A 57671-nucleotide genomic window follows, 5' to 3' on the forward strand; every position below is an offset into this window, starting at 1 on the left:
GACTCGATTGATCATCCATTGGTTGATTTTTCAACCCTGTATCAACCCTATCTTGTGATGCTATCGATAATTGATAACTAAAAGCGTTTAAATACATAGATGAACTGACTATAATTAGAATTGCAGGAAATAAAATTTCTTTTAAGTTATTTGTTATTTTTTTTCATCTTGCACTATAGCACCTCTATATCGAATTAATTCATCAAATATTATATACTTCTTTACATGAAAAAAAGTAAAAAAATGTAAATTATTAATAAAAATAATAAAATATTATTGCATTTCCAAAGTTTACAATATATTATATTTTCCGATTTTACAAACAAAAATAGACATTCATCTACCACCTGCGTAGAATATAAGTGTCTTAACAAAAAACAACAGGGGGGATAGAGAATGTCTATTAATTGTAGGTTAAAAAATAAATCCCATTTGGTCAAATTTTTTCTTAAATTGGGGTTAATATCCCAATTTACTTCATCTGTTTTTAATCATATTTTGCAGATTATTGATGGTATTTTGTCACAAAACTTTAACAAAACTTTGTCAGATATTCATAAAAAAAGCTTTTATAACAGGTGTTGACAAACGATAAGTCATATGATTATTAATTCGAAATGGAATGAAAAACACTTAATGAAGCCATAAAAAATTTTGCTTATGAAGAAGTTATCCATCAAGCTAAGAGAAAAAATAAACCTTACTTTCTGATAATTGACGATACAGTATGCCATAAGACAAAGCCATCATAATTAGCTGAACACCCTATGAAAGAAGCAAGTTATCATTATTCTAATTTAGCTAAAAGGAGTGTATATGGTCATTCTATTGTTCAAGCTATGTTACATACAGATGGTTTAAGCTATCCTATAGAAGTTAAACGTGCTAATAAAACAGAAAGCAATAAAATGGATACTGCTTGCAATATCATATCTAGTGCTCCTGAGCCAGATCACAAAGCATATGTTTGCGTAGATTCTTGGTATATTTCAAAAAAGATAATCGAAACAAGCTTAAAAAAAGGATTTAATTTTATAGGTGCATTAAAAATCGATATTGTTATTTTTCCTTTGGGCATTAAAAATCAAATAAAAATGTTTTTAAATTTTATAAAAAATACAGATACAAAAGTTGTTACCATTAAAAAACAAAAGTATCGTGTTTATAGATATGAAGGTAATCTTAATTTTATTGACAATGCGGTTGCCCTTATTTGCGTTAAGGAAGGTCAATATATATCTAAAGCAAAAGCTTTTATTTACACAGATATGGAGCTAAGTAATGAAGAAATTCTAAATTATTATTCGAACAGATGGGAAATCGAAACCTATTTTAGAAAAGCTAAAAATTATCTTTCTTTGCAAGGATACCAAGTCATATCCAACAAAAATTTAGATAGATACTTAATTTTACAAATGTTTGTAGCAATATATTGTATACATACAAGTAATGGTAATCTCCTACAGGGATTACGTAAATATCAGGATAAAAAAGAAGCTGATCGAATAGAAGATATGATTGATATATTCATTTCATACTTGAAAGAGATAATATCATATTTAGATATTCCTACGCATATATCTGTGAAGCTTATTTTATCACGTGCCAAAAAAGGATTAAGAGCAGCGCTAAGGTCCTACTGTTATCAATTTGAAGAGGTAGCCTAAATATGCAAATACAATTAAAAAGGATAAATATGGTCAAAACCTAAAAAAGCTAGGTTTGTTTTTTGGCCATCCATAAATATAATTAAATTTATTATAGAAATACAAATATATAAATTCTCTTTTTAGAGTAATTAAACATAAGTATGCTAAATTACCCTAAAAATAAAAACGCTCTTTTGTATAAACAAATAATGTTCAAACTTAGATTATAATAAACTTTTCAAGTTAATTTTTGAAAATCAAAAATTATGGCCTATTTTTTTTGGCAAGTACAGATACTGAAAAAAAAAAAGAATAAAATATATAAAAATTACCACCATAATTATAGTGAAAATAGCATAAAATATCAATATAAATTTAATAATAGATAAGTTATAAATAAACTATATATAATATCATTCTTGTAAAATTATTTATTTTTATTAAGATAATAACAAACTGTACTTTATCATTATTCTTTTCAGGTACGCCTTTAGATCAAAAACCTAAATATGGGAATTGTATTGTTAAATCTATGTTTCATAATAATTTTTCTATCCATTGACAATTAAAAATCATAATAAAATAAAAAACCTAAAGATTAGGCTTTTTGATAATAATTTATAAACATAAAATAATTAATATAAATTATAAGTTTAATTTAGTTTAGTATCTTGACTTAATTACCTAAGCTTGTAAATACAAATAAAGTTTAAGAACCTAATAGAATAACCTAAACGCTATTCTAAAAACTATGTTTGTGTTTAAATTTAATCAATATCAGGGCTTGTCGACTTAAAAAGAAAAATCAACTTTTATATAAAAAATAATATTCTAATTTAGATTATAATAAACTTTTTAAGTTCATTTTTAAATATCAAAAATTATGGCCTATTTTTTTGGCAAGTACAGTAATCATTAATCATCTTCATAACTATTGATAAAAATTTATATACCTTATTCCTATCAATATCTGGACCAAACTCATTTTCAAAAAGCTTATATATTTCTTCTAAACTATTTTGATTATAACTAAATTTTCGAATATAATCCATGATTTTGGCAATACATTTATCATATGAATTATTTTCTGATAATATTTCGGTTTTAGTAACAAAAGGCTCTGATGATTTAGATAGCTCTAAAACAGCTATTAGGTAACTTGTATCGAATGGTCTAGTTGAAATTTCTATCATGCTCGAATCCTCATATGATTTAGTGCCTCCTACTATGCCTGGATTAATATCTGATTTAGTTACTACTATGCCTGGATTAATATCTGATTTAGTTACTACTATGCCTGGATTAATATCTGATTTAGTTACTACTATGCCTGGATTAATATCTGATTTAGTTACTACTATGCCTGGATTGATATCTGATTTAGTTACTACTATGCCTGGATTAATATCTTTAAATAAGGTTGGCCTTTTTTGATATAAATTATCAATTCTATATTGAATTTCTTGTGTTTTATCTAAACCCAGTGATTTAGAAATATCAACCAATTGGCTATAGTTATCATTTAATGAATCAAGAGTCTGTTTTGTTATTTGTTCTGATGGATTTTGTGGAATTTTTAGTTGATTTTGTACAACTTCTAGTTCATTGTATAATTTGTCATATAAATTATTAGCCAATGGCTCATATTTATCCAAAAATTCTCTAAATTGCTCCTTGAATTTATCGCTTCTATTTTCATAACCAGGTTTTTTAATTAAAATATCAGCTATACCAAAACTTGTATGATATAAAGAATTGTAAATTGACAATTCCTTTATCAAAGATCCATTTACAAGGTCAGCATAAGATTGACTTTGAATATTTTCTAACGATGTCTTGGTGAATTCTAGTTTTTTTATTAACATTGCATTCAATTCTGATATAAATTCCGCAAATAAATAATCCAGTTTTTTTATTTCTTTATCCAATATTTTATCGCCTAATTTAATTTCATTTTTAGATAAAGATATGTCTGATAGTAGGTAGAGACCTGTATTCTTGTCTATAATATAATCATTGATATCAGCACTTCTAGCCATATCTAAACGTTTTGATATAAATAAAATCCTATCAAATATCCCTTTAATATATGGTCCCTTTATAGTATCTTTAATTTTTTCTAAATCTAGAGTTAAGTCTTCTCTGATTTTTTTTAACCTTTTATAAGCATATCGTAAGTCATTATCTATTTTTCGAAGTCCCTCATAGATAAATGAATTTAATTTTTCTTTAAGTTCTTTAGCTTCATTAATTAAGAGCTTGGACTTTTGATTAAATACCTCTTTATCTGGAGATAACACCAAATTATGACTATCAACATTCTGAATAAGAGAATCTACTTCAATAATTATGTCTTTTACTTCTCTAAAATAAAATACAGCTTCTGATTCTTCCTTAAGTTCTGATTGCTTTAAAATAGAAGTTTGTAATTCGTTTTCTATGTTTTTAAAATTTTCTTGTGAATCTTTTAATTTTTTTTCTAATTTTTCTATATTTAATTTATCATCTATAATTTCATCTCCTGTTTCAAGTCCTTCTTTTGGTACTATAGATAATTTATCACTAGAAGCATTAACATACATAGATGAACTACCCATAATAAGAATTGTAGGTAATAAAATTTTTTTAAATTGTTTTATTATTTTTTTATTATTTTTCACTATAACACCTCTATTTGCAAATAAATTAATCATAAAAAAAGATTATATATAGTTATTATTACTAAAATAATATTGAAAAAGTTATTTTTCAATATGGATTTAATGATATGTAATTTTCAAATTAATAATATACATTATACCTAAAAAATACCTAAAAATTAATAATTATTTTTATTTTACCAAAATATAATTAGATAATAAATTAATATCTTCATAATTAATATCTTCATAATTAATATCTTCATAATTAATATCTGTATAAAAAATATACGGGACTTTGCCAAGAATCAATGTGAAGAGAGTTTAAGGGCTTAATAGAAAGCACTAAAAGCTATGATAATGCTGTACATGCAGAAAAATGCAGTAAAAAATTGTAAATTAGATTTTAAGAAGGAAACCAGGTATAAAAATAGAAATATATTTCTCCTCTGTGTAAGATATAATTACCAAAAATAAACCACATGGAGCAGAAAAAGGATGTCTAATACAAATAATTTACCACAATAAAGAGGGTTTGAGCAAATGTTGTAAAGAATGGAAGCTATAACTCTATTTTACCAAGCCTTCTTTAAATAATATTACAAATATATGTTAAATGGAATATTATCTGATGGTTTTAAAGGTATATTGACAGATATTCATCGTAAAAGCTTGAATAATGGGGATATAAGAAGCATCAGTGATATGCTTTCAAAAGGTAAATGGGATGAAGGATTTTTAAAAAGAATAGTTCATCAAGTTTCTTATGATGAAATCCAAACCCAAGCTAAGAAAAATGACCAAAAAATCTTTTGTATAATTGACGATACTGTCTGTAGAAAAAAAAGCCCTCGTCAAAAGCTGTTAATGCTATAGAAGAAGCTAGTCGTCATTATTCTTCCTTAGATGTTTATGGTCATGCCGTTGTTCAAGAGCTGCTGCTTACTGGTGATTCGATATATCAATTCGCTACAGAAAGATATGTCCCTTAAAAAAAATAATAAAATTAACATAGAAGGGACATGATTAAATAATTACCTGAATTAGGTCAAAAAATATATGTTTTGATTTATTCTTGGTATGCTTTAAAATCAATGTTTGACACAAATGCTCAAAAAGGTTGTTATGTTATTGCTGGATTAAAAAACAATCGCCTGTTTTATCCAAAAGTAATTAAGCAATCTCTAAATGAATTTGCTGCATATATCAAAAAGGCAGATACTGATGTTGTGCCCATCCAAAATGGCCATTATAGGGTATATCATTATGAGTGAAAGCTTAATAAAATTGATAATGCTGTTGTTATTCTTTATTTAGAAGGTGTTAAAGGTTTTAATCTTGCTAAAATGAGAGCTTTTATTAGCATAGATATAACGTTGAGTAATGAACAAATACTAAATTATTATGAAAAAAAATGGTCAATTGAAACTTATTTTAGAACAGTAAAAGTTAATCTATCTCTCGATAGATATCAAGTTATATCCACAAAGTCCTTGAATCGTTACTTTTCTTTGATATTGTTTTTTTCAATTTTATGTGTATATATAGGCGAAGTAAATCTGCTTAATGGTATAAATATATATATAAAAGCAACGAAAAGCTGTTTTATTAAATATATATGAAAAAGCTCAATAAGGTGCTTCTCTTAGCCAAATTCAAAAACAACTAAGAGTTGCATAGGGAAACTGCGCCCAAAATTAATTTAAAATTTTTTACTGCATTTTCCAGCACGTTCAGGATAATGGCTATTTTTGTGAATTAAATTAGACCATTACTAATCGGCTATATTAATATTTATGGACAAGTACATTATAATTTTAGAAATAATTAGGTCGTGCAATTTAAATATTATATAATAAATGCATAAAGTTAAAATACAATAATAAAAATAAAGGAATTAAATAATATAGCAAATATATCAAACTTTTTGTTGCAAATTTTAATATAAAAGCAGATATTGGATTATAAATCCCAATAATCTGCTTTCGATATAGATTAAATTATTTTTATTATAAAAAATATTCTTGATATATTTTTTTAAAATAATTATGATAAAAAATATCCTATTATTATTAACGTACAGACAGCATAACATTTGATCTATATTCGTAGTGTGCTCTTTTTAACTCGACTTCTAAGGTATTAATCGTACTAAAATCTAATTCTAATAAATACTGCTTACGTTGTTCATCACCTTTAAGATAAATAATATTATTTAAATAAGGTTGAACTGATCTACTTAAATAAACTTTATACTTAGACAAACCATCTTTTCCTCTAATGATATTAAAAATATTATTAGAAGTAGTTATCATAGCCATTACGATAACTTGCTTTATTTTTTTTATCATCATAATTTTATTTTACCACTGTAATTTAAAAAACAATATCTTCCATATTTTCGATTTTTATAATAAATGAAATTTCAAAATATATATTTAATCTATTAAAATTTAATATAATTAATTTATATATTCATTATACATAAATTAATTATATTTATCAATATATTTTAAGACTAAATACTTGGATAAATATTTTTAAGTATATTGTTAAAATATAGAAATATTTTATAAATATCTTTAAATTTTTATGATTATTCACCTTCACGATCATTATTTTGATAACTACGTATCTGTTTAACCTTATTAACCAGATTATCTAATAACTCTTTCATTTGAGACAAATTTAAGGAAAATTTAGTCTTAGTTTGAATGTTAAAAATACTTAATAATGTAGCTCTTTTCCAGATAACACCTACAATTAAAATTAACTGTAAAAATAACATCCCTATATAACCAAATTGCTTTACTATCTTAAAGTCATACAATAAACGTGAAAAAATAAGCAAAACACTAAAAAAAACGCCTGCTAATAATTTCAAAACTTGAAATTCTAATAATTTACGCATCCAAGCCACGCTTACATTAGCTAAAGAAGGGTATAGAGCAGCTAATAAAACTAAAGGGGCAAATAAAGCAATTAATAAAAAGAGTACTTGATATATGAGAATCATACCTGCCATGCAGAGAAAAAGTAGCCCCAATATCCCATGTGTAAACATTAATATACCGATCAATAACAACCTCTGAAAAGTTCCAGCTTCTGTAACCATCATATTCCCGTAAAGCTGTTTTTCATCTTCGATATAAGCTTGTCTTATTTCAGATGTTATAGGTGAATCCAATATATTATGAATACGCTGTTTGTTATTTGTCATATCTAATGTACCATGTTGTAAAATAACATAAGGTTCGTATACAAGTATTCTATATAGTTGATCAGATGCCATCATCGATATAACATATGACGATTTTTTAAAACTTTGCTGCTTCTTATCTAACAGTAAATCAATGGCCATAATCTCCTGTCCTACAAATCTGCTAGCTTCATTCATGGTAAGCAAAATAGGACCTGCATGTGAAAAGTAAGCTGTACCCAAAATAAGGATCGCTATGAGTTTCATCATAGCTCCTAAAGCTAATAGAAGACGTTGTTTAAGCATACCGTAGTAAATGAACCAAACACCGGCTAAAATAATCATGGTCATCAGAAGACTGCCCCAAAGGCTACCTTGACGATAATAACCACTTTCATAACCCGATAATGTTCGAACAGCATTTTCAACAATATGAGCTAAAGGCTCTATAAAATCTAAGGAAAAAGCACTCATAACAAGACGCAAAACTGTAAAATTCCACACAAGCAGTGTTTGCCAACCTAAATTATTTATTTGATGTACCAGGTAATGGATAGCGTTAGTTATAATATGTTCAAAATCCAAATTAGATTTAGATATCATTTGTTGTTCTAATTGATAAGAACTAACACTATAGCTAGTCCATAAAGGATTATAACCATCGGTTTGTGCTTTTTGAGTAGCTTCTGTCGGCAAAGGAGCTAAAGTATCAATTAATAAATAAGGTGTCGTCTCTTTAGCTAACGTAAAAGTGGACAAAAAAATATTTAAACTAAAAATACAAAGCAAAGTAAACTTCACAAACCCCTTCATATGCTTGTAGCTCTTTTGTGCGATATATCAGGTCTAGTGTCAAAAACCTGAAAGAGGTTAGACTCTGGAACACAAACATTTAAGCGTTCTACATTTTGATTTAAATCAGAAAATAAACACTGCCCTGTCTTTAATGTTAAAATCATGTCTCGATAACTGAGGTCGATGTTAGCTAAACGACAAGCATCTTCAGCTTCGCGTTCATCTGAACAACGGAAAATAAAGCGATATCCGAGATTAGCAAGTATACTGTCTTGTAAAAAATCTTTAGGACACTGACTAACCATATAAACAGCCGCATTATAACTACGACCTGTGCGTATCAGCTCTTCAAGCATATGGCATCCTATACTGCTTTTAAACATTTGCCAAGCTTCATCAAACAATACCATTTTAAACTGCTCAATTTTTTGTTGTGTAAACCGACGAGCAAAATCAGACAAGGCGATCCATAAAGCAGAGCTAAACCGATCAAAATTGGTTGATTGCATAAGTCCGCTCTGTTGCATATGCAAAATCGTTAATGGTTTATGAATCGTAATAGCCTTAACATCATCATGAGCAAATAATAAGGATACACGATCACTATATGAAAAATAATGAAGTAAATCACATGCAGCTTGCTCACTTGGTGCTATTTGCTTAAACTTATCCACCACTTTCAACATATTTGGTTTAGGCATAGCTAGTACTTTGTCGACAGCTTGACTAATAAGCATAGAAATATGAGTACAATCATCAGCTTGTAATAAAAGTTGTAAAATACATTTAGCTGTTCTTGCCGCAGGTAAGCGTTCTTCATCATGTACAATACTAACTAAAGGATCCAATTTACCACGATCTTTAATACCAGGACTTAAGCGTATAGAAGATAAAAATGGTGCTAAATAGTGCAATTGCTTAAACCAGTGGATTCTTTCATCTTTTGGATCAAAGATCAAGACCTTTGCACCTGTTAAAATAGCTTGATAAGAAAGTAAATTACCGAGCAAAGATTTGCCAGCTCCAGAAGATCCGACTACAACAGTAGATACCGTTGTACTCAAGGTTTTATCATATAATCCTCTGGCAGGCTGAAATAAAATAGGTTTAGCACCACTCTTCCCAATACATAAACCATCAGGATCACCTAAGTTATTTGTTACACCCCACATACTAGATGCTAAAACATCAGACGTTAAATAATGATGATAACCATTTTTATGCATCCCAGGCAAACAAGCTTCAAACAATGGTAATTGTCTACCGTAAGGCACATCCAAATAAAGGCCGTATTGTTTAGCGAAATCTTGTATTTGTTCAATATACTGTGCTAAAATATCTGGATTTTGAGCAGAAACAGCTATTGTAGCTGAAGTTTTAAGTAAAGTTGTTTGCTTAGAACGCAAAAGATCAATTAAAATTTTAGCCTCATTACGGCCCTCAACAAGCGAAGCAGGTAAAGTATAACCACTTTTTTCCATATATTCACCTTCAGCTATTAATTCTTTCTGCTTACGAGAAACAATAGCAATAGCCTTGGATGAAGAAAGTGGCATAGATCTTAATGAGAATTCAACATGAAATGGTAATTGTTGAAAAATATAGATCCATTCTTCATTAGGAATTGTAAAACATGTCGGAAATTGCACCAATTCCATGAAAGAAATATAATTTTTATGCTTCTTACCTTTTAACAACTTTGTCACAGCTATACTGTAACCTTGACTTAAATCCAAACATCCTTCTTTAGCTAAATTAAGATGGGAAATATTAAAATCAGGTAAAGTCAATCCTCTCTGAAAAGCATCCTGAATTAAACTTATAAGCTCATGTTGTGTTAAACGACGGATAGGTAAAAACTCTCGCAATCTTATATATTTCTTATGCTCCTCTTGCATTAAATCTTTTACATATCCTTTATGTAAAGGTAGAACATTAAAGTGTAAACAAAAATCACGTATACTATTTTTAAAATTTTCCCAATCCAAATGTTTACGAAGCATTGTTATTTCGACACCTAAAATAAAACGATATCGATAAGCGTTATGAAAAAGATCTTCCATATCAGTAATATGTTTTTGCCCCAAAGTTGAAAAAGGTGTATATATTTTTTGTTTCTGAGCTGATAACCATGAAGAAAAAGAACAAAAATGCGGCAACATAATTAAATGTACGGCTGTATCTATACTAGTAAAAAAATTTTGCAAATAATTATAAAATTGCATCTTCTTATTATTTGAATGATAATTGTAATGCCAAGGATCTAATTCATAGTAAGCCATTATACAATCTTTTTTACGAACAACCATGTTAGCTAACAAATCTATCACAGGAAAATATTTATACATTAATTCACTCCTTAAACAAATTGATTTTCCCTGTAAAACAAATCCTCTTTTGCAAAAAAATATGCGGCGTATGATAAAATATATATCTAGGTTTGAAATGTTTAATTAACCAAATCCAAATAAAAAGATAAAAAAAACGATCAAATCTATCTTTTTGTGTAAGAAAAAAAGTAAAAAAAGCAGGCCATAAAAATAATTGTATCGCAGATATAAAGAAATAATTATTGAGCATAAGCAAAAATAATATCTGAGCCAAAAAAATAAAAAATTGTTGATATAAAATAGGCTTTGGTAAAGAAAAACCCATTAATTCATAAATCTTTCTGTCTATTTTAAAAATGTTATTATATATATATGATGTTTTCATAAATAATCACCAAATAACCATTTAAAGCCCATCACACCAAGCTTAGAAATAATCTGTGGTTGAAAAATAAATACACTCACCAACATCGAAAAAAAAATAAACCCAACAAAAGGTCCAAAAGCTCGTTTCCAAAAAAGCATTAAACTTACCACAACAACAGCTATAAAAAATAAAGAACCAACTTCTGAACTTATGGTTTCTTGTAATCGTTGAGCCGGACTAAGTAACTCTAACATCAAGAAACACCTCCAAAAAACCAACTCAAACAACGATCATTATCATCATCTAAATATATTTCAACAATATAAAGATAGTTACCTGCAATATTTGTGAAAAATATTAAAAATAATACAAGGAAATCAAATATTTAAAGCCAAAAAACATTAGTATGAAAATATATCTTTTATTAAAAATATAACTTTTATTATAGGATTTATAAAATTACATAAAAAATATTTATATATAATAAAAGTAATTGATAAAAATAAATAAGAATATAAAAGAACATTAATATATATAGTTTTTATATATTTTTTATATATAAATAATAATATTAAAAAATAAACCACCTAGGTAAAAATAAAAAATAATGAACACAAAAATACATCATTAGTATATTTTTGAATATTATATTTTTATATGCTAATATACCCAGAGAATATTCTCATATTATTCCATGTTGACCCCGTACAAAAATATGAGTTATATTTTAGAATATCGAGATAATAGTTTCACTTTTTAACTTCTTCTGCTAAAATACCACAATGTGAAATGGATTTTTTTAAAGGCCGTGTAAAGTATCCCAAAAATCACGTCTTAACTATCAACAATGAACTACAAAGGGGGTAGAAAAGATCCAATGTGTGGTTTTGTGGCAATACATCAATGGAATTACCCTCTAGACCGAGAAAAATTAAGTCAAATGACGGAAATAATTAAACACAGAGGGCCTGATGAAAACGGTTACATAATTAAAGAACGTACAGGATTTGGCTTCAGAAGGTTAACAATTGTCGATGAACACGGCGGCCGTCAGCCCATGCAAAATCCCTCCGGTGACGTTTGGATCGTTTTTAATGGTGAAATTTATAATCATGATGAATTAAGATATTTTTTAAATATTAGAGGATATGTATGTCAAACAAAGTCTGATACCGAAGTTATTTTAGGCTTATATGAATTAGTAGGATATGAAACACCTAAATACTTAAGAGGTATGTTCTCTTTCGTTATTTGGGATAGTAAAAAAAAGCTAATGTTTGGAGCAAGAGATCCTTTCGGTATAAAACCACTTTCTTATACCCAAAACGAGCACGGTATTGTATTTTCCTCCGAAACCAAAAGCTTGCTTATGTATAAAGGTGTTTCACGTTCATTAAATATAAATGCTATATATCATTATTTTACTTTTCAATATGTACCTGAACCATTAACTATGTTTGAAAATATTTATAAACTACCAGCCGGTAGTTATTTTATCATGGATGCGCAGAACAATGAAAAAAACTTGATTATCAAAAAATATCACGATCTAATTTTTAAACCTGATAAAAATATAACTTTAGACCAGCATATATCTGATATAGAAAAAGGTATTGATGATTCCATTGCTATCCATCGTAGCAAGGATCTACCATATGGTACACTGCTATCTGGAGGTATTGATTCTGCATCGGTAGCCGCTATACTCAGAAAGCATGGTGAATTAAGTACATTTTCTGTTGGTTTCCCATTTGAAGAATCTAATGAACTACCTAAGGCAAAAATCATCGCTAAATATTTAGAAACAAAACATTATGAGCTAATAGTTACAGCTGATGATTTTCAAAATAACTTATTTAAAATCATCTGGCATATGGACGAGCCTGTAGCCGACCCAGCAGCTATACCGCTTTATTTCATCACACAATTAGCACGAAGACATGTAAAAGTTGTTTTATCTGGTGAAGGTGCTGATGAACTTTTCGGTGGTTACCGTATTTATAAAGAACCTCAAGCCTTGCGTATGTTTAAATTTATACCTAATAATATTAAAAATTTGTTAAAAAAAAGCACAGGTATTATAAACGACCGCTACGGCATAAATTATCTCCGCAGAGGTTTCACACCCCTTGAACAACGTTTTATTGGCAATGCTAATATTTTCTCGGAAAAATTAAAAAATCGACTGTTTAGTGAAGCATTATTGGCCCCAACAAATTATAGCGGTCCCCAAGATATCACTTCTCCACTTTATGAACAAAATAGTCACTTAGATGACGTAACCAGAATGCAACATATCGATATACATACTTGGTTAAAAGGTGATATTTTAGTTAAAGTAGACAAAATGTCCATGGCTAATTCACTTGAAGCTCGTACACCTTTTTTAGATAAAAAAGTTTTTGAAGCAGCTCACAAAATACCAACTAGGTACAGAATAAATGAAGATACAACAAAATGGATCCTAAGAAAATCATTGAATAAATACTTACCAAAAGAAGTAATTAATCGTCCTAAATTAGGTTTTCCTGTACCTTTAAATTTTTGGTTTAAAAATGATTTATATAAATGGGCTAAAGAAATAATTATAAACTCAGATGATAATCCTATAATTAACATAGATTATGCTCTATTGCTATTGGATAATCACTTTAACGGAAAAGAAAATAATGAAAGAAAATTATGGGCAATAATTATTTTTTTAATCTGGTATGAGATTTATATGAATAGATTTCATAGCATAAGCATTCAACCTGATTTTAAATCAAATATTATGTCTTTATAAAGAAACAAAAAAACTGGGATATTGCAACATATAATACAAAAGATTAAAATAGCAGTCAGTTCAACTAATATAATTATGAACAAAATGAACAAGAAAGGAGTTATCTAATATGGCCAATATAAAATCTGCCGCCAAAAGAGTTAGAACATCAGAAGAACGCAGACAAAGAAATATGACAAAAAAGTCTAGAATGAGAACCATAATAAAAAAATACACCTTAGAAATTAAAAAAGAAGATAAAACAAAAGATGAATACTTAAAAATGCTTAAGGAAGCTGTAAGCATTTTAGACAAAAATGCAAGAAGAGGCATAATTCATCCTAATAAAGCAGCTCGTCACAAATCACAACTAACAAAACAACTTAACAGCATAAGCAAATAAATAAATAAAAGAAAGGACCTGCAAAAATATAAAAAGCAGGTCCTTTCTTTTATTTATTATTAAAAATATAAAACTGAAAAAAAGAAATATTAAAATGAAATCATAAAAATATAATCTAAAAATCTAAATCAAGGTCCTGTTACTCCCGTTGCTCCTGTTACTCCGGTATCTCCTGTTGTTCCTGTTACTCCCGTTGTTCCTGTTATTCCTGTTGCTCCTGTTATCCCCGTTGCTCCTGTATCTCCCGTTGCTCCTGTTGCTCCGGTATCTCCTGTTGTTCCTGTTATTCCTGTTGCTCCTGTTATCCCCGTTGCTCCTGTATCTCCCGTTGCTCCTGTTGCTCCGGTATCTCCCGTTGCTCCTGTATCTCCTGTTGTTCCTGTTACTCCCGTTGCTCCGGTATCTCCTGTTACTCCGGTATCTCCTGTTGTTCCTGTTATTCCTGTTGCTCCTGTTATCCCCGTTGCTCCTGTATCTCCCGTTGCTCCTGTTGCTCCGGTATCTCCTGTTATTCCTGTTGCTCCGGTATCTCCCGTTGCTCCGGTATCTCCTGTTGTTCCTGTTACTCCCGTTGCTCCGGTATCTCCTGTTACTCCTGTATCTCCTGTTGTTCCTGTTACTCCCGTTGCTCCGGTATCTCCTGTTACTCCGGTATCTCCTGTTGTTCCTGTTATCCCCGTTGCTCCGGTATCTCCTGTTACTCCGGTATCTCCTGTTATTCCTGTTGCTCCTGTGACTCCTGTGACTCCCGTTACACCTGTGTCTCCTGTTACTCCTGTTGCTCCGGTATCTCCTGTTACTCCGGTATCTCCTGTTGTTCCTGTTGTTCCTGTTATCCCCGTTGCTCCTGTGTCTCCCGTTGCTCCTGTATCTCCTGTTACTCCGGTATCTCCTGTTACTCCGGTATCTCCCGTTGCTCCTGTATCTCCTGTTGTTCCTGTTATCCCCGTTGCTCCTGTATCTCCCGTTGCTCCGGTATCTCCTGTTACTCCGGTATCTCCTGTTGTTCCTGTTACTCCCGTTGCTCCTGTATCTCCTGTTGTTCCTGTTATCCCCGTTGCTCCGGTATCTCCCGTTGCTCCTGTTGTTCCTGTTACTCCGGTATCTCCTGTTGTTCCTGTTACTCCCGTTGCTCCGGTATCTCCTGTTGTTCCTGTTATCCCCGTTGCTCCGGTATCTCCTGTTGTTCCTGTATCTCCTGTTACTCCGGTATCTCCTGTTGTTCCTGTTACTCCCGTTGCTCCGGTATCTCCTGTTGTTCCTGTTATCCCCGTTGCTCCGGTATCTCCTGTTGTTCCTGTATCTCCTGTTAATCCGGTATCTCCTGTTATTCCTGAGGTTCCTGTTATTCCTGTTATTCCTGTTATTCCTGTTGCTCCGGTATCTCCTGTTGTTCCTGTTATTCCTGTGGTTCCTGTTATTCCTGTGGTTCCTGTTATTCCTGTTGCTCCTGTTATCCCCGTTGCTCCTGTGTCTCCCGTTGCTCCACGAGATAATAACGGCACTAATACTATAATTAATATAACTACTATAATTAATATAAAATCAATATCAACAGGCGGACCAGTTGCTCCTGTTGGTCCCGTCGCTCCTGTTACTCCTGTTGGTCCCATCGCTCCTGTTACTCCTGTTGGTCCCGTCGCTCCTGTTACTCCTGTTGGTCCCGTTGGTCCTGTTGGTCCTGTTGGTATACATGTCAAAGAAATTTTATTTAAAACCCATGGATAATCATTCATATCAAAAGGTACACAATTTTTATTGTAAGAATTAACACAAACATTAGTAATTCCAAAAAAACGTTCCAAAATAATACAACACCTTCTTTTAAAATAATAAAATATTTATATGATAAGTTTATCTCTTTTTTCATATATATTTAATAAAAATGTATATATTTTTATATATATTTAAAACATTAAGTAGCTTTACTTAATCTGTATATATTTATATATATAAAAAACATTGAAAAAAAATATCAAGTAACTCTCCAGGGTCTTTGTAGATATCAATTGATATATATAGAAAGATATATTAACTTTTACTGTGATAAAATAAGTTTAAATTTACTATCTTTTTTAATAATAATTTAGTATCGGTTAATTAATCAATGTTATATCTATAAAGATAAGATCTGTGATTTTAGAAGGATAAAAACCTTATCAATCTTTTTAGGGACGAATAACAGCATAATTATAAATGTTATTAAGATTACCCTTGTAAAGGTAAGTTAATTTTTAATAGTCAAAATATCAATATCTGATGTATATGAATTTCATGCGCTATTAATTAATTCTTTGCTTATAAATAATCAAGTAATAATTATATATTTTTTATGCATAATTTAATTATTAAAATCTAATTTGTAATTCTATTTTAGAGTGGTGCAGGTATATAAATAAAGTTAAAATATACAATTATATATTTTAAAAAATCCCCTATAAAATTGATATAGGGGATAAAATAAACAAAGTTTTTTTAACCAATCAAAACATACAACTAGATCAATTCAACAATAGTAATAAGTGCCGATTTATTTGTAAAAGCATCTACGTTATTGAAAACATTTAGTAAATTCGATGGTCCTGGAGGTGTTTGTACTATAGCATTTAAAACAATTTCTTCCCGTAAATAGTTAGATGGTTTAGACTTAACAAGCATAGAAAAAGTATCAATAACTGAATTATCCAAAAGTAAACCCACGCTAAAATTAAATTGCGATGGACAACAACTACCACAAAAAGAGGCAAAATGTATGACGTTCACAAGATAGCTGTCCAGCTAAAATAATATCTGTTCCTGGTAATAAACCAGAAATATCAGGTCCATTTTGGACCTTAAGAACATCAAAAATTATATGACTATTATTTGGCACTACTGTATTAGTTGCTGAACTTATATAGAAAGCATTAATAGAACCAAGGGTCGGGCCCGTTGCTCCTGTTAGTCCCTGGGGGACTGTGTCCCCTACTGGGCCTTGTATTCCCTGGATTCCTTGTACTCCATCAGCATCCTGAAGCCCTTGGGGGCCTTGTACACATGTAATCCCCGAAAGGCCTTGTACACCTGCAATTCCCTCCGGGCCTTGTGAGCCTGTAATTCCCAGTAGGCCTTCTGGACCTGTGGGGCCTACTGGTCCTGTATCTCCTAATAATAGAGCTTTATATCCCTACTTCGAAAGATTTTTCTAAAATATTAATGCACCTTCTTTAGTGAAAGAAATTTAAACCAAAAAATTATTATAAAAAAAGTTATATAGATAATTCATTAAGGTATGTTATATATTATTAAGAGGATAAAATTTTAACCAAACTCCAACCTAAAAGAAAGGGAAATTATTATATAAATAATTGATTGCCTATGAATAAATTTTAGTTATAGATAAATTAAATCTTCAATAAACCCATTGATTGTCTCATGTCAACTAACGTTTTATTTGCTACAATTGAAGCTGTGGCGTTACCTTGTTTTAGCTTTTCGAACAATATATCCGAATTAATATATTGTTTATAATTTTCTTGCAACAAACTCAAACAGTTCCAAATTACTTCTATAAGATCTTTTTTAAAGATACCGTAGCCTTTTCCACTATAATTATCCACAATTTTATCTATAGAATAATCTGTAAGCATTTTATAAATCACAAGAAGATTGCTAATACCCGGCTTGTTAACAGGATCATAAAAGATATGGCCATCACTATCGGTAACTGCTTTTTTTATCTTTTTGGCAATATTATCTTTTGTATCGAGTAAGTAAAGGCATCCGGAAGGATTGCCACTTTTACTCATCTTACATAGGGGATTATCTAAGGACATGATACGAGCAGCATCTTTAGAAATCATAGGCTCAGGCAATTTAAAAACCTCTCGCCCAAAAAGATGTTGAAAGCGCCCTGCTATGCTACGCGTTAACTCAATATGTTGTCTTTGATCTTCACCCACCGGTACTAAATCAGCCTGGTATAATAAAATATCTGCTGCTTGAAGAACTGGATAAGTATATAATCCTACCAAAGTAGTATTATTTGATTCTATACCCTTCTTTTGTTTAAATTGCGTCATCCTAGATAATTCACCCATAGGCGTAACGCATTGCAAAAGCCAAGCAGCTTCACTATGGGCTGGTATAGATGATTGTAAAAAAATCTCTACTTTATCTATACCAGCCCCCAAATGAAGAGCAATAATATTTTTAACAGCTTCTTGGATAACAGAAGGATCACGTCTTACAGTAAGTGCATGTAAATCCGCAATACAAAAATAACATTTATATCCTTTATTCTGTAGGTCTAAAAGCAACCTCATCGCTGTTAAATAATTACCCATGTGCAAATCACCATTAGCTTGTATACCTGTAAGAACTGTTATCAATTCTGCCATCCCCTTATTTATATGAAAATATCGCAAAAACGATATAGTCATTTTAATTTAATTTAAAATATTGTTTATATAAACACATCATATCCCAATTAGGGCGCATAAAGTGATTGTGGTGTTTACATATAAAATGATAGTATATATAAACAAACATACGATAGTTGTCAACATCAGCAGTCGGAATTTTTTAAAGCTATGATATATTAAAAAGCTTGTACCTAAAAAGGAGGCTTAAAAATGTTCAACTTCGATAAAAGTGTGTTGGATTGGCTCATCCTAAGTTTTGGTATTTTGGTATCAATAGGGATTATCTTTCTACGCGTCAAAGAAAGTAAGCGAAATGTATCGGCTAAATCATTATTGATTCCCCCACTTGGCATGAGCACAGGTTTTATCATGTTTCTGTGTCCTTTAGCTAAAATATCCTGGGAATGGGCTGTTTTAGCACTATTAGCAGGTTCGTTATTGTTATCTCCTCTCTTGATTTTAAATTCAGGTTTAACTGTAGATGAAGAAAAAAACATACGCATGAAACCATCTCCAGCTTTTGCTGTCGTCTTCGTTATTATCATCGTCGCTAGGTTATTTCTCAGAGATTGGATCGAGCAACACCTTAGTTGGCTACAAACAGGGAGTATTTGTTTTTTATTAGCTTTCGGTATGATTGTACCTTGGAGATTGACATTGTATAGACATTATTATAAAATACGTGCACAAAAAAGCAATTAATCTAAGTCATTTGTGCATTATTTGATAATTTTAAAAAAAAATAAAATTAAAATCTATAAATATAATAAAACCAAAAGATCAACATTTATACTTAAATTTATATCATTAAAAAACACATATAAATATTATTATATCTAAATATTGACATTAAAGCTAAAAATAGTTATAATTTGCCGATATAAGTAATAAATGAGTACTTTTAATAACATTTAAACATAAATGGAAAGAGGTTTATGAAAAGGTAAGTACTAAAAGGAGAATGATTGAATTATGCAAAATATAGAAAGTAAAAAATCGATCATCTTAAAAGAGAGAATGCATACTGAATTCGAAGGATTAAAGAGCGATCTTCAACAGCTCAAAAACTTCAAAACATGGATAAGTATTGCGCAATATCTCTCAATCATTTTCCTTTCTTGTATCTTGGTTGGTATTGCAGCACAATTTTTTCTTGAACCAGCAAAACTTGGGACAAGTGGTTTTACCGGTGTTTCCTTATTATTACGTTACGTCTTAGGTTGGGATATAGGAACAACAGCCCTCTTGATGAACTTACCATTCATTATTCTTGGTTTTCCTATCTTAGGACGTCGTTTTGTTATCCATTCAACCGTTGGTGTAGGTATGCTAAAGTTAGCCCTGTGGATAACAAGTCCGATGGCTTTATGGAAAGCATATCACGTTCAAGATATTTGGTTATCTTTAATTTATGGTGGTGTCATCTTAGGTTTAGGTGCAGGTATGGCATTAAAAATAGGCGGAAATACAGGTGGTGTCGATTTAGTAGCACTAATAAATCGATATTTTACAAAAATGAAGCTCGGCACCACAATTATGATTTTCGATTCCAGCGTTATTTTAGCTTCTTGGAAAATACTTGGTGCCGAAAAAGTTTTATATACACTTATAAGTATCATGACTTATACTACTGTTATACGTCTAATCCTTGAAAGAAATAATAAATCACAAACCGTAACCGTTATATCGCATAAATCACGCGAAATTATAGCAAATATTCAACAAAAACTGCATAGAGGAACTACCGTCTTAAAAGGGCAAGGCGGCTACACAGAAGATGATAAAGAAGTATTGTATATATGCGTTTTAAAAAAAGAATTGCATATATTGCAAAATATTATTCAAAAAATTGATAATAAAGCATTTATAGTTATACAAAACGCTGATGAAATATCAGGAAATGGTTTTACCATCGAAAATAAGGATAATAAAGAAATCTTGAAAAAATCAACGGCTTAATTTAAAAATCTCTTCTTAAAATCATTTAGAAGAGTTTTTTTATTTTCAATATTCTTAAATTTAACACTTAAGCAATTGATTATCATGAAAAAATACCAAAGGAAATGATAAAACTGATAAATAAAAACCAAATTAAATTAAAACAACTTTTAATTAAAGAATGGTCTGGTTTGGTTGATGATATTAAAAAACTAAAATATAAAAAAACATGGTATTATTTAATTAATTATTTATTTATCATCTTCCTTTCTTGTATCATTACAGGTATCGGTGTATATTTTTTCGCTATACCAGCTAAATTAGGCAACAGCGGCTTTACTGGTATCTCAATCTTATTACACTATAATTTAGGCTTTGATATCGGAAAAACAACACTATTACTAAACTTACCCTTTATCATCCTTGGATTCCCTATTTTAGGCCGAAAATTTGTCCTAAACGCCATCGTCGGTTTGTATATTTTAAAATTAGGTCTAAATATCGCAGAACCCCTTAAAAACTTAACCGCGTATCATCCTAATGATCCTTGGTTATCAGTCATATATGGCGGTATCTTAATCGGTTTAGGCGTAGGGACCGTCTTAAAAATGGGCAGTAATACAGGCGGAACAGATATCATAGCCCTATTGAACTACCATTTTACAAAGATTAAACTTAGCCACACTATCCTAGTATTTGATACTTGTGTAATTCTCACTTCTTTATATTTTCTAAAATTTCAAATAGGCATGTATACACTTGTACACGTCTTTATTTACTCAATTGTTATAAGGTTAATTATAAAAAGCAAGGTAAATTTATTAATAAATATTAAAAAAACTCAACCAAATCCTTGACGTAAAGGAGTGATTTAAAATAATAAATATCGCTAAGCAAAAAAATACGTCTCCAAATACAAAAAAAGCTTATTTCAAAAACGAATTACTGCTCCTAAAAAAGGATTTGCAAAAATTAAAAAATCCAGAACAATGGTTATACATAGTAAGATATTTCAGCATCATATTCTTGGGTTGCATGCTCATGGCCATAAGTTTAAATCTTTTTATTACACCCGCCAAATTTGGTGATGGTGGTTTTACCGGAATCGCACTTATTATAAAATACTTGGAGTATTTTCCAAATCTCCCTATAGAAAATACAATCCGTTATTTAAACATACCACTTGTGATCATAGGTATACCATTCCTTGGCTACCGATTGATTTTCCATACCATCTTAGGCGTAAATCTACTTTCACTTGCTTTAACCTTAACCAAACCTTTAGAAAAAGCCACCGCCTGGCATATAGACGATCCTTGGCTAGCTATTATATTTGGCGGACTATTAATGGGTGTAGGCATAAGTAGCATTCTCAAAATGGGCGGAAACACCGGGGGCAGTGATATCGTCGCTCGTCTGGTAAGATATTTTACAGGTATTAAACTAAATTACACCTTTTTCATTTTTGATGCCTTAGTACTAACTTGGTCCTTGATTATGTTAGACCTAAAAAATTTCTTATATACATTAATATATATATATATTTATTCTATGTTTATATATTTATTAGTGGAAAAACAAGAAAATTCAATAACATTCACTGTTATATCCAATAAAAAGCCCTTAATTATGGATAAGCTTCATCAAAAATTTAATAATAAAATCACAATCATCACAGGATATGATATATATGGAAATAAACAAAAACCCATTTTCTATATAATCGCTAAAAAGAAAAAAACTAATGACATAAAAAACACAATTGAACAATTTGACCAACAAGCTTCAATAGTCATTCAAAAAAATAAATTACTCCTTAACAAAGCTGAAAATTTCACAGCCAAACAAGCTGTAGAACAATAACAGACAATAAAAAAATCCTTTTAAGATAACTTAAGGATTTTTTATTGTTTATTTGTTTATTTTTTTATTTTTTTATTTTTTTATTTGTTGTTTTATATCTTAAAATAAATCAATTAACAATTACAAAATATCTAAAATTAATTTTTTTATTAAAATTTTTATTACAAACCGAAAATGTTTGTAGATCTTAAATAATATATTTATCGATAACAAAATTATAAAATGTAAATAATATAAATTAAGGTATTCTCTTTAAGACAAGGAGGTTAAATAAATGAACATAAGAAACCATCTCCATAGTGTTGTAACCATCTTCCTAGGTACCACACTGATATCAATAGGTATCAATGGCTTTGCCATACCAGCTAAATTAGCAGAAGGTGGTTTTACGGGTATCGGTTTGTTGATCAATTATTCAACAGGGTTACCCTTGAGCTATCTGTTAATTATCCTTAATTTAATCCCTTTATTTTTTGGTTACAAGATATTAGGTAAAAAATCATTCTGTTATTCTATCATCGGAATTGTTTTTTTAAGTTTAATTTTAGAACTAACGCAAAATATCGGTGAATGGATAAATTTGCGCGATGATATCTTATTATCTGCACTGTATGCAGGTGCCTTTATCGGCATAGGTTGTGGCATGATCTTTCGCGCTGGAGGTACAACAGGAGGTTTAGATATCATTGCGCAAATCATCTATCGCAAAAAAAATATCTCTATTGGTACTGTGATCATTTCATGGGACTTATTAGTTTTATTATTATCGATGTTTATTATAAATCCACGCCTAGCTATGTATACCCTAGTTGAAATGATCATCGTAAGTCGTATTATCGACTTCATCGTGGAAGGCATGCGTACATGTCGTACAGCCACTATTATCTCGAATGAAGCCACTATCTTAAAAAAAGCATTAACACAAGAAATAGGTCGAGGTGTCACAATTCTAAAAGGACAAGGTGCATATACAGGTAATCAAAAAGAAGTCCTATATATTGTTTTTGCACCAAGAGAATTCCCGAAATTAAAAGAACTAATCGATCTTGTTGATCCTAAAGCTTTCATGGTTATACACAATGCAAGAGATGTACGTGGCGAAGGTTTTAGTTAATTATCATCTTTAAACAAATAAAAACCACACACAAAACGGCTATAATAACCGCTTTGTGGTGCTTTTTCTTTACGAACAACCTTGACGCTGTTTAGATAGAAAATCAACTATTTTATCTATTTTTGGATTAGGTTGACCTTTTTGGTAAGGAATCATATTACCAGGCATCAAGCCTTTACCATACTTAATAATTTTTTCTAATTGAGCCTTATCAAAACGACACCCTGCACCTAATAAGGACGGGCCATTGCTTCCTTCTAAATTTGAACCGTGACAAGAAATACATGGTGTTGAACTGTAAATCTTGTAACCTTCATGATCTAAATCATCCGGTTTCTCATTCTTGAAAGAAGAAGGTCGCTGTGTCTGTGTCTTATGCTCTTCCACTGAACCGTATGTCAAAATAATAATCGAGATAACAGATAGCAACATAATAGATGATGCAATAGGTCGCTTCAAAGGACGACGTTCCTTACTAGTATCTAGCCAAGGAGCTAACATAAGTGCCCCAAAAGCAGCTCCAGGTAAAACAACGGTACCTAAAAATTTTAAACTAGCAGAAGCCCATTTATATTTCAAAATTTGATATAAAAATAAGAAATACCAATCAGGAAAAGGTATATAACCACGACTGTTGTTAATATCAGCAGCTTCACCAACTTCAACTGTTTCTACAAGTGTTAAAGTTAAAAAACCAACTAAAAAAACAGAACCAACCATCCATTCCCTAAGCAAAAAATCAGGCAAAAAAGCTTCCGTCTTACCAGGAAAATCAGCATAATCACGCGGAATTAACTTTTTACCTTTTATTTTTACACGTGAATCTCCAACATAATATGTTTGATCTGATTTATTATCATGATTACTAATAATCATCTACTCCTCTCTACCCTCAGCTTAAAGAGGCCCTGAAATACCTTGACGCCTGATAAGAATAAAATGAGCAGCAATCAGGCCCAATAAAACACCAGGTAAGAAAAAAACATGCAAGGCATAAAAACGACTTAAAGTTTCTGCCCCAACAATTCCTCCACCACTTAAAAATTTACCTATATATTCACCAATAAATGGCACAGACTCAGCAATCTCAATGCCTACAACAGTTGCAAAATATGCTTTGTCATCCCAAGGTAACAGATAGCCTGTAAATCCTAAACCAAGAATAATAAATAAAATTAAAACACCTACAACCCAGTTAAACTCACGCGGATTTTTATACGCTCCTGTAAAAAATACACGCAAAGTATGCAAAAACAACATAACAATGGAAACACTCGCTCCCCAATGATGCATAGCACGCACCATTGCCCCCATAGCTACATTATCCTGAATATAACTAATACTACGAGCTGCATTAACAATATCAGGTACATAACTTAAAGCCAAAAACATCCCTGATAAAATTTGAATCATAACTACAAAAAATGTTAATCCCCCAAAACAATAAACAAAAGCCGAAAATTGATGGGCAGGATTAACATGTTCCGGAACCTCATGATCTGCTACATCACGCCAAACAGGTGTAATATCTAGACGTTCATCTAGCCAACGATAAATTGATTGTAACACCTTATGTTTAAACCTCCTCCTTCACGCAAATATAACTCTATCGCGCTTCTTATTGATCTTTCGAAACCATCTGGATAAATAATCGCCCACTCTCAACTTTATTAGGATAATACATCAAAGGCTTAGGTGGAGGCGTTCCAGGTATATTTTTACCACACCGATCATACAAGCCCATATGACACGGACATTTGAATTGATTTAAACCTTCTTCATAATTAACCAAACAACCCAAATGTGTACATTTAGGAGAAAGTACCAAAATATCTTTCTTCTTTGGACAAATAAAAACAAAAACATCATTCTCCGAAGGTACTTGTGACCGCCAAGCATCATCTCGATTAAATTGTACCTTTAAACGCATCGGCGTCTCTGTGATCTCCGTTTCAAGCAAACCAGTATTTATATAAGCATCATCAGATTTATTCTTCTTAACCAAAGCATCTGTCGCAAAACGAACCAAAGGCAATCCAACAGAAGCCGCCATAAATGCACCTGTAGCTCCAAGCATGTAGGTTAAAAATTTTCTTCGCGAAATATTTTGGGACATATGTATTAATTGGACAAACCGTCCAATTCCTCCCCTCGAACAATAATCATAAAAAATAAAGCGAAAAGCAAAAAAGAAAGCAAAAAGCGAAAAAGTTAAAATTAAAGAAAAAATCTAAATAGCATCAAAGAAAACCCTAAACATAAAAGCTAAGCACATAAATTATTTAACTCTTACCCCAAGAACATTGTAGCTAAAATATTAGATCAATTGCAATGTCCTCAACTTAGTATATAGCTAATAAATTTCCAGCGAAATATGCTTTAAGTCTGCCAACGATACAACTGCTGCAAAAACTGGGGAAAAGAAACATCGACAACAGAACTATCTTTAACCGTAACGCCTGTATGTGAAGCTAATCCAGCAATCATAAAAGCCATCGCTATACGATGATCACCAAAACTAGACACAACACCTGATAAGCGACTTGGACCTTTGATGATCCAACCATCCGGTGTCTCTTTGGCATTACCACCTAAGATATTAATATTTTCCACTGTACGCTTAATCCGATCAGCCTCTTTATAACGAAGCGTTTGTGCTCCAGAAAGAACGGTTAATCCATCAGCAGTCGTAGCTAAAATCGCAAGCAAAGGTAATTCATCAATTAAACTAGGCACCATACATGAAGTTATCTCAACACATTTTAAAGGTTTATTGGGCGCCTTCACAATAATACGTCCAAAAGGTTCTCCTGAAGTCATACCCATAACCGTGACCTTAATATCCACACCCATTTGCTGCAAAACACCAACAAAACCTGTTCTTAAATGATTTAAACAAACATCATGAATACACAATCGACTACCAGGTGTAACAATCGCCGCAGCAAGCAAAAAAGCAGCACTTGAAAAATCACCAGGCAAAGTAACCTGTACCGATCGTAATTTTTGTCCGCCATGGATGGTAAAACAAGAACCATCTTTTATATATGATACACCAAACAAAGGAAAGAGTCTCTCTGTATGATCACGCGTTGGCAATGGCTCCACAATAGACGTCTTACCCTTAGCATACAACCCCGCTAAAAGTAAACTACTCTTCGTTTGCGCACTAGCAACATAAATCAACAAATGACGTCCCTGCAATTGCCTCCCCTTAATTGTTAAAGGCAAATAAAAATCATCTGTATGTCCCGTAATAAAAGCACCAAGAAACTGTAATAAACGCACAACATCAACCATCGGACGCCGAGATAAAGAAGCATCACCAACCAAAGAAATCGTCAAAGAACTCCCAGCTAATAAACCTAAAAGCAAACGCGCTGTCGTCCCAGAATTTTGTGCATCCAGCTCTATATGCTTAGCACGAAATGATGATAATCCACCCTTTCCATGTATCAAAAAGCTTGTACCATCAACAGGATAAATAATAACCCCTAACTGTTTTAAACAATCTATCGTCGCTAAAACATCCTTACCCTGAGGCAAATTAATTACTTTAGTTACCCCATGAGCAAGTGCCCCTAAAAACAACACCCGATGCGCTATCGACTTATCACCTGGTACCGTACATTCAGCTTGAAAAGCACGAAGGGAAGTTATTTTTTCTTCAATAATATCCACCCCCTTACATAATTAAAAGCAATAACTAAAAAAAATAACTAAAAGCAATAACTAAAAGCAATAACTAAAAAAAATAACAAAAAACTCATTATAGCTAATTTAAATTATACAATAACAAGTATAAAAAAATCATACCAATAATAAGTTTCGGATATAAGATGATCTAAAAATGATACATCAAAAAATAATCTTTAAATATATAACATGAAAATATTTTTACTATCCGCATTCAGTATCATACCATAAAAAACATATATTACAGAAAAGATGATTTTTAATTAAATCTTATGTAAATTAATAAAATAAATCTATTTAAACTATTTTATAAATTAATTAATATGAAAATATTTCCTAAAATGATAATAAATTTATGGTTTATCATTACTCCGGAGTAGGGAATTGTTTACACACACGTACCTCTAAGCTCATACTAGGAACATTTACTAATGTAGAAAAAATATCACGAACACCATCATTAATAATAAAAATATAAACAGAACGCACAGGTGTAATTGTAGGTGGTATAGGTTTAGCATTATCAATAAGCACTAGTTTATAATGCAAGTGTGATGAAGACCCGCCTAAATTAGGAGATATAGAACCTTTTCCTTGAATTGCAACAGCTATACTATTAGGATTAATAACTGTCAAAATATTTCGCAATTCAGCAGATAAATCTAAGGTATCAATATAATTATTAATCTGATCTAAAGTATCAAAACAACCTAAAGCACTCATCATCTGTGATTCAAAAACAAAATTCTTATTTAAATCAGGATCCCTGTTACTATCAGTAAAACGGAAAAGAATATTTGTAGATACAGGATTACAATTATTACATATCTCGGCATTTAGACAAGCAACACCACTACCGAGCTGTCCATTAGGCAATTGAACTAAAACATTTTCATCAGTTGAATTGATTAAACCCTGACAATCACAACTTCCACCAGGAAAAATATCAGCACAAGGTTGCGGGAAACTAATCTCTGGAATACAAGTATTCACGGTCGCATAATTAGGTTTATGAATAGGTGCACGAGGATGACTAAAACGTGCTAAAACTTCTAATTTAACATCAGCCTCTACCTGTATTTCCTGGCATAAGCATACATTGATCTCCACAGCATTCTCAAAAATAATCCCTGAAGGAATAATACATAATTCAACAATCCGACAACGTATATTCTCTGCATTAAGCGGTTCAGGTAAGCATAATACAATATCATCATCAAGTTGAATAGCAGCATCAAAACGACCGATTTCTACATTTGTGTCTTCACGATACAAGACAACCGTAATATTAATTATAAAAATAAAACGCACCAAGGAAACATCGATTAAACTACCGTTAACTGGACTCGGTATCTTGACCCGTCGAATCGGAGGAATAATAGAGCAATTAATATTTTGTAACGATGCAGGAACACCACAATGTATCGGAAAAAGAGATGGCACACGAGGTGTTATTACTTCCGTACGAACCGGAATACCTTGTAACAAAATATTTTTAACTTCTGTTGCTAAAGGTTCAGGTATATCAAGCTTGTTTCTTTTATCATTAGATACCAAAACCCAATCATAAACTTTAGAAACACATATACATTCTTCACGAACACTATTAGAATCTAAATTAGAAAAATGATAACCACATTTTTCTTTATCACCATTCGACCTACTTTGACAGGGACTTTGCCAGAATCTAGCTCCAGACATAATACAACTCCTTCATAATTTATAGTAATTATTACTTAAAAACCTTTATAATCCTAATATATGTACAAGAAAGAAATTGTTGCAAAAGAGCTATGAAGTCACAATTAATTTATTATAAAAATTATTTATAAAAATAAAAGTTATTAAATAAAAATTACTAAATAAAAATTATTAATTATTTAAATATAAAAAAATAAAAAAATCAAAAATAAAATAAAAACAAAATATACCACTCAGAAATATAAACCAAAGCTAAAAATAGCATGATAAAATTCCAAGAAAGAAGTGAATGAACAAATTGCCTAAATTACATAAATACCCCTATGCAATTTATAAAAATCAAAACTTTTGCGGGTTCCTAAAACCAACGCTAATGCCTTGGTTTTATAGTTATCTGCTTAAAAAAAACTTAAAACCTAATTGGGACCATAAAGAACGAAATTTGTGTTTCTATACAAAAACAATAACCAAAATCTATTTAGATAAACCAATTAAAAAAAATGAAAAAATATTCATTGATTGCCTAAGAATTTTCTTAGAAGAATCTTCTTTTAAACTAGAAATAATAAATCAATCAACAGATATCTCAACAGATATCTCAACAGATATCTCAACAGATATCTCAACAGATATCTCAACAGATATCTCAACAGATATCTCAACAGATATCCCAACAGATATCTCAACAGATATCTCAACAGATATCTCAACAGATATCTCAACAGATATCTCAACAGATATCTCAACAGATATCTCAACAGATATCTCAACAGATATCCCAACAGATATCTCAACAGATATAATAAAAAATGCACATAATCACAATAACATAATAAATGCAAAGCTAGATATAAAAACAAGCCAAAATAATAATCTGGGCAATAAAATTGAAATAAAAATTTTATATGTTAAAAAAGCTCTTATATGGGCAGAAAAGATTCGTCGTGTATTTGTTGATCAAAATTATAAGATTGAACTTATCTTAGTCAATGAAGGTCCTTGTCTGGATATATCTATATTATGCCCTGAGAATATGATGGTTCAGCAAAAAACGAATTTTATTAACAATACACCCTCTGCATTAATTGAAAAATTGGCTCTGCTCTTTTCTGTTGGCCTAATTTCTACACAACAAGAAACAGACTTAATGTCACCACAACCTTTTCATTGTCAAGAAGAACCTCATATAGAAGATCATTTAAAAAAATGGCAAAATATAGATTATAATAAACCAATTTTAAAATGTTTCTTTAATCCTCTAATCCAGTTATCAGAAGAGTATAAAATAGCAGGTTATTTATTATGTAATAATGTCACAAATAAAACCTTTAAAGAACTAACCTTAGGTATCTTTTGCACTGAAGCAGAACATTTTCGTATATCAGGCGCTATAACTCCTGCTAATAAAATTATCAATAAAGTCAATAATTGGACCTATGTAACAGCCCAAGAAAGAGAAAATACACCTTACAACCAAGGTGTATGGTTAAAAAAAGAACCTTCCGAAGCATTAAAACCTTTTACAAATTTAAAAACACCCCTTTTACAAATAAGTATTGTACTAAAAAATAAAACATCTAAAACCATACCATTGATCATACAAGCTATCTCAGAAAATCATGAGCCTATCATTTTAGAAACAAAAATCACTTATGCTGAGGTAACAACATGAGCGAAAATTTAAACTTTATTATTTGGATCGGCGCAACATTTCGCATAACCCACTTATTAGTATTTGATACCATCACATTACCATTACGAAAACTATTTTTTGATTTTGTAGATAGTATCAATCCTGTAACAGGAGCAAAGGAAACAAAAATTGAGTATAAAGGTCAAAAAATACGCCGTTTTTTTGGTAAACTACTCAGCTGTCATTGGTGCACTGGTTTTTGGGTCGCTGTGGCCGTGGTCAGCATAGGAATATCTTGTCCAGGCATCCAATTAATTTGGACTATTTTTGCTGTAGCCGGTCTTTCTAGTTGGCTTGAAACCAAGCTAAATGAATAAATGAATGAATGAAGAAAAAAAATAACAAAATAAAAAATAACAAAATAAAATATCTTAAAATATCTTCACAAAAATAAGTGATATTATCATAAAATAAAAAAATTATTTTGAATAAAAAAAGATCATAAAAAATTTAATTTAAGCTACTTTTTGTGAAATTTATTTTTCCTTATTATGAATTATATTATCAATTTTATTTTAATTTTATAATATATTAAAAACTAATTAAAAATAAAACATGGTTAAAAATTATAAAAAAATCTAATAAAACAGAAATTGCCTTTAATCACCTACAAATTAAAAAGAAATTGCTTATTTATGCAGGGAATGTTAAAATAAAGTCATATCCTGGGATAAGTTAATGCAATGGACAAATTAATAAAATGAAATATATATGCTATCAAATAATTAGTTTTTAATAAACAAGCATTATTATAATATAAAAAAATGATTACTGAAATTGAAAACGAAAAAACAATTACCTGATATCGCCTAACAACAATCTAGATAAAAAGCAAAAAATAAATAATTATTTATTTTTTTAGTGCATATATAATAAACAAGCCCCTTGCGTCATACGCAAACAAAGAGCAAACTTAGCAGGGGGAAAGATAGCTATGGAAGAACGTTTCATCACCACAGCTACTTTAGATTTTACGGTTGCATTTGGTGTTGTTTTAGGCGGAACATTATTAGGTGGATTAGCTGCTTTTTTGCTCGATACCCAACCAATGTATCGTATGTTGAAAATTTCTGATCAACTTAAAATTTGGGCCATGGTAGCAGCAATTGGTGGTACAATTGATCGTATAAAGAGTTTAGAAATAACTATCCTAGGTGGTCAGTTATACCAAGCATTTCAACAAATTGTTTGCATTTTATGCGCTTTTATGGGTGCACAATTAGGTACATTAGTTATTAGTTGGCTCATTCAGGAGGAAGGTTAAGTTGTCCTCTTATGTGAAGCAAAAGCGACTATATGCCATATTTGTGCTTGGCTTATTAAGTGGTAGTATCTTTTTTCTCATTATAAATGGCATGAAAATCCAGCATCTTAAGGTTGAAATAGGCAACACTTATTATGCTTTGAATCAAAAAGATAAGGAGATTCATAATTTACAATATAAAATATCTCGCTTACAAAAGCATGGCGTTTTTAAAAAAGTCGAGGAAGATAAAATTCAGAATATTGATGTTGAAATTTTATCTTCAAATATCATCGCTTCCGAAATCATAAAAACAAAATTAAGCCAAAAATTAATATCGCTTGTTAACAAATCATTTCGTTTTATCAATCAATATCCTGATTTAATAGATATTTTAATTGAACAAGAACCCTTAAACATTGATGAAATAACAAGCAAACGGTTACAAGCTAAACTCCACTATGCTGTTTTCTATCAATCAACACTTAAAATATGGGTTAAAATAGAAGAGATGCCCAAAGAAATTTTAAATAATTATTTAAATAATTAATATGCGTTTTTGGGAAGGAGAATATTGGCATGATAATAAATCGCAAAAGGATCGCTAAAGCTAATATCGATCTAATAAAAAAAGGATATTCTGCTTTTACAGAATCAACCGAAGTAGCGGAGTGTATTGAAAAAGAATTAGCATCAATGGATTTGAAAGTTCATATTGACCGAACAACGCTAGGTTGTTGGTTTATACCAGAACCACACAAGGAGACTGATAACCAAAATGTGCCCATTTCTAATTAAAAACCTACGAAAAATCCCCATCTTTATGGAGGTTATCGCAGGTTTTTTTGTTATATCAACTGCCGTGAAAAACATGAACATCACCAGCTGATAACATCAACGCCTTTATACCTTTTTTCTCTAATTTTTGTTTAAAAACCTCAGGATCCTGTTTAATCTCATCCCAGGTATCATAATGGCATGGTATAACCTTACGAGCATCAAGAAATTCTGCAGCCAAGACAGCCTCATCAGGACCCATAGTAACGTTATCACCTATGGGTAAAATAGCAATATCTATAGGCCGCCCCTTCCCGATCAAACGCATATCGCTAAACAAGGCTGTATCACCAGCATGATACAACGTAAAATTACCTAGCTGCAATAAAAAACCAGCTGCATTACCGCCAGAAGCAAAGTACTTCTCCTCCGTGATTTCTAACCCACTACCATGAATTGCAGGCGTCATATGCACAGTACCAAAAGGAAACTCAAATTTACCACCTGAATACATAGTATGTGTTTTTTCAACACCCTGCCAATTACACCATTTTGACAATTCATAATTAGCAATAATTGTAGCGTCATTTTTTTTAGCTAGAGCAATAGCATCTCCGAAATGATCATGATGTGCATGCGTAACCAAAATCCAATCAACAACAATGTCATCCAAATCATGTTTAACTGATGGATTATCTAAGATATAGGGATCAATAATAATCCTATGTTCACCATAAGTAATACCAAAACAGGCATGACCATAAAACATCACCTGTATATTTTTATCATTATCCATAATAAAAAGCCCCCTAACACGTAAGATAAAAAACAAAACACTTCTGATCATATTATATGAATAATACATTATAAAATATCTGTAAAATTAAGTAATCTAAACATCAATAAATTAATTAGCAAAATTATCCAAAAAAGATAAAAATAATTATTCAATCTAGATAAAATCTAGCAAAAGTAAACTTGATCGCAAACAATGACTAGAGGGCTAATAAAGCTTCCTAAAAACAATGCTCATAACAATTTTTATGTGTATATTATATGAAAAATATACACATAAAAACAACAGCATGTTTTCATCGCTTTAAATTTCGCTTATGTTCCTTTAATGTTAGATTAATATATTAAAATTCTAAAAATGTCTAAAATTATATTTATTCCACCTTGCTAATATTTGCATAAATTATCCAGAGTTTTATATTTTAATTTATTTAGATTGTTCAAAATTAATTAAAGATAAATGAAATTACTCCGCCTAAATTTAATTGCTACAAGAATTTTTTGGTTTATTATGATAAATATTAACAAAAAGCTTAAACATTTTTAGCCCCTATATAAATCTTTCCCCCAATTACATATCGATAGCCGAAACTTTAGGATACTTCTTTTATGCCTTACGTGAAAATATTATATTTATTTTTTTAGATAAAATATTATTACATATAAGCAATAATGGTGTAAAAACAAAAAATCAGCATCACTTAACAAAATCGCTCTTGCTGATAATTAAATACGTGGCTTTGACAAAGAATAAAGTAAAACTTTGTAGCTTTAGCAAAAAATACAAGTGAAAAGAGTTTAATAACCGCATGCACTAAAAGCTATGCTAATAGTTATTTTTGTGTTTAAATTAAATCCTGCAAATGCAAAAAAGCAAAAAAATGCCAATTATTATATTTTAAAATTTTACAAAAAAAATAAACATTCCTCTATCCCATTTGTAGAATGTAAGTGTTATCAAAAATACAAAAAGAGGATAAAGCATGTCTATTAATTGTAGGTTAATAAATATCATTTGGTTAAATTTTGTAATAAATTGGGGTTAATATCCCAATTTAATGCATCTGTTTTTAATCATATTTTTCAGATTATGGCTGGTATGTTGTGTCAAAAATTTCACGGATATTCATAAAAAAACTTTTATAATAGATGCCGTCTAAAGATAAGCCATATCAAAATAGGATGCAAAAATACTGAGCGAAGCCATAAAAGAGGTTTCTTATGAAGAAATTATCCGGCCAGCTAATAAACCTTACTTTCTAATCATTGACGATACTGTATATCATAAAACAAGGACATCAGCTAAATAAGCTATAAAAGCAAGCGGTTTATAATTATTCTAATTTAGCTAAAAAAGTTTATAAGGAAATTCTATTTTTCAAGATATCTTAAATACAGATGATTTAAGATATGCTATAGAAGTTAAACGTGCTGATAAAAAAAAGAAATAAAATGGGTATTGCTTGCAATATCATATCTAGTGAGCCTGGTCAGAAAGCATATTTTCTTGGTATACTTCAAAAAAGATAATCGAAAAAAGCTTAAAAAAGGATTTAATTTTCTAGGCGAATTAAAAACAGATATTATTATTTATCCTTTAGGTACAAAAAAACAAATCAAAACATTTTTAAAGTGTATAACAAAACAAGATAAAGCGTTTGTTACCATTTAAAAAAAAGTATCATATTTATGTATATTAAGGTAAGCTTAATTTTATCAGCAATGAAGTTATTCTTATTTATTTTAATGTTATTAAGATTTCTTCCATAAAAATATGGTCATCTTCGATGGTCAAAACATCAATATCGGACTTATTTATATCTAAGAAAATCTAAATTTAAGAATTAGCTTATATTTTTTGATACTTTAATATTAAAGACCAATTTTAAACATAGCAAAAAGTCTCTATTATAGCTTTTAGACCAAAATATGCACTTTGAATATAGCGAATCCTTCTATAATATCTGTTTTGCAACAAGTCTAATTAAAAAATATTATTAATCATTATATATATTGTCATTTATAAATCTTAGTTATATTTTTAGAATAAAATTTTTAATATAATTAACCGAATATAATAATGCTTATAATTAATATATAATAACTGTATAATAAAATATTATAATTAACTATTTTCATTTTCAGACTCTTTTGTGGAGATGTGCAGTAAATAATTAATGTTATATAAAGAGCATGTCCATAAAAAATTAGTTCTCAATTCTGATAATTATGAATTTAAAAATCATAATTTTAATAAAAATTATATTTATTATAAATATACAATGAGTATGAATACATGACATTAAATTATTATTTTTTTATATTTAAAATAAATATAAAAAAATAATAATTATAAATGTAGCAATACCTTAACTAATGCATAAAAAAGGAAGCAAAAAATGAGCCAAAATTGCAACATAAGTTTATAATTGCATATCATTTTTATAACCTGTCCATCAGCATAATCCAAATCGGCACCTTGTAACCCTTCGATGCATACGGTGACCTAGGACCCTCCTTAAGTTTTTCATAAACCATCAAACTGATTTTTTACAATTTACTAAAATTTACATCTAATAGGTTACCTGGAAGGAGCTTTAGATGGGGATTACCAAGGTTTGGATCGAAATATTAGAAGCTAAGATATTCGGAAAAGGAAGTTTTATATTAATAAATACAGTTACAGCCAACCAATTAAATGGTATAACAAAAAATATCTCTATTTCCTATGGATCAGCAAACGCTACATCGATTATAAGATCGCAACCAAATTTCCCTAAATGGCGGCTTGGTATTAGCCCTGATTTGGCACAAAAACTCGGTCTGTATATTGGTTGTGTATTAAATATGCAGCTAGATACTATACAATCAAAAATTAAATTAGGTCCCCTATTAGGTATTTTAATCCATGAGCCGCTAAAAAGAAGAATAACACCACCATTTGGTACGTCTGATGCTTTTTTCAATGAATGTCATAATACAGGTCATCAATATGGTACACAAGTAGCTATAATAACTACGCGACGTTTTAATTTAAAACAAAAGATCGTCCACGGCTGGATACGTGTAGACGAAAATTGGCAATTATGTGCTTTGCCATTACCTGATGTGATCTATAATCGGATTGTGCCAAGAGAAGCTGAAATGCGTAAATATTTACAAAATCTCCTTTTAGCACTTAAAGAAAAATATGATATAGCTATATTTAATGAATGTTTTTTAAGCAAAAAAAATGTATATGAAGCATTATCGAATGATGAACAAATAAGCGAAATCTTACCAGAAACAGTTGTTTTAAATAAACAAAATTTTATAAATATTGTACACAAATATACATCGCTATATATTAAACCCAATAAAGGCAGCTTAGGAAATGGCATTATCCGCCTGATTAATATGAAAAAATATTGGATCTATCAATGTAATGATCATCACGTTGATGTCTTCACGAAAAAAATATTCTCTTTTCACAATCTATGGAAAACATTACAAAAACATACATTCAAAAAAGATTATCTAATCCAACAAGGTATCAACTTCGCTTATTATACCAAACGACCTTTTGACTTGAGGGTGCTAGTGCAAAAAGATGGTCAAGGTCAATGGTGTATTACCTCAGCAATTGCACGTATTGCCGGTAATCAACAATTTGTAGCAAATGTCTCTAGAGGTGGAAAACTAGAAAAAGCTGTAACTGTTTTAGCTTCTTTACCCGCAAAAAAAGGTGTTAATCATTTAAAAAATCTAAAAAAATGCTCGATTTTGGTAGCAAAGGCAATCGAACAGCAAATTGAGGGTCATTATGCTGAACTAGGTATCGATTTAGGTATAGATAAAAATGGATCATGGTGGTTGATTGAAGTAAATGCAAAACCGTCTAAAGGTGAACATACTTTGCCACATGATAGTTCATATACATTAACAACCAGACCGTCTGTTAAAAACTTACTTGCCTATACCTGTTATTTAACCAACATGAAAGTACCTAGGGAGAAAAATAAAAAATGGTTTCCTTTATAAAAAAAAAACATATCCTAGGTATCATTACCTGTAAAAATCCTAGGCGTCATCCCCCATTCTCGGAGGCTGGTTTTTTTGCCCAATTGACGATTATAGGACGTTTATATAAAGTGCACGTAATTATTATAAATCCACTGCAAATTAATTGGGCAAAAAAAACGACCTTAGCTTGGCATTATAATAACGATAAGATTTGGTCCAGTAATATTGAACCTCTTCCAAATCTTTTTTACGATCGATGTCACTATGCTAATAAAAAACATCTTATCGTTTACCGTGAAAATATCCAAAAACTTAGACAAGATCCCACAATATCTTTTCTTGGCAAACCACTTGCTGGTAAATTACAAACATACGATCTATTAAAAACTAACCCCAAAATTGCACCATTCTTACCTAAGACTAAACTTTGCCATGATCCTCAAACTGTGTTCGATTTTATAAAGCAAGCTGGCCCATCCATTATAAAACCAAATATGGGCAGCCACGGAAAAGGTGTTGTAGCTATCGAAGAGATATCGTCTGATCTTTTTCGTATTAAAGGTCGTACGATGCAAAATAGTCTTTTAAATGCCCAAGTAAAAAGTAAACAAAATATACGAGCATGGCTTTATGAACGATTAAAAACGCGCAAACATATTGTACAGCCTTTCTTAGATTTATGTACTGAAAATGGCTATCCTTTTGATTTAAGGTTATTAATGCAAAAAAATGAAAAAAATGAATTCAATATTACAGGAAAAGCTATTAGAATCGGTCAACATCAAACAATAACAGCTAATTTGCATGGCGGAGGTCGAGCTGAATCATTAGATGTTTTTTTTAAAAAATATTATATAAATGACCAATCGAAGATCAAAACCCAAATTAAAACACTTGGCGAAAATGTGGCAAAAGATTTAGAAATGAACCATGGTTCACTCGTGGAACTAGGCTTGGATATAGGTATAGAACCAACAGGTCGTATTTGGCTCTTAGAAGTTAATTCCAAACCTGGTCGTGCCATTTTTATGCATACGGGCGAACCGCAAATACGAAAAAGATCTATCCAGTTACCCATTCGCTATGCCGCTTCCTTGCTAAGTAAAATGCACGGTCGTGTATAGAGGAGAGGGGAGAAAATTATAAATTCGTTACTATGCAAAGTTTTGATCGCCAAAAATGATATCTATAAACATCTGATTATATCTAAATCATTAAGCGAAAAACTCGGCTATAAAAAAAATAGCAACATTACTCATATACGCTTAGGCGAACGATCAATTAAAACCACATTTATCCGACTAAAGCATAATGATCCTCAATTAATTTTACCATCTAGTTTAGCCAATAGGTTATCCTTGCCATACTCAGGAGCAATCATCCGTGTCATATATGATGGCCAAAATTTACGTTTAGGACCCATTATCGGTATTTTAACCACAGGCTGCATAGGTGAAAAAAATAAACCTTTTGGTGGTCGAACATCTTTTTTTAGTCGTTTTATGGAAGCTGGTCGTGCCGAATGTCCTTTCTTTTTTGTTTTTACACCTGACATGATAAATTGGAATCAAAGGTTAATAAATGGTTGGTATTTTCGCAAATTACAAAAAGGGGAAAATCGTTGGTTTAAACATACCTCACCCTTCCCTGATGTGATTTATGAACGCGTACCTAATCGACGATCAGAAAATTTGCATAACGTTAAAATATGTTTAGAACGCTTTAAACAAAATAAAAATTGCCAAATTTTCAATCAAGGTTTTTTTAATAAATGGGATATACATTGTATATTAAAAGAAAATCAAAAAACAGTTAAATTTATACCTGAAACACATTCTGCTCCTTCTATGGATACAATGGAAGAAATGTTAAAAAATTATAATAACATATACCTAAAACCAATCCATGGAAGTCTAGGATTAGGTATCATACGTATTACTAAGCCAGATAAAGGCGCTTATCTTTGTCGTTTTCACAACAAAAAAACGATTTTGCATCGCTTTAAAAAACTATCTCAGCTGCTAGAATATCATTTTCAAAAAAATCCTAATCGCTTCCGTAATTATTTAGCACAACAAGGGATCAATCTCATCCGTTATGAAGATCGACCTGTCGACTTTCGCGTTCATATGCATAAAGATCGTTCCAGTCAATGGCAAGTTATCGCAATTGGCTGCAAAGTAGCTGGCCCTGGTTCGATCACCACACATGTGCGAACAGGCGGTAAAATAGCTTCGACGCAAGAAGTTTTAAAGCTCGTTTTTGATCAAAAAGTCGACCAAATAAAAACAGATATGGCTAAAACAGCGATTGAGACAGCCGATGCTCTTACTTCAAAAATAATTGGTCCAATAGGAGAACTAGGTATAGATATGGGTGTAGATACAAATGGAGATATATGGCTATTTGAAATTAATGCTAAACCAGGTAGACATATTTTCCATCATCCTAGTCTCAAAACAGCCGGAAAAAAATCTGCTAAATGTATAACAGACTATAGTTTGCATCTAGCAAATTTTATCTAAAAATAACATTAAAAAAATCTTGACCACGGAAAGGAGTACCAAAGCCATTACTATACCTCTATTACCAGAAAAACTAATAACATTACGTAAAATACAAAAAACACCCTCTTTGGGTATCTTAACCGCTGATGGTCATCCTCTTTTTCGAGGTAATCACCGCAATTTTATGGATATTGCTCATACAGGTGCAAAAATGGGTATATCCGTTGTAATTATTACACCTGACAATTTTTTGAAATGCACACAAAATGGATGGATAAAATGTTTTCGTTTACAATCAAATATGCATAATTGGGTGCCTGCTATTTTACCTTTACCTCGTGTCATATATAACCGTTTACCTAATCGTAAAATAGAACAACACCCGAGAACACAATTAGTTTTAAAAAAAATAAGCACCTTGCCGCAAACACAGCTCTTTAATCACGGTTTTTTTGATAAATGGAGTATTTATAAACATCTTAGTAAATCAGAAATATTAAATCAATTTGTACCAGAAACCACATTGCTTTCTTTACCTAATTTACAAAAACTTTTTCAAAAATTCCCCACACTTTATATAAAACCGATTAACGGTAAAGCTGGTATAAATATTATGCGACTAACAAAAAATGACTATGAATATGAACTTATCCATCAACTTCAAAAAAGTTGTTTAAAATATAAACTTAACTCCTTAAGTAAACTATGGAAAAATATTATAACAAAATTAGCTAAAGAAAAATACATTTTACAACAAGGTATAGATCTCATGCATTATAAAAATCGACCTTTTGATATACGTACCTTAGTACAAAAAAATGGACATGGGTATTTTTCCGTCACAGGATCAGGTATAAGAGTCGCTGGTGATAACGCCATCTCAACACATATTCCACGAGGAGGCAGTATAGCCGATCTTTCCAAGGTATTTAGGCATGTTTTTCATGATCAAGCAACATATTTAGAAAAGCGTATCTGTGATGCATCTATCCTTGTAGCAAAATACATTGAAAAAAAACAGAAAACAACCTTAGGAGAACTATCCATCGATTGGGGCATGAACAAAAATGGTCAATTATGGTTCTTTGAAACTAACGCCAAACCGATGAAGTTTGATGAACAAAATATCCGCACAAGATCTTTACATAATTTGGTAGCATATTCGATCTACTTAACCAATAATATATTAAAGATCCCATTATCAGGAGAAGAAGAACCATGCGGCTAGTACCGCTAACACCAAAAAGGTGGGTTATGACACATAACCTTATTATGCGTTTTTTACACAATCATAGCGGCGGTCGTATAACACATCGAACTCTACGATGGCTAAAAAACGCAAACGCTTATGATCTTATGGAAAAAGGCACACGTATTGAAAGTATTATCCATAAAAAACACATTATAGGCGTAATCGCTATAAATAACTATGGAAAAAAACATGCTTGTATCGCCGTACATCCTCGCTTCAGGCGTAGAGGTATTGGTGAACGTCTCCTAAGAAATGCCTTGGATAATTTAGGCACAATATATACAAGTGTCGCTATGGACAACATCCCAAGTATACGTCTATGCTTTACTTGTGGACTCGTAGCATATCGTTTAACACGTGGCGTAACAAAAAAACCCACGCTACATTTTATCGGTGAAAAAAAATTAATAAAAAAAGATATTGAATTAATTGAAAAGATGATTAACATAGAAGAGCACAATAATCAGAATAATGAAAATAATAACTAAAATAAAAAAACATAAAAAGCCTTATGACATTAGGGCTTTTTATGTTTTTTATTAAACTAATAATCGTCTTGCTTTACAATAAGTACTCCGAAGCCAAGGAGTATATAAAGAATCATAGCGTACACCACTGGATGAAGCATGTATAACTAAGGGCTCATTATGAACATCTTTACCTGCATAGATAGCAACGTGTGAAACATGACCACCACGACCAAAGAATAATAAATCGCCTTCTTTAAGATAGCCTCTAACAACTCTACCTTGCCTAGACTGCTCTCCTGAAGAACGTGGTAGTGAATAATTATTACCTTGATAAACATTATAAACATGTTTTACAAATGATGAACAATCAAAACTACCACCTTTGCCAGAAGCACCGTAGCTATAACCATAACCTATATATTTATCGGCAATTCTAACAAGAGGAGACATATACATAGGTTTATAATAAACACGTCGCCCACGACTATGGGCTGAGATAATATCATCAGAAAATGTTTCTTTTATTTTATCAACAAAGTCAGTAAAACTATTATCAATATCTTCACCAACATTTTGTAAACAATCTAAAAAAGTCTCATCACTATAAGAATTACTTGTATGCGAATTTTGTGCTTTAACACTAAAACCAAATAAATTCATACATGAGAACAATAGCAATAAAAACAAAAGAATATTGTTTAATCTAAAATTTAATTTGATTTTCACGATAATATCCCCCTTTATAATTTCATAGATTAATGACCCCCTCGCAATTATTGAATCAAAAACCTCTGTTAAAACACCTTTCACACATCTTTTCACACATCTTTTCACACATCTTTTCGCATATCTTTTCGCATATCTTTTCGCATATCTTTTAAAATAGTCTTTTTAAAAATCCCAATTGCTATTATTCAAAAGATCAAAACTATAAATATCATATTTTTTATAACTATTATTTTTTATAAATTATAATATTATTAATTAGAAATAAATATAACATATAAATAAAACATTATCAAGAGAAATATAATTATCAATAAAAAAATATTATACAATAATATTTATGCAAATATCTATACTTATATTCGATATTATTATTATATAAATTTATATAATAATAGCAAAAATTTATATAATATAGCCAAAAAAGGATAAATAAGAACTTATAAAGAAATATTAACATAGTCGATTAGTAATGATGTAATTTAAACACAAAAATAGACATCATAATAGATTTTTGTGCATCCAATTAGGTGATTAAACTCTCCTTATATTAGGTTCTTGAACTCTCATTTTCGGTCAAGCTATAAATAAGATTGATCTGTTTTGTGAAAAATATGAGTATTAATTAAATAATTTTAAAAAATTTATATATTATCAAAATAAAACAAAGATATATATATTATCAAAATAAAACAAAGATAAAAGAGCTCTTCTTCTATTAAAATAAAATAAGCTCTTTTATCTTTGTTTTTAAAATGATTTTTTTAATATATATGGATCTAAGCTAAATAAGCTTCTCTAACCTGTTTGTCATTTAACAATTTTTTCGCTGGTCCCTCCAAGGTAATTTCTCCTGTCTGGATAACATATCCTTTATGGGAAATTTGGAGCGCTTGATATGCGTTTTGCTCTACTAATAAAATGGTCATACCTACGTTGTTCAATTCTGTAATAATCTGAAAAATTTGATCAATTACAACAGGTGCCAATCCCATGGATGGTTCATCTAATAATAAAATCGAGGGTTCACTCATGAGAGCTCGACCAATAGCTAACATCTGTTGCTCTCCACCACTCATGGTACCACCTTTTTGATGAAGTCTTTCTTTTAAGCGCGGAAAATAATTAAAAACATTGTCCATTCGTTTATCCATGATGTCTTTTGGACAATTATGGAATAAAGCGCCTATCTCTAAATTTTCGCGTACTGTTAGGCGCGGGAAAATCCGACGCCCCTCTGGTACGTGAGCTATTTTCATAAGGGCGATCATATGGGGTGCCTTACCGATGATCTCCTTACCTTGAAAACGTATGGAGCCTGTTGTGCGAACTTGACCACAAATGGCTCGCAAGGTGGTTGTTTTACCAGCACCATTTGAACCAATTAAACTAACGATCTCGCCTTGACGTACGACGATTGATAATTGTGTTAGAGACTTAATAGGACCATAATAAGCGTCCACATGAGATAATTCTAATAATTTATCTTTCATCCATCATCCTCATTTCCTTATTCTGTTCCCGTTTTTTCTGCAGCACCTTTACCTAAGTAAGCTTCAATAACATCAGGATTATTGCGAATATCATAAGGTTTTCCTTTAGCAATTGATCGACCATGGTCTAAAACTAAGATATGTTCGGAAATACCCATTACTAGTTTAATATCATGTTCAATTAAGATAATAGTTAAATTAAAATCTTGTCTAATACGTATAATAAGTTCTGTCAACTCTCTCGTTTCACGCGGGTTCATTCCCGCAGCAGGTTCATCTAACAATAAAACCAATGGCTTGGATGCTAAGGCGCGTACAATTTCCAAGCGCCTTTGCGCACCATATGATAATTCTTGGGAACAACGGTTAGCCTCTTGTTCTAAATCCATATACGCTAATAAGTCATAAGCTCTTTCAATAGATAATTTTTCTTCTCTCTTAGCCTGAGGAAGACGTAAAAGAATCGGTATAAAACCCATCTTAAGTTTCGTATGCATGCCGATTAATACATTATCCATAACTGATAGTTCGCCAAAAAGGCGAATGTTTTGAAAAGTACGAGCAATACCTAACGAAGTAATTTGATCCGGCTTACAACCTAGCAAAGATTTTTGTTTAAGCAAAACCTCTCCTGCATCAGGTGGATATATACCAGTAATAGTATTAAAAAAAGTCGTCTTGCCAGCACCATTAGGCCCGATAACAGCGGTAATTGAACGTTCCTGAACTTCGAAATCTACGCCATCTACGGCCACCAGTCCACCAAAGCGTTTAACGAGCCCTTTCGTTTGTAAAACAATCGACATCAGATCGTCATTCCTTCCTAACAAATATCCGTTTTTTGTTGCAAAGTACTACTACGATTAACAGGAATATCATAGACGCGATTTTTTGCGGGAATAAATCCTTTTGGACGGTAACGGACAATACAAACTAACATAATACCAAATAAAAGTTTTTGCATTTTTTCTGGTGAAAGAGATAGAGAAAAGTCAAAATTTGTTTGTAAAAATTCCGTTAAATCACTTAAAACCTGATAATTCAAAGTCGTCACCATAGCTGCTCCTAAGATTACACCAGGAACACTACCTATACCACCAAGAATAACCATTAATAAGATACTAATCGATTCAACTAGCATGAAACTCGTTGGATCAATAAAACCTGTTTTAGCAGCATACATAACACCGGCCATACCAGCGAAACAAGCACCGCAAGCAAAAGCTAATAATTTCATTTTAACAATTGGTACGCCCATAGCCTGCGCAGCAATTTCGTTCTCACGTATCGATTTCCAAGCACGCCCAATGCGAGAATGTTCTAATCGAAGGACGACAAAGATGACAAGCGCCAGAAAAAAGATTGCAATAAAGTAAAAATGGTTCGATTGAATCAAGTTGTAACCAAATAATTTAGGCGGTGCAATAAGCGGAATACCTTTAGCACCATTTGTAATATTTAAAGGCTTATCAAGATTATTAATCACAATACGCGTAATTTCACCAAAACCCAACGTAACAACAGCAAGATAATCGCCACGAACGCGCAATACGGGTAAACCGAGAATGAGTCCAACAACAAAAGCTAATGCTGCACCTACAAAGATGAGTGCCCAAAAACTTGTACCGGATAAACCTTCGGCTAAGCCAAATAAATGTTTAGCTTGCGGGCTAGCTAAAATACCATAAGTATAGGCACCAATAGCGAAAAAAGCGATATAACCAAGATCAAGCAATCCAGTAAACCCTACCGTAATATTTAAACCTAAAGCCATGATGACATAGATACAAATTGTCGTGGCAAGTTCCATATACGATTGATATGAACTCGTACCTGAAGCAGATAAGGGAATCACTACAGCTAATAAAACAGCTCCTATAAGCCACTTTATCTTAACAGGTAATGAAGTATAATAAAGGAGTAATAGAGATCCCATAAGTAAAAGAAAGGCTAAAGGGAAACGATCTATATTGTACAAACAAATCGAGCCTAAACTAATAATTCCCAGCAGGGAACAGGCTTGGAAGGATTTGCTTGATTGAAAAAGACGTTGCAAACGCAAAATCATAGTTCTTAATCACCTGTCCCTTCTCTTAATGATCTATAAAAAATACAATGCATAAACAACTTAAAACCTATATAAGTTAAACTTTTTCTTTTACTACCTGACCGAATAGTCCACCAGGCTTGAAAATTAAAACAATAATCAAGATTAAGAAAGTAAATACATCCTTATATTCTGAACCAAACATACCACCTGTTAATGTGCTAAGGTTAGAAGAAGCTGCAATCTCTAGAATACCGATCAAGAAACCGCCAAACATTGCTCCACGAAGGTTCCCTGCACCACCTACAACAGCTGCTGTAAATGCTTTTATACCGATGATAAAACCTATATAGGGATCAATTGTCGGATACTGTTGTGCATATAAAACACCTGTAGCACCTCCAAGTGAGGAACCGATTAAAAAGGTAATAACAATAACTTTATTAACATCAATAGCCATCAATGATGCCGTTTGTGGATCTTGTGCGACGGAACGCATCGCAATACCCCATTTTGTCCGATTAACAAATAAATCTAGACTGATCATAATCGCTACCGCTGCTAAAATAATAGCTATAGTATTAGCTTTAATATTAATATCTTGGAAAAAACTAAAAACTTTTGATAGAGGAATAGTATACTTGTCATTCAAGAGCGTTTGGCCTGTAATATTGTAATTACCACGAACCAATTCAGCTATAAAACGAATAGAATCTTGTAAAAGGAAAGAGATTGCCAAAGCTGTAATTAGGGCAATTAATTTGGGCGAATTCTTTTTTCTTAAGGGCCTATAGGCTAACCTCTCGACACTAACACCTAATACACCTGTTAAAGCACTGGACAACAAGATAATAACCATTAAAACAATCACACCTGGTAACAAATCTAAGCCAAGCATACCCTTTGTCGTCAAAAGAAGCGCCGTACCGATAAAAGCCCCTGTCATAAATATTTCACCATGAGCAAAATTGATAAGCTCTAAAATACCATAAACCATGGTATATCCAAGGGCTACAACAGCATACATAGCCCCCAAGGTCAACCCATCGAAGATTACCTGGGGTCCATTTGCCAATACCTCTAACATTACCTGCGACGCGTTGCCAAACACATGCATTCACACCCTTTCTTAAATAGTTAACTATCATAAATCATATATATAGTTTAAATACCACCTTCTACAATACGGCCATCAGGATCAAATTTATAAACTAAATCGCCTGGGTAATGGTTTTTGCCAAATTTATATATAAAAACCTTGGCATGGATATTGTTACCATACTTATCAAATTGAACATCTGCACCTATATCCTTTAATAAACCAAAACAACGAATAGCCTTAACCATTAACGGCCGATTAAATGCACCATTTGCCAAAAATGCATCTGCTGGCTTTTCAGATTTGCCTTTTATAGGGCAACCATCTTCATTGATTTGCTGATTTAAAATAGAATATAGTACCTTGATAGGATAGACAGCGGCTAAATAAGCATTGTAAGTTACTTCTTCGGTATCCGATTTAAAATGATCCTTAAACCTCTTAATCCACTCTTTACCCTTAGACTGTTTACCGATTTCATCAGCAATCGAAGAATAGAAAACATCGTATAAACGTACATCACCCAAGTTTTTTACAAACTCTTGCGAAGCAATTCCATCGCCACCTAGGAAAGGTCCTTCAAACCCTTTACTGCGAGCTTGTTTATAAAGGTTAACAAAGTCAGGATAAGAACCACCAAACATAATAGCAATATCTTTTGTCGAAGCATATGAATTGCTTTTTTTCAATTCATTAACCTTATTATTAGCTACACGCATCACAGCATTTATAACGCCACTTAAATCTTTTTCACCAGAAATAATTCCTTCGTAGGCTAAAACATTATTACCAGCAGCTTCAAAAGAGTTCTTAAAAGATGCTCCTAATCCATCCCCATAAGGTGTTTTATCTTGAATAACAATCGCATTTTTAAGGTTTAGCTTTTTATAAGCGGTTGCAGCTAAAGCATGCGCTTGTTGATCATCACTGGGTGGAATACGATTAATTACATCAAAACCTAAATTAGTAAATTCATTCCCCGTATTAGCAGGCGAGACTAAAGATAGCCTATTTTTGCTGTAAACATTTGCTGAAGCAATAGAAATATTGGTATTTAAATGACCAACGACTGCTACAACACTCTTATCCATAGCTAGTTGGATTGCATTATTGATACCCTTAACTGCATTCTTTTGATCATCTTTGCATATGATTTCCAAGCTATATCCCATTTTCTTGAAAATACTCTTATGATCATTAACAGCCATATGAGCTCCTTTGCACAAGGTATCTCCCTGTGCAGCCTGCTCGCCAGATAAAGGGGACTGTACAGCTATCCTTAAAACATTTTTGGACATTGGACGGAAAGCTCTGTACAAAGATGGAGCGGCAATGAGGAGAAACAGTAAAATAACTATAATCAACTTTCTAAGCTCTTTCATAGCATATAACTCCTCCTATATAAAAACCAAAAGCATAATAACGCAAAAGATTATTTATAAAAAAACTATACAAAGCGACCTTCCTCCATTTTAATATAAAGATATTTAATAAAATAATAATATTAATAAAAGATTCCGAATCATCTCTCTATTTATTTTATTAATATTTAATTTTTTATATGTTACCTATTGATATTAATCAATATAATTAATATTCTAAATAAATCAAATTATCCCCGGGTGCATATAACCGACAAAAAAATGAACGAAAATCAAGTTAAATTTAACCAAATAATCATTTTATTATAAATTATATTTATTATCTAAACACATGTCTGATTAAGAAATATGTACAAGTGTATTAAAATATAAGTATAATCCATGATAATAAGGTAAAATCCTCGATAATTTATTATAGCATAAACATTTGATTTTTTTCCAAAATTTCCAATCGTAATATATAAAAACAAGGCGAAAGACCTTTAGATTAAAATTTTTTCTAAAAATCCATGATAAAGGATATTTATAAGTCCTACACCTATGCAAATGTGTTAATTTGTATTAATGTGTATAAAAAAGTATTGATTTATACTTTTTTTAAAACTTTTATATATATTTGGACAAAACAGTACGAAACACCTATAATCCCGATAGCGAAAAAACCTTTTTATGATTATAGTAGCAACATTTTTGCAATAAATAGAAAGGTTTCATTTATTTCGAATACTTTTCGTCAAAGGATCATATTCACCAATCATTTTACCTGGGTACTTTTGACCCTGGTAAATCCGGAGGAAAATGGGTGCATGCTGATTTTCACCAAATTGATCTAAGTTAATCTTCGTACCTAGTTTATTCTGATAAGAACCGTATTTACGTAACAGACACGTCAACTTATGCCGATTAATAAAATTACGCTTATTCAAAAATGCTCGCTGACCACACTGTGACTCAAACAATTTATCATACATACTTTTTTTAATCACTGCTAAACCATAATCGGCAGCAGCATAAGCATTTACAGCTACAGCACCAGTCTCGGATTTGTACTTTTTACGATAATTAATAGAAAACTTACGTCCATTTTCAACCGTATTAATATCACCAATCATTGTCGCGTAGACCACACCATCCAAGTTTTTACCAGCTATTTCTAAAATTTCTTCAGTATCAATCGCTTCTCCAGATAAAAAACGCCCGGTAAAACCTTTTTCACGCGCTTGATTAAAAAGAACTCCACATTCAGGGTGTAACCCTGCACAAAAAATGGCATCAGGTTTCTTAACTAAAGACGAATTAATCGTACCACTAAAATCTTCCTCGGCAGCATTAATAGTGCCTACATCAACCACAAGACCACCTAAAGATGTAAAATGCTTAGCCATTGACTTAGCTATGCCTTCGCCATAGGATGTTTTGCTCTGAATAATTCCTAGACGACGCAGTTGAAATTGGTGATAAGCTGCGTAAGCTAAACCTTCGGAAATTTTAAGATCATTCACACAAATACGATTAATAGTCTTTTTACCCAATTTAGTAAGTTCATTACCTGTATTAGCAGGTGAAATCAGCGGCAAAGAACAATTTTCATAAGCAGATGAACTGCTAATCGCTACCCCTGTATCATAATGACCTACAACAAACATAACACGGGGATCATTACACAAACGTTGAGCATTATTATTTCCCTTCAAAGTACTTGCTTGATCATCCATGGGCATTATTTTAAGTTGCAAACCCATCTGTTTAAAAAAAGCCTTATTCTCATCTATGGCCATCGATACACCTTTACGCATCATATCACCTTGTAATGCAGAACTACCAGATAAAGGAGCTTGCAAACCAATAAGCACAATGTTTGTAGAAGGAGGAAAAATCACCCTGGAGATGGAAGGTGCGAAAATTACTGCAACTAGTAGAAGAGTTAAAATGATTTTTCTATTTAGAAAAGATATTGATGCCCCCTCCTTAATAACAAATAAAGTAGACAACTGTATAAAAAAATTCCTGAAAACTCAAAATTAATATACAAATAATTCTAATTTATTGATCAAAACCTTAAAATAGTCGATCGAATTGTCATAAGGTATTTTTTGCTCAAAACAATTATCATAAAATAAAACTTTTAACAGAAAATTAACATTCCATTAAAATAAGTTGTATACATATTATAGCATATTTTAATTATATAATAAAAATATTTTACATATCAATTTAAATTAATTAATATAAAATAATTTGATATGGAAAATATTATACTATTTTATATAAATAAATAATTCGAAAATCTTAAAATAAATTTATCATAGATTATAACAATTGATAGGTCATAAAAAGAAATTAGTAATTTTCCACCATTTTGTTACCGGGGAATATATATTATATAAAATATGACCACAGAGCTTAAACACATGGTATCTATAAAATATACAGATATATTCTTTTTCATAACTTTTTAATCGAAAAACACATGTAGATCATTTTAAAGAAACTAACCGTATGTGTGAAAATATCTAATAATCGGCACATACAAGGATAAGTGTAAAATCTGTGTGTTAGATAATAATTAAGTACATCATAACACGAAATTTAAAATTAATTAATCAATAATATTAATATTTATATAATAAGTTAATTTTAACATAAAAATTATAAATATAAAATGATTACATTAATAATATATATATTTATATTTGATATGACTGAGGTATAATTATTTTACCAAATGTTGTTCCGGAGAAAACGTTTTGCGCCCTTAATAATTGTTTATAAAAAATCCCGCTATCATATATCTAAAACAAAGCGAGCGATATTAAAATAAATCATCAATCCAGTCCCATCTACTAATGTACTAATTAAAGGGCCAGATATAACAGCGGGATCAAAACGCAAACGATGTAAGAAAAGGGGTAAAATGGAGGAAACGAAGGAAGACCATAAAACAATTGCTAGTGTCGAAAGAGGCACAACGTATAAAATGTTATCCTGGCCGACAAATTGAGCGGTAAAATAATAAGTTAATAAACACGATATAAGAGATAGACAACTACCTAACAAAAGTCCACTTACACATTCCTTACGTACAACACGCCAAAGATCACTAAATTTGATTTCTCCTACACCTAAAGCTCTCACAACCGTGTTCACAATTTGTGAACCTGTGTTACCGCCTGTACCGATTAAAAGGGTAAGGAAGAAAGATAAAGCAATATGACGACTTAAAACATCTTGGTAACCATTTAAAACTTTAGCTGTAAAAGAACCACCGATAAATAAAAATAAAAGCCAAGGAATACGACTTTTAAATAATTGAACCACCGAGGTCTGTAAATACGGTTTGTGTAAAGGTTGACTCCCGCCTAACTTTTGAAAATCTTCGGTAGCTTCATCACTTAACACATCTGCCACATCGTCATATGTTAAGATACCAATAAGACGATTTTTGCAATCGACCACGGGTAAGGCATAAAATCCATATCGCGATAAAATTGTTGCCGCTTCTTCTTGCTCCATCATAGCAGGTACAAAAATAACATCTTTTTTACATAAAGATTCTAATGATGTTTGTGGATCAGCTAAAATAATTTCTTTAAGTGAAGCAACACCAACTAATTCACCACGCGAAGATGTCACGTAAACATATGAAATAATCTCTGCCTCTTGACCCCTCTTCCGTAAATAAGAAATCGTTTGTTCACTCGTCCAAAAAGCTCTTGCCACTAAATAATCAGCTGTCGCCCTGCCTCCAGCTGTATGATTAGGATAGGTCATTAAATCTTTAATCTTCTTCCGATAATTTTTCGGAAAAAGCTGAAGCAGCTTTTCTGCTTGCAAAGGATGAATCGCTAATAACATATCCGTAATGGAATCACTAGACATTTGACGCAACACCGGCGTCGCCATAGGCGCTGCCAAATGATGTAAAATTCTATATTGCAATTCAGGTTCTAAATATTCTATCGCCTTAGCTGCATCGATCATCGGTATTTGCTGCAAGACTTCAAGCTGAATATCTCGAGGCAATTTTATAATAACTTCGGCTAGATCACACGGTTGCAACAAAGGTTTAAGGTCTAAGATAGACTTATGCTTTAACGCGGCATCAACATACTGTTGAAGATCTAATTTTTGCAAAACCTTCCCCTCTTTAGTCCAAATATATTTTCAAATTTTCAAACGATCCCTTTGGTTTCACTTGCTTTTTTTGATATTATTTGCTTAATTTCTATATTATTGCTAACTCATTTACACTTCATTTTGCTTATGTTCGAAATAATTTAGAAAAAATATCAGCCTTAAAAATGTTAAATCAAAGAGATCTACTATGAACATTGTACCCGAGAGACAAATAATTGAAATACCATGCTCGACATTTAATAAACCTATCGTGTCAGAATAACAGCTAGGATATTAAAACGTCAATTTATTTTTTATTATAAAACTTATGGTTGATGTTTTTATATTAAGTATAATAATTGATTATTTTGTAAATAAAACAAGGCTAATAAATATCATTTACATTTATAAGAATATTATCTTTTTTATACCTCCTGTTAAATCATTTGCAATTTTATATTAAAATTTTCTTATACATACCAGGAGAAGTAAATTAAATATATTCGTGGTTTGACTTTCGCTACTTTTATGTGGTTGAGCTTTATAGTCAAAAAGGTGTACAATGGCCTCGTTTTGGAGGAGATGGGAGACTGTTGTGGAGCGCCATTTACGCCCCGTCTGGGCAGTAGTAGATATTGGTTCGAATAGCTTACGGTTGGTCGTATATCGTGTTGAGAAAACCGGTTTTTTAACTTTGTTGACAAATTTAAAAAATGCGGTTCGTTTATCAGAATATCTCGATATTAATGGTTGTTTAACACCGGACGCAATTTCAATTTTAGTCGAAACATTGATAGCTTTTAGATCCATTTTACCGGTTTGGAAGCCTGAAAAGCTCGATATTGTAGCTACGGCTCCTTTGCGTTATGCACGCAATCAAGCTGAAATCGTGGATATTATCAAAAAACGCGTCAACTGGACGGTACGTATTTTAAGGGGTGAAGAAGAAGCTCATTATGCTTTTTTGGCAGCTGTCCATACAACATATGTTGAGAATGGCATAGCAATTGATATGGGGGGCGGTAGTACTGAATTAGCCCTTTATCGCGATCGAACATGTATTGCACGTGCCAGTTTGCCTTTTGGCGCTTTATTGTTAGCGCAACGTTTTGCAAATGAAGATCGGTTAACATCAGTTGATAAAGATGGGATAATTTCTTTCATCGCAAAGACATGGCAGAAGATACCTTGGTTGGCTAATTGTTCCTTACCGATCGTTGGTATTGGTGGTACAGTACGCGCATTAGGTAAAGCATATCTAAGGTCGTGCGCCTCACCTATTTCAGATACACATCAAGGTACAATTCCTGAACATGTTGTACTAGACTGGACAAATCGTATCGTATCATTATCGACCCGTGAACGGAGAAAAGATCTAGGAATTCCGCGAGGCAGGACCATTGTTGCTGCGCCAGCTTCTTTAACGATCGGATCTTTGTTGTCATATGCCGGTTCTCCAGCCTTAGTTATATGTCGCGGAGGACTGCGCGAAGGTATGCTGTATGATCGTTTAAATAAAACACAGCATAAGTATCTAAAAAAAATAGTTTCACCATCTATTCGTAGTTTGGCGGAAGCAACACGACGCTATGCAGGATGTGGTTTAACCTCTCCTTTGGCTAATACAACAGCCTTGTTGATGCGCAAATTAAGCCAAGCTGGTTGGTTAACTTTGACAAGAAAAGAGCAACAATATGTTTTAAAAGCAGCCGCCTTAGTACCTATCTATGAAACAGATCGCCGTAATACAGCACGTTTTCAACAAATTCTTAATTGGTCTTGGGATGGTTTTTCGCATGTAGATCAATGTAAATTATTATGGATTTCTTCACCAGGTGATAATTGTTGGCGAGCTTATCGAGCTTGGTGGAATAGAACAATGACCTACGGGCAATGTTGTCAATTACAAAAAATGGCAGCAATTGTTTCTCTAGCAAGAGCTATGACATGGACGCAGCGATCAATCTTAGAGAATATATCATGCACAGAAGATAACAAAGGAAGTAAGATTGTCATTAAATGGACAAATAATGCTTTTTTAGAAAAACAACGCTGCTTAATAGATAAACGACATTTAGAAAAAGCCCTTAGAAGGTCCTTGCGAATAGAGTTTGAAAATTAACAGACCAAATCTCTCATATAAGAGAAATGGTCTGTTTGACTTTTAACGAGGTTGAGTTAAAGCGTGCTGAAAAGAAGGCGGTAATTCAGCATATATTTCTAACCAATTTCCTGTACGAGGATGACGGAAACCTAATTTACTAGAATGTAATGCTTGACCAGATAAATGCGGATCATTTTTACGAGGACCATATACAGGGTCACCTATAATAGGAAAACCTATGTATCTCAAATGGACACGTATCTGATGCGTACGCCCTGTTTCTAGTTGGCAACAAACTAATGTCGCTCCTTCTAACCTACGCACAACATAAAAATGTGTAACGGCATGTTTTCCACGACTTAAAACACAAAAACGTTGCCGATTCCATGGATCACGCCCAAGAGGCACCGCAATTTTCCCTTTATCCTGCCCCATCGATCCTTGGACAAGAGCAAGATATTCACGTTTAACCTGCCGATTACGAATTTGTTCTGCAAGAATACGGTGTGACGTATCATGTTTAGCCACCACCATTAATCCCGATGTATCTTTATCCAAACGGTGCACAATACCCGGTCGATATTCACCACCAACACCTAGTAAGCTGTCACCGCAATGTGCTAATAAAGCATTCACCAATGTACCATGGCCATGTCCAGGTGAAGGATGAACCACCATACCAGCCTCTTTGTTAACGATCAAGATATCGGCATCTTCATAACGTATATCAAGCTTTAAATGTTCAGGCTGCAAACGGCTTGGTAATGTAGGCGGTATTTCAATAGCAATTTTCACACCCGAACGAAAGCGCTGACTGGACTTAACTTTGACTCCATCAACACTTACACGACCGGCATTTATCCAAGCTTGAACCTGAGATCGTGTCCATGATGGCTCTAACATAGGTAAAATACGATCGATGCGCTCTTGCGCCTCCTTCATCCCAACAACAAAAACTTTCCTCTCAGCCATGTTTTTTCTCCTGACGCCATAATTGCCAAACAAGGCTGACAAAGCCAGCACTAATAGCAATATCAGCAACATTAAATATAGGCGAAGTGATCAGATCAAAGAAAATAAAATAGAAAAAATCGACCACAGACTCAAAACGAATACGATCAATCATGTTACCTAAACCTCCACCCAAAATAAGGGATAGAGACCAAGCCATACCCGGTTGAGTTTTCGACCACTTAGGTAACAGATAAATCGATACCACAGTTACAATAACAGCTATACTAACGAATAACCATATCTGATCCTTTAAAATACCAAAAGCAGCTCCGCTATTAAGTTTTGATTTAAAATAGAAAAAACCATCGATCACAGGGACAAGCTTCCCTTGCTGGAGTTGATTAATAACCAAAGCCTTGCTCCATTGATCTAAGATAAGGATAGCCAATGCAACAAGAATTGTTCCCACCAGCGTCTTCACAGTCGTATTTGTACCCTTTTCACCTAAAGGTAAAGGAGATTTTTCTGACAAAAGATCAACTCCCTGTTATAAAAATAATAAAAACAAAAAGAAAATAAAATAATCAAAAAATATAATGAAATAATAAAGAATAAAAGTAAATAAAACAAAAAATAAAAGATAAAACTAAATAAAGTTAAGAAATCAAATTTAGCAAATTTTATAACTTTTTTCATCTAGCTTTTTTCAAAGAGCAATGTTAACTAACAAAAGCATAACAAACGTATCAACAAAAATATTAGCACAACTTGCCTTTTCTTAATACCTCATGTTAAAATTCTTCGAGATGAGGCACTTGATTACTAAAGCAAAAATATGCCGTCTGGTTTGTGTTCCAAAAGGAGCTCTTATTAGACGGCCTTGCTATTTTATAAATATATTTAGAATATTTTTATAAAATATTTAATTTTAATTTAGGTTTAATCTAAAAACATTGTCTAAAAACTTTATATCCACGTTATATAAATTCTGTTTTTAAATGATTTTTTTTTGCAAAAAAATGAAATAAAAAATTAGTACTAAAGGGGGTAATATCGACATGATCAAGCGTGTAAATAACAAAGAAACTGTCTTAGAAAGGGAACAACGCATCGCCGATAAATGGGCTGCTGAAGATACGTTTTTTTTGTCGATCAAGAACCGCCTTCATAAAGATCATTTTGTCATTTATGAGGGACCACCTACCGCGAACGGAGAACCCCATATAGGGCATGTTTTTGTCCGAGTTATTAAGGATATCGTTGGCAGATATAAAACCATGTGCGGCCACTATGTCTTCCGTAAAGCTGGCTGGGATACCCATGGCTTGCCAGTAGAATTAGGGGTGGAAAAAGCCAAAAAACTAGATGGCAAAAATGCCATTTTAGCATATGGGATGGATCGCTTTATTCAAGCATGTGAGGAAAGTGTCTTCACATACCAAAAAATCTGGCATCGGTTAACGGAAGAAATGGGCTATTGGATTGATCTCAAAAAACCATATATCACACTTGATCCCGCTTACATTGAAAGTGTATGGCATATTCTGTCACATATCCACCAAAAAGGCCTATTAAATAAAGGTCATCGTGTCAGTCCATACTGTTCGCGTTGTCAAACTACGCTAAGTTCACATGAAGTAGCACAAGGATATGAAATGGTAAAAGATACAAGTGTTATTGTTGAATTTCCCCAATCAAATAACAAAGACATCGTATTTTTAGCATGGACAACCACACCATGGACATTACCTGCCAATGTCGCTTTGGTCGTACATCCTAAATTAACATATCTTGCTGTTCAAAGAAAAAATTTACCGGGAAAAACGTATATTTTAGCGCAAGATTGTATGAAGGACATATTCAATGAAGAAGAAGTTATAATTGTTGATAAATATCAAGGTGAAGCATTAAATGGTATATCATACCAACCACCTTTTAGGTATAACCAAGAACAAATCGCTTATAAAGTATTTACAGCTGATTTTGTCAATGCAAATCAGGGTACAGGGATTGTACATACAGCACCAGCTCATGGTGAAGAAGATGAAAAAGTTGCACGTAAATACGGTTTAAATGTGCTAAAAGTTATCGATAGCAAGGGTTGTTATACAAATGAAGTAGCAGATTTCGCTAACAAGTTTGTTAAAGAT

50 protein-coding genes (2 of these 50 cut by a window edge) are annotated in these 57671 nt (G+C 31.8%); 23 read left to right on the forward strand and 27 right to left on the reverse strand.

Features of this window, described 5'->3' with window-relative positions; all coding sequences use genetic code 11:
* On the reverse strand, window positions 1–97 hold the 5' portion of the coding sequence (locus VS182_RS07110; protein WP_479484456.1) for a hypothetical protein. Its footprint begins 71 nt before the window's first position; 97 of the gene's 168 nt are visible here — the first part of the coding sequence; it begins with the start codon at window positions 95–97; the stop codon falls past the left edge of the window.
* A gap of 299 nt (window positions 98–396) precedes the next feature.
* Here VS182_RS07110 and VS182_RS07115 point away from each other — a divergent pair, with 299 nt between their 5' ends.
* Together VS182_RS07115 and VS182_RS07120 are read left to right on the forward strand one after the other, a co-directional pair.
* Window positions 397–585 (forward strand): hypothetical protein, encoded by a 189-nt coding sequence (locus VS182_RS07115; RefSeq protein ID WP_479492565.1) that lies wholly within the window; start codon window positions 397–399, stop codon window positions 583–585.
* 182 nt (window positions 586–767) lie between these two features.
* Entirely contained in the window at window positions 768–1667 is a 900-nt protein-coding gene (locus VS182_RS07120; protein WP_479488687.1) for a transposase, read from the forward strand.
* An 863-nt stretch (window positions 1668–2530) separates the two neighbouring features.
* On the opposite strand, the gene VS182_RS07125 is transcribed toward VS182_RS07120, so the two are convergent.
* Window positions 2531–4309: a hypothetical protein gene (locus tag VS182_RS07125; RefSeq protein ID WP_479484459.1), complete on the reverse strand. Its 1779-nt coding sequence runs from the start codon at window positions 4307–4309 to the stop codon at window positions 2531–2533.
* Window positions 4310–4936: 627 nt separating this feature from the next.
* Between VS182_RS07125 and VS182_RS07130 the strand changes: the two genes are divergently transcribed.
* Entirely contained in the window at window positions 4937–5164 is a 228-nt protein-coding gene (locus tag VS182_RS07130; RefSeq protein ID WP_479492566.1) for a hypothetical protein, read from the forward strand.
* A 218-nt stretch (window positions 5165–5382) separates the two neighbouring features.
* Window positions 5383–5562, forward strand: a complete 180-nt coding sequence (locus tag VS182_RS07135) for a hypothetical protein (RefSeq protein WP_479488689.1) — start codon at window positions 5383–5385, stop codon at window positions 5560–5562.
* 798 nt (window positions 5563–6360) lie between these two features.
* Here the strand turns inward: VS182_RS07135 and VS182_RS07140 are convergent.
* The 5 genes from VS182_RS07140 to VS182_RS07160 all read right to left on the reverse strand — a co-directional run bounded on the left by VS182_RS07140 (window position 6361) and on the right by VS182_RS07160 (window position 11233).
* Window positions 6361–6609: a hypothetical protein gene (locus tag VS182_RS07140; RefSeq protein WP_479492567.1), complete on the reverse strand. Its 249-nt coding sequence runs from the start codon at window positions 6607–6609 to the stop codon at window positions 6361–6363.
* A 275-nt stretch (window positions 6610–6884) separates the two neighbouring features.
* Window positions 6885–8246 carry a CD3337/EF1877 family mobilome membrane protein gene (locus VS182_RS07145; RefSeq protein ID WP_479492568.1) on the reverse strand — a complete coding sequence of 454 codons (1362 nt, stop codon included), beginning with the start codon at window positions 8244–8246 and terminating at the stop codon, window positions 6885–6887.
* Between the two features lie 50 nt (window positions 8247–8296).
* Window positions 8297–10630: an ATP-binding protein gene (locus VS182_RS07150; protein WP_479484463.1), complete on the reverse strand. Its 2334-nt coding sequence runs from the start codon at window positions 10628–10630 to the stop codon at window positions 8297–8299.
* Between the two features lie 4 nt (window positions 10631–10634).
* Window positions 10635–10997 (reverse strand): TcpE family conjugal transfer membrane protein, encoded by a 363-nt coding sequence (locus VS182_RS07155; protein ID WP_479492569.1) that lies wholly within the window; start codon window positions 10995–10997, stop codon window positions 10635–10637.
* Window positions 10994–11233 carry a hypothetical protein gene (locus VS182_RS07160; RefSeq protein WP_479484465.1) on the reverse strand — a complete coding sequence of 80 codons (240 nt, stop codon included), beginning with the start codon at window positions 11231–11233 and terminating at the stop codon, window positions 10994–10996. Before VS182_RS07160 ends, VS182_RS07155 begins: the two co-directional genes overlap by 4 nt.
* Window positions 11234–11856: 623 nt before the next feature.
* Here VS182_RS07160 and asnB point away from each other — a divergent pair.
* Window positions 11857–13764, forward strand: coding sequence for an asparagine synthase (glutamine-hydrolyzing) (gene asnB, locus VS182_RS07165; protein ID WP_479484466.1), 1908 nt, complete (start codon window positions 11857–11859; stop codon window positions 13762–13764).
* 109 nt (window positions 13765–13873) lie between these two features.
* On the forward strand, window positions 13874–14146 hold the full coding sequence (rpsT, locus tag VS182_RS07170; protein ID WP_479488423.1) for a 30S ribosomal protein S20: 273 nt from the start codon (window positions 13874–13876) through the stop codon (window positions 14144–14146).
* 128 nt (window positions 14147–14274) lie between these two features.
* Here rpsT and VS182_RS07175 read toward each other — a convergent pair whose 3' ends face one another.
* From VS182_RS07175 to trpS, 4 genes are all read right to left on the reverse strand, one after another.
* Window positions 14275–15951, reverse strand: a complete 1677-nt coding sequence (locus tag VS182_RS07175) for a hypothetical protein (protein ID WP_479492570.1) — start codon at window positions 15949–15951, stop codon at window positions 14275–14277.
* 691 nt (window positions 15952–16642) lie between these two features.
* Complete coding sequence (locus tag VS182_RS07180) at window positions 16643–16909, reverse strand: hypothetical protein (protein ID WP_479492571.1); 267 nt, start codon at window positions 16907–16909, stop codon at window positions 16643–16645.
* On the reverse strand, window positions 16875–17018 hold the full coding sequence (locus tag VS182_RS07185) for a hypothetical protein (RefSeq protein WP_479492572.1): 144 nt from the start codon (window positions 17016–17018) through the stop codon (window positions 16875–16877). Before VS182_RS07185 ends, VS182_RS07180 begins: the two co-directional genes overlap by 35 nt.
* 511 nt (window positions 17019–17529) lie before the next feature.
* Window positions 17530–18525 (reverse strand): tryptophan--tRNA ligase, encoded by a 996-nt coding sequence (gene trpS / locus VS182_RS07190; protein ID WP_479484471.1) that lies wholly within the window; start codon window positions 18523–18525, stop codon window positions 17530–17532.
* Between the two features lie 234 nt (window positions 18526–18759).
* Between trpS and VS182_RS07195 the strand changes: the two genes are divergently transcribed.
* From VS182_RS07195 to VS182_RS07215, 5 genes are all read left to right on the forward strand, one after another.
* On the forward strand, window positions 18760–19251 hold the full coding sequence (locus VS182_RS07195; protein ID WP_479484472.1) for a CcdC protein domain-containing protein: 492 nt from the start codon (window positions 18760–18762) through the stop codon (window positions 19249–19251).
* Window positions 19252–19521: 270 nt separating this feature from the next.
* Complete coding sequence (locus VS182_RS07200; RefSeq protein ID WP_479484473.1) at window positions 19522–20508, forward strand: YitT family protein; 987 nt, start codon at window positions 19522–19524, stop codon at window positions 20506–20508.
* A gap of 104 nt (window positions 20509–20612) precedes the next feature.
* The gene (locus VS182_RS07205; RefSeq protein ID WP_479492573.1) at window positions 20613–21344 is read left to right on the forward strand and encodes a YitT family protein; all 732 of its coding nucleotides are present in this window, start codon (window positions 20613–20615) and stop codon (window positions 21342–21344) included.
* 184 nt (window positions 21345–21528) lie between these two features.
* Window positions 21529–22350: a YitT family protein gene (locus VS182_RS07210; RefSeq protein WP_479492574.1), complete on the forward strand. Its 822-nt coding sequence runs from the start codon at window positions 21529–21531 to the stop codon at window positions 22348–22350.
* Between the two features lie 274 nt (window positions 22351–22624).
* The gene (locus VS182_RS07215) at window positions 22625–23464 is read left to right on the forward strand and encodes a YitT family protein (protein WP_479484475.1); all 840 of its coding nucleotides are present in this window, start codon (window positions 22625–22627) and stop codon (window positions 23462–23464) included.
* A 69-nt stretch (window positions 23465–23533) separates the two neighbouring features.
* On the opposite strand, the gene VS182_RS07220 is transcribed toward VS182_RS07215, so the two are convergent.
* The 5 genes from VS182_RS07220 to VS182_RS07240 form a co-directional block, all read right to left on the reverse strand.
* On the reverse strand, window positions 23534–24340 hold the full coding sequence (locus VS182_RS07220; RefSeq protein WP_479484476.1) for a c-type cytochrome: 807 nt from the start codon (window positions 24338–24340) through the stop codon (window positions 23534–23536).
* 21 nt (window positions 24341–24361) lie between these two features.
* Window positions 24362–25033 (reverse strand): menaquinol-cytochrome c reductase cytochrome b subunit, encoded by a 672-nt coding sequence (gene qcrB / locus VS182_RS07225; protein WP_479484477.1) that lies wholly within the window; start codon window positions 25031–25033, stop codon window positions 24362–24364.
* Window positions 25034–25082: 49 nt separating this feature from the next.
* Window positions 25083–25580 (reverse strand): Rieske (2Fe-2S) protein, encoded by a 498-nt coding sequence (locus VS182_RS07230; RefSeq protein ID WP_479488414.1) that lies wholly within the window; start codon window positions 25578–25580, stop codon window positions 25083–25085.
* Window positions 25581–25843: 263 nt separating this feature from the next.
* A complete protein-coding gene (gene aroA, locus VS182_RS07235) occupies window positions 25844–27145 on the reverse strand; it encodes a 3-phosphoshikimate 1-carboxyvinyltransferase (RefSeq protein ID WP_479488695.1) in 1302 nt (433 codons plus the stop codon).
* 381 nt (window positions 27146–27526) lie between these two features.
* Window positions 27527–28861 carry a BMQ_0737 family morphogenetic spore coat protein gene (locus tag VS182_RS07240; protein ID WP_479492575.1) on the reverse strand — a complete coding sequence of 445 codons (1335 nt, stop codon included), beginning with the start codon at window positions 28859–28861 and terminating at the stop codon, window positions 27527–27529.
* A gap of 373 nt (window positions 28862–29234) precedes the next feature.
* Between VS182_RS07240 and VS182_RS07245 the strand changes: the two genes are divergently transcribed.
* The 5 genes from VS182_RS07245 (at window position 29235) to VS182_RS07265 (ending at window position 32595) form a co-directional block, all read left to right on the forward strand.
* Window positions 29235–30533 carry a hypothetical protein gene (locus VS182_RS07245; RefSeq protein WP_479492576.1) on the forward strand — a complete coding sequence of 433 codons (1299 nt, stop codon included), beginning with the start codon at window positions 29235–29237 and terminating at the stop codon, window positions 30531–30533.
* Window positions 30530–30871, forward strand: a complete 342-nt coding sequence (locus VS182_RS07250) for a DUF1360 domain-containing protein (RefSeq protein ID WP_479484482.1) — start codon at window positions 30530–30532, stop codon at window positions 30869–30871. Before VS182_RS07245 ends, VS182_RS07250 begins: the two co-directional genes overlap by 4 nt.
* A gap of 617 nt (window positions 30872–31488) precedes the next feature.
* Window positions 31489–31818: a YtrH family sporulation protein gene (locus tag VS182_RS07255; RefSeq protein WP_479484483.1), complete on the forward strand. Its 330-nt coding sequence runs from the start codon at window positions 31489–31491 to the stop codon at window positions 31816–31818.
* A gap of 1 nt (window position 31819) precedes the next feature.
* Window positions 31820–32347 carry a hypothetical protein gene (locus VS182_RS07260; RefSeq protein ID WP_479484484.1) on the forward strand — a complete coding sequence of 176 codons (528 nt, stop codon included), beginning with the start codon at window positions 31820–31822 and terminating at the stop codon, window positions 32345–32347.
* Window positions 32348–32376: 29 nt separating this feature from the next.
* Window positions 32377–32595, forward strand: coding sequence for a YtzJ family protein (locus tag VS182_RS07265; RefSeq protein WP_479484485.1), 219 nt, complete (start codon window positions 32377–32379; stop codon window positions 32593–32595).
* Window positions 32596–32650: 55 nt separating this feature from the next.
* Here the strand turns inward: VS182_RS07265 and VS182_RS07270 are convergent, their stop codons facing one another.
* Entirely contained in the window at window positions 32651–33370 is a 720-nt protein-coding gene (locus VS182_RS07270) for a metal-dependent hydrolase (protein WP_479492577.1), read from the reverse strand.
* A 2600-nt stretch (window positions 33371–35970) separates the two neighbouring features.
* Between VS182_RS07270 and VS182_RS07275 the strand changes: the two genes are divergently transcribed.
* Genes VS182_RS07275 through VS182_RS07295 form a run of 5 tightly spaced genes read left to right on the forward strand, consistent with a single transcriptional unit; the run spans window position 35971 to window position 41618 of the window.
* Window positions 35971–37389 carry a YheC/YheD family endospore coat-associated protein gene (locus tag VS182_RS07275; protein ID WP_479484487.1) on the forward strand — a complete coding sequence of 473 codons (1419 nt, stop codon included), beginning with the start codon at window positions 35971–35973 and terminating at the stop codon, window positions 37387–37389.
* Window positions 37374–38495, forward strand: a complete 1122-nt coding sequence (locus VS182_RS07280) for a YheC/YheD family endospore coat-associated protein (protein WP_479492578.1) — start codon at window positions 37374–37376, stop codon at window positions 38493–38495. The genes VS182_RS07275 and VS182_RS07280 overlap by 16 nt, the downstream gene beginning before the upstream one ends.
* A 42-nt stretch (window positions 38496–38537) precedes the next feature.
* The gene (locus VS182_RS07285) at window positions 38538–39896 is read left to right on the forward strand and encodes a YheC/YheD family endospore coat-associated protein (RefSeq protein WP_479484489.1); all 1359 of its coding nucleotides are present in this window, start codon (window positions 38538–38540) and stop codon (window positions 39894–39896) included.
* 19 nt (window positions 39897–39915) lie between these two features.
* On the forward strand, window positions 39916–41106 hold the full coding sequence (locus VS182_RS07290) for a YheC/YheD family endospore coat-associated protein (protein ID WP_479484490.1): 1191 nt from the start codon (window positions 39916–39918) through the stop codon (window positions 41104–41106).
* Window positions 41107–41132: 26 nt separating this feature from the next.
* Window positions 41133–41618, forward strand: coding sequence for a GNAT family N-acetyltransferase (locus VS182_RS07295; RefSeq protein ID WP_479488698.1), 486 nt, complete (start codon window positions 41133–41135; stop codon window positions 41616–41618).
* 51 nt (window positions 41619–41669) lie between these two features.
* Here VS182_RS07295 and VS182_RS07300 read toward each other — a convergent pair whose 3' ends face one another.
* From VS182_RS07300 to mgtE, 8 genes are all read right to left on the reverse strand, one after another.
* The gene (locus tag VS182_RS07300) at window positions 41670–42326 is read right to left on the reverse strand and encodes a C40 family peptidase (RefSeq protein ID WP_479484492.1); all 657 of its coding nucleotides are present in this window, start codon (window positions 42324–42326) and stop codon (window positions 41670–41672) included.
* 779 nt (window positions 42327–43105) lie between these two features.
* Window positions 43106–43819, reverse strand: coding sequence for an ABC transporter ATP-binding protein (locus VS182_RS07305; protein WP_479484493.1), 714 nt, complete (start codon window positions 43817–43819; stop codon window positions 43106–43108).
* Between the two features lie 17 nt (window positions 43820–43836).
* A complete protein-coding gene (locus tag VS182_RS07310) occupies window positions 43837–44625 on the reverse strand; it encodes an ABC transporter ATP-binding protein (protein ID WP_479484494.1) in 789 nt (262 codons plus the stop codon).
* Between the two features lie 17 nt (window positions 44626–44642).
* Window positions 44643–45887 (reverse strand): branched-chain amino acid ABC transporter permease, encoded by a 1245-nt coding sequence (locus tag VS182_RS07315; RefSeq protein WP_479484495.1) that lies wholly within the window; start codon window positions 45885–45887, stop codon window positions 44643–44645.
* Window positions 45888–45963: 76 nt separating this feature from the next.
* A complete protein-coding gene (locus VS182_RS07320) occupies window positions 45964–46953 on the reverse strand; it encodes a branched-chain amino acid ABC transporter permease (protein ID WP_479485171.1) in 990 nt (329 codons plus the stop codon).
* Between the two features lie 77 nt (window positions 46954–47030).
* Window positions 47031–48347 (reverse strand): branched-chain amino acid ABC transporter substrate-binding protein, encoded by a 1317-nt coding sequence (locus tag VS182_RS07325; protein WP_479484496.1) that lies wholly within the window; start codon window positions 48345–48347, stop codon window positions 47031–47033.
* A gap of 710 nt (window positions 48348–49057) precedes the next feature.
* Window positions 49058–50338, reverse strand: coding sequence for a branched-chain amino acid ABC transporter substrate-binding protein (locus tag VS182_RS07330; RefSeq protein ID WP_479484497.1), 1281 nt, complete (start codon window positions 50336–50338; stop codon window positions 49058–49060).
* Between the two features lie 793 nt (window positions 50339–51131).
* The gene (gene mgtE, locus VS182_RS07335) at window positions 51132–52481 is read right to left on the reverse strand and encodes a magnesium transporter (protein WP_479488699.1); all 1350 of its coding nucleotides are present in this window, start codon (window positions 52479–52481) and stop codon (window positions 51132–51134) included.
* Between the two features lie 544 nt (window positions 52482–53025).
* On the opposite strand from mgtE, the gene VS182_RS07340 reads away from it, so the two are divergent.
* Window positions 53026–54585 carry a Ppx/GppA phosphatase family protein gene (locus VS182_RS07340; protein ID WP_479492579.1) on the forward strand — a complete coding sequence of 520 codons (1560 nt, stop codon included), beginning with the start codon at window positions 53026–53028 and terminating at the stop codon, window positions 54583–54585.
* Between the two features lie 42 nt (window positions 54586–54627).
* Here VS182_RS07340 and VS182_RS07345 read toward each other — a convergent pair whose 3' ends face one another.
* A complete protein-coding gene (locus tag VS182_RS07345) occupies window positions 54628–55539 on the reverse strand; it encodes an RluA family pseudouridine synthase (protein ID WP_479484500.1) in 912 nt (303 codons plus the stop codon).
* A complete protein-coding gene (lspA, locus tag VS182_RS07350; RefSeq protein WP_479484501.1) occupies window positions 55532–56053 on the reverse strand; it encodes a signal peptidase II in 522 nt (173 codons plus the stop codon). Before lspA ends, VS182_RS07345 begins: the two co-directional genes overlap by 8 nt.
* 526 nt (window positions 56054–56579) lie before the next feature.
* Between lspA and ileS the strand changes: the two genes are divergently transcribed.
* A protein-coding gene (gene ileS / locus VS182_RS07355) for an isoleucine--tRNA ligase (protein ID WP_479492580.1) crosses the window boundary here: on the forward strand, window positions 56580–57671 show its 5' portion. It continues 2004 nt past the right edge of the window; 1092 of the gene's 3096 nt are visible here — the first part of the coding sequence; its start codon is at window positions 56580–56582; its stop codon lies beyond the right edge, outside the window.

Source organism: Pasteuria ramosa (assembly GCF_056496785.1).

Bases quoted from the DNA above. Each gene is read 5' to 3' on its own strand.
- VS182_RS07115 (WP_479492565.1), top strand. From the start codon at position 397: ATGTCTATTAATTGTAGGTTAAAAAATAAATCCCATTTGGTCAAATTT.
- VS182_RS07120 (WP_479488687.1), top strand. From the start codon at position 768: ATGAAAGAAGCAAGTTATCATTATTCTAATTTAGCTAAAAGGAGTGTA.
- VS182_RS07135 (WP_479488689.1), top strand. From the start codon at position 5,383: ATGTTTGACACAAATGCTCAAAAAGGTTGTTATGTTATTGCTGGATTA.
- VS182_RS07140 (WP_479492567.1), bottom strand. From the start codon at position 6,609: ATGGCTATGATAACTACTTCTAATAATATTTTTAATATCATTAGAGGA.
- VS182_RS07150 (WP_479484463.1), bottom strand. From the start codon at position 10,630: ATGTATAAATATTTTCCTGTGATAGATTTGTTAGCTAACATGGTTGTT.
- VS182_RS07155 (WP_479492569.1), bottom strand. From the start codon at position 10,997: ATGAAAACATCATATATATATAATAACATTTTTAAAATAGACAGAAAG.
- VS182_RS07160 (WP_479484465.1), bottom strand. From the start codon at position 11,233: ATGTTAGAGTTACTTAGTCCGGCTCAACGATTACAAGAAACCATAAGT.
- asnB (WP_479484466.1), top strand. From the start codon at position 11,857: ATGTGTGGTTTTGTGGCAATACATCAATGGAATTACCCTCTAGACCGA.
- rpsT (WP_479488423.1), top strand. From the start codon at position 13,874: ATGGCCAATATAAAATCTGCCGCCAAAAGAGTTAGAACATCAGAAGAA.
- trpS (WP_479484471.1), bottom strand. From the start codon at position 18,525: ATGGCAGAATTGATAACAGTTCTTACAGGTATACAAGCTAATGGTGAT.
- VS182_RS07195 (WP_479484472.1), top strand. From the start codon at position 18,760: ATGTTCAACTTCGATAAAAGTGTGTTGGATTGGCTCATCCTAAGTTTT.
- VS182_RS07200 (WP_479484473.1), top strand. From the start codon at position 19,522: ATGCAAAATATAGAAAGTAAAAAATCGATCATCTTAAAAGAGAGAATG.
- VS182_RS07205 (WP_479492573.1), top strand. From the start codon at position 20,613: ATGATAAAACTGATAAATAAAAACCAAATTAAATTAAAACAACTTTTA.
- VS182_RS07210 (WP_479492574.1), top strand. From the start codon at position 21,529: ATGGCCATAAGTTTAAATCTTTTTATTACACCCGCCAAATTTGGTGAT.
- VS182_RS07215 (WP_479484475.1), top strand. From the start codon at position 22,625: ATGAACATAAGAAACCATCTCCATAGTGTTGTAACCATCTTCCTAGGT.
- VS182_RS07220 (WP_479484476.1), bottom strand. From the start codon at position 24,340: ATGATTATTAGTAATCATGATAATAAATCAGATCAAACATATTATGTT.
- VS182_RS07230 (WP_479488414.1), bottom strand. From the start codon at position 25,580: ATGTCCCAAAATATTTCGCGAAGAAAATTTTTAACCTACATGCTTGGA.
- VS182_RS07240 (WP_479492575.1), bottom strand. From the start codon at position 28,861: ATGTCTGGAGCTAGATTCTGGCAAAGTCCCTGTCAAAGTAGGTCGAAT.
- VS182_RS07245 (WP_479492576.1), top strand. From the start codon at position 29,235: ATGCCTTGGTTTTATAGTTATCTGCTTAAAAAAAACTTAAAACCTAAT.
- VS182_RS07250 (WP_479484482.1), top strand. From the start codon at position 30,530: ATGAGCGAAAATTTAAACTTTATTATTTGGATCGGCGCAACATTTCGC.
- VS182_RS07255 (WP_479484483.1), top strand. From the start codon at position 31,489: ATGGAAGAACGTTTCATCACCACAGCTACTTTAGATTTTACGGTTGCA.
- VS182_RS07265 (WP_479484485.1), top strand. From the start codon at position 32,377: ATGATAATAAATCGCAAAAGGATCGCTAAAGCTAATATCGATCTAATA.
- VS182_RS07270 (WP_479492577.1), bottom strand. From the start codon at position 33,370: ATGGATAATGATAAAAATATACAGGTGATGTTTTATGGTCATGCCTGT.
- VS182_RS07275 (WP_479484487.1), top strand. From the start codon at position 35,971: ATGGGGATTACCAAGGTTTGGATCGAAATATTAGAAGCTAAGATATTC.
- VS182_RS07280 (WP_479492578.1), top strand. From the start codon at position 37,374: ATGGTTTCCTTTATAAAAAAAAAACATATCCTAGGTATCATTACCTGT.
- VS182_RS07295 (WP_479488698.1), top strand. From the start codon at position 41,133: ATGACACATAACCTTATTATGCGTTTTTTACACAATCATAGCGGCGGT.
- VS182_RS07305 (WP_479484493.1), bottom strand. From the start codon at position 43,819: ATGAAAGATAAATTATTAGAATTATCTCATGTGGACGCTTATTATGGT.
- VS182_RS07310 (WP_479484494.1), bottom strand. From the start codon at position 44,625: ATGTCGATTGTTTTACAAACGAAAGGGCTCGTTAAACGCTTTGGTGGA.
- VS182_RS07315 (WP_479484495.1), bottom strand. From the start codon at position 45,887: ATGATTTTGCGTTTGCAACGTCTTTTTCAATCAAGCAAATCCTTCCAA.
- VS182_RS07320 (WP_479485171.1), bottom strand. From the start codon at position 46,953: ATGTTAGAGGTATTGGCAAATGGACCCCAGGTAATCTTCGATGGGTTG.
- VS182_RS07325 (WP_479484496.1), bottom strand. From the start codon at position 48,347: ATGAAAGAGCTTAGAAAGTTGATTATAGTTATTTTACTGTTTCTCCTC.
- VS182_RS07340 (WP_479492579.1), top strand. From the start codon at position 53,026: ATGGCCTCGTTTTGGAGGAGATGGGAGACTGTTGTGGAGCGCCATTTA.
- VS182_RS07345 (WP_479484500.1), bottom strand. From the start codon at position 55,539: ATGGCTGAGAGGAAAGTTTTTGTTGTTGGGATGAAGGAGGCGCAAGAG.